At 44.8% G+C, this 57,671-nt stretch carries 48 protein-coding genes (1 of these 48 running past the window's edge); 23 read left to right on the top strand and 25 right to left on the bottom strand.

Annotated elements, in window-relative coordinates; all coding sequences use genetic code 11:
* The 3 genes from KO531_RS20565 to KO531_RS20555 all read left to right on the top strand — a co-directional run.
* Positions 1–950: the 3' portion of a 3-deoxy-7-phosphoheptulonate synthase gene (locus KO531_RS20565; protein WP_028759724.1), read on the top strand. The gene continues 115 nt to the left of window position 1, outside the view; the window shows 950 of its 1,065 coding nt (coding positions 116–1,065); its start codon lies off the left edge, out of view; the stop codon is at positions 948–950.
* Positions 951–1,130: 180 nt separating this feature from the next.
* A complete protein-coding gene (locus KO531_RS20560; RefSeq protein ID WP_173496827.1) occupies positions 1,131–1,595 on the top strand; it encodes an acyl-CoA thioesterase in 465 nt (154 codons plus the stop codon).
* A gap of 220 nt (positions 1,596–1,815) precedes the next feature.
* The gene (locus KO531_RS20555) at positions 1,816–2,478 is read left to right on the top strand and encodes a response regulator transcription factor (RefSeq protein WP_028759722.1); all 663 of its coding nucleotides are present in this window, start codon (positions 1,816–1,818) and stop codon (positions 2,476–2,478) included.
* Between the two features lie 63 nt (positions 2,479–2,541).
* Here the strand turns inward: KO531_RS20555 and cysB are convergent, their stop codons facing one another.
* Entirely contained in the window at positions 2,542–3,525 is a 984-nt protein-coding gene (gene cysB, locus KO531_RS20550) for an HTH-type transcriptional regulator CysB (protein ID WP_028759721.1), read from the bottom strand.
* A 228-nt stretch (positions 3,526–3,753) separates the two neighbouring features.
* On the opposite strand from cysB, the gene zomB reads away from it, so the two are divergent.
* Positions 3,754–4,533, top strand: coding sequence for a flagellar motor control protein ZomB (gene zomB, locus KO531_RS20545; protein ID WP_028759720.1), 780 nt, complete (start codon positions 3,754–3,756; stop codon positions 4,531–4,533).
* Positions 4,534–4,776: 243 nt separating this feature from the next.
* Here zomB and topA read toward each other — a convergent pair whose 3' ends face one another.
* A complete protein-coding gene (gene topA, locus KO531_RS20540) occupies positions 4,777–7,419 on the bottom strand; it encodes a type I DNA topoisomerase (RefSeq protein WP_219252125.1) in 2,643 nt (880 codons plus the stop codon).
* 330 nt (positions 7,420–7,749) lie between these two features.
* Here topA and astB point away from each other — a divergent pair, with 330 nt between their 5' ends.
* Positions 7,750–9,084 (top strand): N-succinylarginine dihydrolase, encoded by a 1,335-nt coding sequence (gene astB, locus KO531_RS20535; protein ID WP_219252124.1) that lies wholly within the window; start codon positions 7,750–7,752, stop codon positions 9,082–9,084.
* Between the two features lie 80 nt (positions 9,085–9,164).
* Here astB and KO531_RS20530 read toward each other — a convergent pair whose 3' ends face one another.
* On the bottom strand, positions 9,165–11,675 hold the full coding sequence (locus tag KO531_RS20530) for a hypothetical protein (RefSeq protein WP_219252123.1): 2,511 nt from the start codon (positions 11,673–11,675) through the stop codon (positions 9,165–9,167).
* Between the two features lie 222 nt (positions 11,676–11,897).
* Here KO531_RS20530 and KO531_RS20525 point away from each other — a divergent pair, with 222 nt between their 5' ends.
* From KO531_RS20525 to KO531_RS20510, 4 genes are all read left to right on the top strand, one after another.
* On the top strand, positions 11,898–13,220 hold the full coding sequence (locus tag KO531_RS20525; protein WP_219252122.1) for a dicarboxylate/amino acid:cation symporter: 1,323 nt from the start codon (positions 11,898–11,900) through the stop codon (positions 13,218–13,220).
* A gap of 171 nt (positions 13,221–13,391) precedes the next feature.
* The gene (locus KO531_RS20520; RefSeq protein ID WP_028759715.1) at positions 13,392–13,751 is read left to right on the top strand and encodes a hypothetical protein; all 360 of its coding nucleotides are present in this window, start codon (positions 13,392–13,394) and stop codon (positions 13,749–13,751) included.
* Between the two features lie 182 nt (positions 13,752–13,933).
* The gene (locus KO531_RS20515; protein ID WP_219252121.1) at positions 13,934–14,608 is read left to right on the top strand and encodes a response regulator; all 675 of its coding nucleotides are present in this window, start codon (positions 13,934–13,936) and stop codon (positions 14,606–14,608) included.
* The gene (locus KO531_RS20510) at positions 14,599–15,948 is read left to right on the top strand and encodes a sensor histidine kinase (protein ID WP_028759713.1); all 1,350 of its coding nucleotides are present in this window, start codon (positions 14,599–14,601) and stop codon (positions 15,946–15,948) included. Before KO531_RS20515 ends, KO531_RS20510 begins: the two co-directional genes overlap by 10 nt.
* A gap of 15 nt (positions 15,949–15,963) precedes the next feature.
* On the opposite strand, the gene KO531_RS20505 is transcribed toward KO531_RS20510, so the two are convergent.
* Complete coding sequence (locus tag KO531_RS20505) at positions 15,964–16,659, bottom strand: 2OG-Fe(II) oxygenase (RefSeq protein ID WP_168825391.1); 696 nt, start codon at positions 16,657–16,659, stop codon at positions 15,964–15,966.
* A gap of 118 nt (positions 16,660–16,777) precedes the next feature.
* Between KO531_RS20505 and KO531_RS20500 the strand changes: the two genes are divergently transcribed.
* On the top strand, positions 16,778–18,040 hold the full coding sequence (locus tag KO531_RS20500; protein ID WP_028759711.1) for an HD-GYP domain-containing protein: 1,263 nt from the start codon (positions 16,778–16,780) through the stop codon (positions 18,038–18,040).
* A gap of 190 nt (positions 18,041–18,230) precedes the next feature.
* Here KO531_RS20500 and corA read toward each other — a convergent pair whose 3' ends face one another.
* From corA to cobB, 4 genes are all read right to left on the bottom strand, one after another.
* Entirely contained in the window at positions 18,231–19,178 is a 948-nt protein-coding gene (corA, locus tag KO531_RS20495) for a magnesium/cobalt transporter CorA (RefSeq protein WP_105252689.1), read from the bottom strand.
* Positions 19,179–19,305: 127 nt separating this feature from the next.
* The gene (locus KO531_RS20490) at positions 19,306–19,677 is read right to left on the bottom strand and encodes a hypothetical protein (RefSeq protein WP_219252120.1); all 372 of its coding nucleotides are present in this window, start codon (positions 19,675–19,677) and stop codon (positions 19,306–19,308) included.
* 324 nt (positions 19,678–20,001) lie between these two features.
* Positions 20,002–20,451 carry an ATP-binding protein gene (locus KO531_RS20485; protein ID WP_219252119.1) on the bottom strand — a complete coding sequence of 150 codons (450 nt, stop codon included), beginning with the start codon at positions 20,449–20,451 and terminating at the stop codon, positions 20,002–20,004.
* Complete coding sequence (gene cobB / locus KO531_RS20480; protein ID WP_219252118.1) at positions 20,448–21,179, bottom strand: Sir2 family NAD+-dependent deacetylase; 732 nt, start codon at positions 21,177–21,179, stop codon at positions 20,448–20,450. The genes KO531_RS20485 and cobB overlap by 4 nt, the downstream gene beginning before the upstream one ends.
* Positions 21,180–21,436: 257 nt before the next feature.
* On the opposite strand from cobB, the gene fur reads away from it, so the two are divergent.
* Positions 21,437–21,868 carry a ferric iron uptake transcriptional regulator gene (fur, locus tag KO531_RS20475; RefSeq protein ID WP_028759706.1) on the top strand — a complete coding sequence of 144 codons (432 nt, stop codon included), beginning with the start codon at positions 21,437–21,439 and terminating at the stop codon, positions 21,866–21,868.
* A gap of 83 nt (positions 21,869–21,951) precedes the next feature.
* Here fur and KO531_RS20470 read toward each other — a convergent pair whose 3' ends face one another.
* From KO531_RS20470 to sdhC, 10 genes are all read right to left on the bottom strand, one after another.
* Positions 21,952–22,449 carry a GNAT family N-acetyltransferase gene (locus KO531_RS20470; protein WP_113940522.1) on the bottom strand — a complete coding sequence of 166 codons (498 nt, stop codon included), beginning with the start codon at positions 22,447–22,449 and terminating at the stop codon, positions 21,952–21,954.
* A 95-nt stretch (positions 22,450–22,544) separates the two neighbouring features.
* A complete protein-coding gene (gene rnk / locus KO531_RS20465) occupies positions 22,545–22,952 on the bottom strand; it encodes a nucleoside diphosphate kinase regulator (protein ID WP_028759704.1) in 408 nt (135 codons plus the stop codon).
* Between the two features lie 400 nt (positions 22,953–23,352).
* Complete coding sequence (gene sucD, locus KO531_RS20460; RefSeq protein WP_219252117.1) at positions 23,353–24,225, bottom strand: succinate--CoA ligase subunit alpha; 873 nt, start codon at positions 24,223–24,225, stop codon at positions 23,353–23,355.
* Positions 24,225–25,391: an ADP-forming succinate--CoA ligase subunit beta gene (gene sucC / locus KO531_RS20455; protein ID WP_006081976.1), complete on the bottom strand. Its 1,167-nt coding sequence runs from the start codon at positions 25,389–25,391 to the stop codon at positions 24,225–24,227. The genes sucD and sucC overlap by 1 nt, the downstream gene beginning before the upstream one ends.
* Before the next feature lie 105 nt (positions 25,392–25,496).
* Positions 25,497–26,687, bottom strand: a complete 1,191-nt coding sequence (odhB, locus tag KO531_RS20450; protein ID WP_105252694.1) for a 2-oxoglutarate dehydrogenase complex dihydrolipoyllysine-residue succinyltransferase — start codon at positions 26,685–26,687, stop codon at positions 25,497–25,499.
* A gap of 31 nt (positions 26,688–26,718) precedes the next feature.
* Positions 26,719–29,550, bottom strand: coding sequence for a 2-oxoglutarate dehydrogenase E1 component (gene sucA, locus KO531_RS20445; protein WP_198572331.1), 2,832 nt, complete (start codon positions 29,548–29,550; stop codon positions 26,719–26,721).
* A 214-nt stretch (positions 29,551–29,764) separates the two neighbouring features.
* Entirely contained in the window at positions 29,765–30,472 is a 708-nt protein-coding gene (locus tag KO531_RS20440; protein WP_028759701.1) for a succinate dehydrogenase iron-sulfur subunit, read from the bottom strand.
* An 11-nt stretch (positions 30,473–30,483) separates the two neighbouring features.
* Entirely contained in the window at positions 30,484–32,250 is a 1,767-nt protein-coding gene (sdhA, locus tag KO531_RS20435) for a succinate dehydrogenase flavoprotein subunit (RefSeq protein ID WP_011847025.1), read from the bottom strand.
* A complete protein-coding gene (gene sdhD, locus KO531_RS20430; protein ID WP_106650761.1) occupies positions 32,251–32,598 on the bottom strand; it encodes a succinate dehydrogenase, hydrophobic membrane anchor protein in 348 nt (115 codons plus the stop codon).
* Positions 32,592–32,987, bottom strand: coding sequence for a succinate dehydrogenase, cytochrome b556 subunit (gene sdhC / locus KO531_RS20425; protein ID WP_012089416.1), 396 nt, complete (start codon positions 32,985–32,987; stop codon positions 32,592–32,594). The genes sdhD and sdhC overlap by 7 nt, the downstream gene beginning before the upstream one ends.
* Positions 32,988–33,401: 414 nt before the next feature.
* Between sdhC and KO531_RS20420 the strand changes: the two genes are divergently transcribed.
* From KO531_RS20420 to KO531_RS20405, 4 genes are all read left to right on the top strand, one after another.
* A complete protein-coding gene (locus KO531_RS20420) occupies positions 33,402–34,688 on the top strand; it encodes a citrate synthase (RefSeq protein ID WP_105252697.1) in 1,287 nt (428 codons plus the stop codon).
* Positions 34,689–34,986: 298 nt separating this feature from the next.
* Positions 34,987–36,051, top strand: a complete 1,065-nt coding sequence (locus KO531_RS20415) for an efflux RND transporter periplasmic adaptor subunit (protein ID WP_219252116.1) — start codon at positions 34,987–34,989, stop codon at positions 36,049–36,051.
* A gap of 12 nt (positions 36,052–36,063) precedes the next feature.
* Entirely contained in the window at positions 36,064–39,315 is a 3,252-nt protein-coding gene (locus tag KO531_RS20410) for an efflux RND transporter permease subunit (protein WP_219252115.1), read from the top strand.
* The gene (locus KO531_RS20405) at positions 39,312–42,359 is read left to right on the top strand and encodes an efflux RND transporter permease subunit (protein ID WP_219252114.1); all 3,048 of its coding nucleotides are present in this window, start codon (positions 39,312–39,314) and stop codon (positions 42,357–42,359) included. Before KO531_RS20410 ends, KO531_RS20405 begins: the two co-directional genes overlap by 4 nt.
* Before the next feature lie 124 nt (positions 42,360–42,483).
* Here the strand turns inward: KO531_RS20405 and yqfB are convergent, their stop codons facing one another.
* Positions 42,484–42,801, bottom strand: a complete 318-nt coding sequence (gene yqfB / locus KO531_RS20400) for a N(4)-acetylcytidine aminohydrolase (RefSeq protein ID WP_173496818.1) — start codon at positions 42,799–42,801, stop codon at positions 42,484–42,486.
* 338 nt (positions 42,802–43,139) lie between these two features.
* On the opposite strand from yqfB, the gene KO531_RS20395 reads away from it, so the two are divergent.
* Entirely contained in the window at positions 43,140–43,337 is a 198-nt protein-coding gene (locus KO531_RS20395; protein WP_028759693.1) for a DUF2986 domain-containing protein, read from the top strand.
* A 226-nt stretch (positions 43,338–43,563) separates the two neighbouring features.
* On the opposite strand, the gene KO531_RS20390 is transcribed toward KO531_RS20395, so the two are convergent.
* Together KO531_RS20390 and KO531_RS20385 are read right to left on the bottom strand one after the other, a co-directional pair.
* Positions 43,564–45,105, bottom strand: coding sequence for an MATE family efflux transporter (locus KO531_RS20390; protein WP_219252113.1), 1,542 nt, complete (start codon positions 45,103–45,105; stop codon positions 43,564–43,566).
* Between the two features lie 45 nt (positions 45,106–45,150).
* On the bottom strand, positions 45,151–46,008 hold the full coding sequence (locus tag KO531_RS20385) for an ion transporter (RefSeq protein WP_168825370.1): 858 nt from the start codon (positions 46,006–46,008) through the stop codon (positions 45,151–45,153).
* Between the two features lie 172 nt (positions 46,009–46,180).
* Between KO531_RS20385 and KO531_RS20380 the strand changes: the two genes are divergently transcribed.
* The 3 genes from KO531_RS20380 to KO531_RS20370 all read left to right on the top strand — a co-directional run bounded on the left by KO531_RS20380 (position 46,181) and on the right by KO531_RS20370 (position 48,122).
* Entirely contained in the window at positions 46,181–46,693 is a 513-nt protein-coding gene (locus KO531_RS20380; protein WP_028759690.1) for a L,D-transpeptidase family protein, read from the top strand.
* Positions 46,694–46,867: 174 nt separating this feature from the next.
* Positions 46,868–47,569 carry a VOC family protein gene (locus tag KO531_RS20375; protein WP_219252112.1) on the top strand — a complete coding sequence of 234 codons (702 nt, stop codon included), beginning with the start codon at positions 46,868–46,870 and terminating at the stop codon, positions 47,567–47,569.
* A gap of 292 nt (positions 47,570–47,861) precedes the next feature.
* A complete protein-coding gene (locus KO531_RS20370) occupies positions 47,862–48,122 on the top strand; it encodes a DUF5062 family protein (RefSeq protein ID WP_006081993.1) in 261 nt (86 codons plus the stop codon).
* 154 nt (positions 48,123–48,276) lie between these two features.
* On the opposite strand, the gene KO531_RS20365 is transcribed toward KO531_RS20370, so the two are convergent.
* Entirely contained in the window at positions 48,277–49,134 is an 858-nt protein-coding gene (locus KO531_RS20365) for a M23 family metallopeptidase (protein ID WP_113940609.1), read from the bottom strand.
* 379 nt (positions 49,135–49,513) lie between these two features.
* Entirely contained in the window at positions 49,514–50,386 is an 873-nt protein-coding gene (locus KO531_RS20360) for a 6-carboxytetrahydropterin synthase (RefSeq protein ID WP_219252111.1), read from the bottom strand.
* A gap of 482 nt (positions 50,387–50,868) precedes the next feature.
* Between KO531_RS20360 and KO531_RS20355 the strand changes: the two genes are divergently transcribed.
* Entirely contained in the window at positions 50,869–51,867 is a 999-nt protein-coding gene (locus KO531_RS20355; protein WP_219252110.1) for a cytochrome-c peroxidase, read from the top strand.
* A 156-nt stretch (positions 51,868–52,023) separates the two neighbouring features.
* Here KO531_RS20355 and yejK read toward each other — a convergent pair whose 3' ends face one another.
* A complete protein-coding gene (gene yejK / locus KO531_RS20350) occupies positions 52,024–53,052 on the bottom strand; it encodes a nucleoid-associated protein YejK (protein ID WP_006081997.1) in 1,029 nt (342 codons plus the stop codon).
* A 77-nt stretch (positions 53,053–53,129) separates the two neighbouring features.
* Between yejK and KO531_RS20345 the strand changes: the two genes are divergently transcribed.
* Both KO531_RS20345 and KO531_RS20340 read left to right on the top strand, forming a co-directional pair.
* Positions 53,130–53,348: a YejL family protein gene (locus tag KO531_RS20345; protein ID WP_011847036.1), complete on the top strand. Its 219-nt coding sequence runs from the start codon at positions 53,130–53,132 to the stop codon at positions 53,346–53,348.
* A 66-nt stretch (positions 53,349–53,414) separates the two neighbouring features.
* Positions 53,415–55,202 carry a DUF3413 domain-containing protein gene (locus KO531_RS20340; protein WP_219252109.1) on the top strand — a complete coding sequence of 596 codons (1,788 nt, stop codon included), beginning with the start codon at positions 53,415–53,417 and terminating at the stop codon, positions 55,200–55,202.
* Between the two features lie 256 nt (positions 55,203–55,458).
* Here KO531_RS20340 and KO531_RS20335 read toward each other — a convergent pair whose 3' ends face one another.
* Positions 55,459–56,565, bottom strand: coding sequence for an NADH:flavin oxidoreductase/NADH oxidase (locus tag KO531_RS20335; protein ID WP_219252108.1), 1,107 nt, complete (start codon positions 56,563–56,565; stop codon positions 55,459–55,461).
* Positions 56,566–56,682: 117 nt separating this feature from the next.
* Here KO531_RS20335 and KO531_RS20330 point away from each other — a divergent pair, with 117 nt between their 5' ends.
* Positions 56,683–57,549: a LysR family transcriptional regulator gene (locus KO531_RS20330; RefSeq protein WP_173496815.1), complete on the top strand. Its 867-nt coding sequence runs from the start codon at positions 56,683–56,685 to the stop codon at positions 57,547–57,549.
* Positions 57,550–57,671 lie beyond the last annotated feature (122 nt).

Here is a 57,671-nt window from a genome sequence, read left to right as displayed (position 1 = left end):
AACGTCGTGAAGTCGAAGCCATCATTATGGGTGAAGACCAACGTCTATTGGTGATCATAGGCCCATGTTCAATCCACGATACTAAAGCGGCATTAGATTATGCTCAACGCTTAGCCGCGTTACACCAAGAATTGAAAGATGACTTGTGTATCTTAATGCGCGTCTATTTTGAAAAACCCCGTACAATTGTCGGTTGGAAAGGATTAATTTCAGATCCCGATCTCGATGGCAGTTTCGAACCAAACAAAGGTTTACGCATTGCCCGCGAATTGCTGCAACAAATCACTGAATTAAAATTGCCTATCGCCACCGAATTTTTAGATATGGTGAACGGTCAGTACATAGCGGATCTCATTACTTGGGGCGCTATTGGTGCGCGTACTACGGAAAGCCAAGTCCACCGTGAAATGGCTTCGGCACTGTCTTGCCCCGTTGGTTTTAAAAATGGTACTGATGGGAACATCAATATTGCCGTTGATGCAGTTCGTGCCGCACAAGTGCCACATGTTTTCTATTCACCGGATAAAGATGGCGCTATGGCGGTCTATCGCACCCACGGCAACCCGTTTGGCCATATCATCCTACGTGGTGGCAAAAAACCTAATTATCACGCACAAGATATCGAAGAAGCGCGTCAACAGCTTGCATCTGTTGGGGTAACTCAACGTATGGTTATCGATTTCAGCCACGGAAACAGTGAGAAGAACCATCTCAAACAGCTGATGGTCGCCGATGAAATTATGACTCAAATGCGTGCTGGCAGCACTGCCATCGCAGGTATTATGGCTGAAAGCTTCTTACAAGAAGGTAATCAAAAAGTCGTTGAAGGCCAGCCACTCTGTTATGGCCAAAGTATCACCGACGCTTGCTTGCATTGGGATGACTCTGAAATCCTGCTACGTAAGCTCGCAGCGGCTTCCCGCGAAAGAAAAGCACTATTAACCAAATAAATCTGAAGTAAAATAAATCGTCCAATAAAAAACCGATCTCATTTCGGTTTTTTTATTGGAAGCATGACATTATCCTCAGTCATATGCCTACTGCACCTTAAAGCCTGTAGTTTTCTATCTTTAACCACCATAAATCTTTATAATTCGAGCTTATTTTGCTGCATTACCTTAGGTTGCTGTATGTCGCTTACCCCCATGTCCACAAACACCGAAAACACCTCACGAATCGAAGCCGCTGCCCCCCCCTTTCCTGACGCGATTCAAACTCGAATTGATTCCTCAGAAGCGCGCGTGATTAAAGCAGTATTCCCCTCAATCACCAACCATCACAATACGTTATTTGGTGGCGAAGCTTTAGCGTGGATGGATGAAACAGCCTTTATTGCAGCAACTCGTTTCTGCCGTAAAACCTTAGTCACAGTGAGTTCCGATAGAATTGATTTTAAAAAGCCTATCCCAGCAGGCACACTAGCAGAACTCATCGCTCGTGTGATCCATGTAGGTAATACGTCATTAAAAGTTGAAGTCAACATCTATGTAGAAGACATGTATCAAGACCGTCGAGAGCATGCTATACGTGGTGTGTTCACCTTTGTTGCGGTTGACGAACAACGAAATCCCACAAAAGTGTGGACATATGGGTAGTTTTTAGACGATTTTAAAGTATAGGTTAGCCCGTACTTTCGGGCTTTCAATTGAAACTATACGGTCCATCTTTTTCCTTGTAAAACACCGACCAAAGTCTAACAACCAGAAACATATCAAAATTTTGTCCTTATTCCTGAATAAAGCAATAGGATCCTTGATTACTTTTCTGTTACATTGAGTTCAATCTTCACGCGCACCGAACATAATCATAAAAGCCATGAAGCTAGAAAACTTAAATATTATTATCGCAGACGATCATCCATTGTTCAGAAATGCACTACGTCAAGCGCTGACCAGCGCTTTCGAACATGCACAGTGGTTTGAAGCAGACAGTGCTGACGCACTGCAATCTGTATTGGATGTTCGAAGCGTCGATTACGATCTTGTACTGTTAGATCTGCAGATGCCCGGGTCCCACGGCTATTCCACGCTTATCCACCTACGCTCACATTATCCTGAGTTACCCGTTGTGGTGATTTCAGCCCACGAGGATATCAATACCATTAGCCGTGCGATTCATTATGGCAGCAGTGGTTTTATCCCTAAATCAGCTTCAATGGAAACCCTAAAAGAGGCGCTAAGTGCGGTGTTATTCGGTGATATTTGGTTGCCTAAAGGCACTGAGATTATTGCTATCAATGACGATGCCATTGATAAAATGGCCAGCAAGTTATCCGATCTCACGCCGCAACAATATAAAGTGTTGCAGATGTTTGCCGAAGGGTTATTAAATAAACAAATAGCCTACGATCTTGGCGTGTCTGAGGCGACCATCAAGGCGCACGCGACTGCCATATTTAGAAAACTTGGCGTTCGCAACCGCACTCAAGCAGTTATTGCCCTTGCGCAACTCGAGATGGATAAAGTCGATTTATCTTAATCGCTAAACCCATAAAAATGCCGCTTTTATTAGCGGCATTTTTATGTTTGTAAATCATCCAAGTTAACGCATTGGCAGATTTTTATCGGCAAACATTTCATCTATGAGCTGTTGATCCCGTAATGCTACGGCTTTCTCCACCACATCACGGGTTAAATGCGGCGCAAAGTGCTGAATAAAATCATACATATAACTGCGCAAGAAACTGCCCTTCCTAAAACCAATTTTAGTCGTACTGTGGGCAAACAAATGACCGGCATCAATAGCAACTAAATCTTTATCAACATTTGGATCAATGGCCATAGACGCGATGACGCCCACGCCTAATCCTAAACGAACATAGGTTTTAAGCACATCGGCACTGGTCGCACTAAAGACAACACGCGGCTCTAAATTGGCCCGATTGAACGCTTTTTCAATTTCAGAAGCACGGTCAAAACCAAAGACATAGGTCACTAAGGGGAAACGGGCTAAATCTTCGATACTAATCAAGCTGCCTTGATTGCGGGTCGCAAGAGGATGGTCTTTTGGCACAACGATAGAGCGGTTCCAGTGGTAACAAGGCAACATGATCAGATCTGAATATAAATGCATTGCTTCGGTCGCAATAGCAAAATCTGCATCACCGCGAGCTGCCTGTTCGCTGATCTGCGACGGTGTCCCTTGGTGCATATGCAAGTTCACTTTAGGATAGCGATCAATAAACTGACGAATTATCGTCGGTAATGCATAGCGTGCCTGAGTATCTGTTGTGGAAATATTTAACTCACCTTGATCTGGCTTAGTATATTCTTCAGACACTTTTTTGATACTTTCAACTTTACCTAAAATATCATTGGCAATGCTGATCACTTGCAAACCCGCAGGTGTGACATGGGTTAAATGTTTACCGCTACGGCCAAATATTTGGATCCCCAACTCATCTTCAAGCATACGAACTTGTTTACTGATCCCGGGTTGAGAGGTATACAAGTTTTCAGCTGTCGCCGATACATTGAGGTTATGTTTTACGACCTCAGCAATATACCTGAGTTGTTGCAGTTTCATCTTATTTCCTTGTCTCAAACACGCAAAATGCCATTAACAACTGAGCCCTCAAAGCACTCTCAGCTATAATCAATCGTTATAGTATATAGTAAAAATTAAAGCAAATAGGAATATAGAGCACAAGTCTACAGATTCATACGACAGAAATGATAACCTAGGCTAAGATAACTATGCTAGTTTATTGATTTATTGTAGCATTAGCTCAATTGGATAAATAATGGAACATCTATGTCATTCACCTTGGTTCTGATCCTCATCGGTGCGCTTTTACTGCTTGTTATCGGAATTAACGTATTACAGCAACAAAAAGAACGTGTAGAGGCTGAGCGTCGCATTGAATTTGCCCGTCAAAGAGCAATTATCGATGAAACTGAAACTGTGTTATCAAACACAGGAATGATGCCTTGTAGCACGAATATAGTGTTGGTTTTGTATCGGCGTGTACAAGATGCCTTGCAATCTGCAACAGCGATCAGTAATGGCCAACAACAGTCAGACTACCAACGCCGCTTAGCCGATATTAATAATCAAATAACAAGCTTACAGTCTGGCCAACCTCAAACTCCTCCAATTGAGAATTTCAGACTACCCGATAATGACAAGCAAATTTTAGCGCTTGTTCAAACCTTAAAAAAATTAAAGGCGATACTCAGAGCCGAGCATAATAAAGGTAAAGTCGATCCGAGCATTTTTGCTCAAGAAGAAAGCCGCATCGACAGTTTACAGCTCAGAATTAATGTCGATTCTATGCTTTCTCGTGCCCGCGCTGCCAGCTTTATGAAGCAATATGGCTCATCAAAACAAATGGTAACCAAAGCCCTATCAACATTACACGCCATTAAGGCACAAACGCCTAATGATCCCTTCATTGGTCGTAAAGTCGATGAGGCTAAACAATTACTTGATGAAATTATGGGTGCACAGAAACAATCTGAGCCCAGTGCGCCTAGACCTAAAAATGAAGAAGATGATATCGATATGCTGTTTCAACCTAAAAAGAAATGGTGATCAGTCTCTATTTGCTTACCGTTAAGTTGAATTAGCGACACATTTGCCACCATTCTATCGCGTCATTGTGAGTCAGTTTGTATCTGTAAGTGTAAAGTACTCAGTAAGTGTAAAGTACTCAACATGTTTAAATTATTATCTATAGCAACAAATTGATATCGAAAAAATGCAAACAAAAAGCCAAGTCATAATTGACTTGGCTTTTTTGTTATTCTCTTGGCGTTAAGCTAACTCAATCCACCGCTATACGCCTTTCTTGGCCTTCTTGGTAGATTCACTCACCCACTTACCATTGACGTAATGCGCAGACCAACCCGTAGCTTTACCATCGACTTCAGTCGCAACGTATTGCTCTTTCGTCTTACGGCTAAACTTCACCGCAGCCTTATTGCCTTCATCATCAGTGACTGGCGCATCCGCTAAATACTGATACTTAGGCCATAGCAGCTCACGGTATTGAACCAGTTCCTCAACCAGAGGCGCACGGGTTTCACGTGATTTAGGGAAAGTACTGGCCGCTAAGAAGATACCCGCCGCACCATCACGTAATACGAAATGGGCATCCGATTTACTGCATTTCAGTTCGGGTAAATAAATAGGATCTTCTTTTGGCGGCGCCGCCTCACCATTTTTAAGTAATTTACGGGTATTCTTACACTCTTCATTGGTACAGCCAAAGTACTTACCAAAACGACCATTTTTCAGTTCCATATCGTGACCACAGCGATCACACTCAATCAGTGGACCTTCATAGCCTTTGATCTTGAATTGGCCTTCTTCGACTTCATAGCCTTCACAGATTGGATTGTTACCGCAGACGTGTAACTTACGCTTCTCATCGATCAGGTAACTGTCCATTGCCGTGCCGCAAATACTACAACGGTGCTTCGCACGCAGTGCATCTGTTTCGGCATCTTCACTGTTTTCGCTAATCGCCTCAACGCCAGGCGTGAGGTTCATCGTCGTCTTACAGCGTTCTTTAGGGGGCAATTCATAACCAGAGCAACCAAGGAAAACACCTGTCGTTCCAGTGCGGATCCCCATAGGACGACCACAAGTTGGGCACTTGATATCGGTCATCACCATTTGGTTAAGACGCATGCCACCTTCTTCGGGATCCAGCTCCGCTTTTTCTAATTGCTTAGTAAAGTCAGCATAGAAACCATCGAGCACTTTTTTCCAGTCTAACTCGCCCCGAGCCACATCATCTAATGTTTGCTCCATGCTGGCGGTAAAGTCATAGCTCATCAAATCAGCAAAACTGCTCACCAATCGTTCGCTGACAATTTCACCCATTTTTTCGGCATAGAAACGACGATTTTCGACTTTTACATAACCACGATCTTGAATCGTTGAAATGATGGTTGCGTAGGTTGAAGGGCGGCCAATACCGCGTTTTTCTAATTCTTTTACTAAAGAAGCTTCGCTGTATCGTGCTGGCGGCTTAGTAAAATGTTGTTTAGGCTGCAATTCTTTTAATGCTAATACATCGCCCTGAGCCACGAATGGTAACGTATTGTCTTCTTCGTTTTTCTTCTTAAGCGCTGTTTGTACGCGAGTCCAACCATCAAAACGTAAGGTACGTCCCGTGGCTTTGAGCTCATAATCACCCGCTTTTACGGTCAACTTAGTGGCATCATATTGTGCAGGTGTCATTTGACATGAGACAAACTGGCGCCAAATAAGCTCATATAAGCGCTGAGCGTCACGTTCCATGTCAGATAAGGTCGCTGCTTGCACTTGAACGTTTGATGGGCGAATCGCTTCGTGAGCTTCTTGTGCGCCTTCTTTTGATCCGTATCGAATCGGTTCGGCGGGTAGATACTTATCACCAAATTCTTTGGCAATCATATCGCGCAAGTTTTCAACGGCTTCTTGACTCAAATTGGTCGAGTCAGTACGCATATAAGTGATATGACCGGCTTCGTAAAGTCGCTGAGCCATCATCATGGTCTTCTTCACACCAAAACCTAAGCGTGTACTCGCGGCCTGTTGCAATGTCGACGTAATAAAGGGAGCAGATGGTTTACTTTGAGTCGCTTTATCTTCGCGGGCCAGCACAGTAAAACTTGCCGCAGATAACGCTTGAACCGCAGCCATCGCTTGCTGTTCATTGATAGGATTAAAAGCAGCATCTAGATGCTTAACCACTTCCATCCGCAAAGCTTCTTGAGCGGGCGTATTGAGTTCTGCGTGTACATCCCAAAATTCTTCAGGCACAAAGGCTTTGATTTCGCTTTCGCGTTCGACCACTAAACGCACGGCAACCGACTGCACTCGCCCAGCGGATAAACCGCGAGCAACTTTTTTCCACAGCAGCGGCGACACCATAAAACCGACAACTCTGTCTAAGAAGCGGCGGGCTTGTTGGGCATTAACCATGTTAGTGTCGAGTGTCGACGGTTTACTAAAAGCATCTTGAATCGCAGACTTAGTAATTTCGTTGAAAACGACACGTTGATACCGTGAAGGATCACCACCAATCACCTCTTGCAAATGCCAGGCGATAGCTTCTCCCTCACGGTCTAAGTCGGTTGCGAGATAGATTTGGTCAGCAGAATCGGCAAGTGCCTGTAACTCTTTAACGACTTTTTCTTTACCCGGCAAAATTTGGTACTTAGCCGCCCAGCCCTTTTCAGGGTTTACGCCCATACGAGACACTAGCGCTTGCTGATCTTTCACCTTTTTATATTGAGCTTTTTCTTCTGGCGACATCTTCTTAACTTCGGCAGCGGATTTAACCTTTTCATTGCCTTCTGAAGTCGATGATGTCGGCAGATCACGGATGTGACCTACGCTCGATTTAACGATGAATTCTTTGCCAAGATATTTATTAATAGTCTTAGCTTTGGCCGGTGATTCGACAATAACTAGCGATTTACCCATAGTTTAATTTGCGCCAAAAAATCTCAAGAAGGTGGAAATTGGCACCATATATAGAGGGTTGTACTGATAGTTTCAAGTTAATCCCTCTTTTATATGTACCAGCGAGTCACTTTTTAATCAAAGTTGAAAAAATGTAAAAATATAATATGCGTAATTAAAAACTAATATTTCATTATTTGCCAGCAAGCAAGAAATAGTTATGCATTTATCGTGAAAAAGTCGCTTTGAGCACAAAACCGTCCGCTTGTGCACTCGAAAAGCTTCAGTATACTGGGTTCCCTCAGGGACCATATGAACAAATAATAACTTTCCCTATCACAAGGATAAGCAATGAAGCACTTTGAAGCGAATTTTGATGGACTCGTTGGACCAACACACAATTACGCAGGGTTGTCTTTTGGCAATGTCGCCTCACTTAGCAATGCCGCCTTAGTTTCCAACCCCAAAGCTGCTGCAAAACAAGGACTCCAAAAAGCCAAAGCACTAGCCGATATGGGCATGGTTCAAGGAATATTAGCTCCTCAAGAGCGCCCAGACCTCTATACATTGCGCCGAATTGGATTTTCTGGCTCTGATGCTAATGTATTAAAACAAGCGGCAAAAGAAGCGCCCATATTACTTAATGCCTGTTGCAGTGCTTCCAGTATGTGGACAGCCAATGCCGCTACCGTCTCACCAAGTGCAGATACACGTGACGGCAAACTGCATTTTACCCCAGCAAATTTAGTCGATAAACTGCATCGCAGCATCGAGCCTTTGACAACGGGGCGCATATTAACAGCAACTTTCAGTGATCCCCACTATTTTCATCACCATAGTCACTTACCTGAGCATAATAGCTTCGGTGATGAAGGTGCCGCAAACCACACTCGTCTCTGCAATGAATACGGCCATGCTGGTGTTGAGCTGTTTGTTTATGGACAAGAAACCACCAATCCCAACGCACCTAAACCGCAAAAATATCCAGCAAGACAAACCTTAGAAGCGTCGATGGCAGTCGCACGCTTACATCAACTGGAAGACGATAATTGTGTCTTCATCCAACAGAATCCTGATGTGATTGATCAAGGTGTATTCCATAACGATGTTATCGCAGTAGGTAATCAAAATGTCCTGTTCTACCACGAACAAGCCTTCTTAAATACCCAGAATAAGATCGATGAAATTAAACGTAAACTCGACACTGAGCTGTATTTCATTGAAGTGCCAACCGCGAAAGTAGCAATTAACGACGCAGTCAAAAGCTATTTATTCAATACTCAAATTATTACATTGCCATCCGGTGAAATGGCAATTATTGCCCCAACGGATTGCCAAGAAAATCCCGCGGTATTTGCCTATTTAAACGAATTACTCACGTTAAACACGCCGATTAAGCAAGTGCTTTATTTCGACGTAAAACAAAGCATGCAAAACGGTGGCGGCCCTGCCTGTCTTCGTTTACGTGTCGCCATGAATGAAGTGGAAGTCGCAGCGGTAAATCAACACACTCTGATGAATGATGCTTTATTTACTCGTTTAAACCTTTGGGTAGACAAACATTATCGAGACAGATTAACCACCCAAGATCTTGCAGACCCTCAGCTAATCATCGAATCTCGAACAGCTCTGGATGAACTGACACAGATTATGAAACTAGGTAGCGTGTATCAGTTCCAGCGTTAATGAATAAATATAATTCCAAAGACTAGACACTAAAAAGCGCACAATTAAGTGCGCTTTTATTTATATAATAAAAAACGTATTTATAAAATATTTACTGCTATTGAAAGCACCTCTGTTACAACATTATTAGGTGTAGTCACAGTTACAAGTAATGTGCCTGAGTTAGGCTTATCTTCACCTTTTAATGATACGGTAAACTCACGACCACCGTTATGATTTGAACTCGGCCAAATATATTGGTTTGCACTAGTAACAGAACCTGCACTAACTACAAAAGTAACGACTGAGCCTGCTGGCAATTGCTGATTATGCAAATCAGAAAGAGTAAATGAAGCAGAAGCAGTTCCCTTTCCATAGATCTGAATTGAACCACCAAAATGCTCTCTAGCAACAAGCACTGTTATAGGCTTACCATCTTCATCGACACCATCAACTAGTTCTTGATCAATGATTTTTATATCTTTGTCATTCGTTGCATAAGCAGCACTGCCTGACATAACCATAACAAGACTTCGGCGTACATAAAGCGACTTCTCATTACTCACACCATCGGCACAACCTACATGCACAGGATCGGAACATAAAACTCCATTATATTTATTGTCTTTAACATCGAATACCCCATTCGAGTTAAAATCAATTAATTCTTCTAGCTCACCACCTAATTGCCCACTGGCCTGCTGCGGGTTAAAAATACCATCCTCATTATAATCGTTAAATGCATCATTTAAATCAAATGATTGGCCCGTAACATCCTTACCAGTAAGAAATGTTGTCATTTCGCTAGCATCAAAACGACCATTACCATTCAGATCTGGGAATGACTCTTCACCAATTGCAGTAGCAGTAATAGTTGCCCGCCCGCCATATTTCTGGCCATAAAAATTACCATAAACACCTAAAGCAGGATCTAGAATCATACCAGCTTCAGGATTACGAATTTGAATACCAGCACCATCAATTAGAACTTCACCTAATGGGCGAGGTAACTGACTTGTCCATTTCACAGTACAAGCCCCTTTTATCGTTTGACAGGCATCCTCAATAGACCCCCCCTCTGTAGTAAATGAAACTGTCGTTCCATCAGGCACAGGGTTATTAAACGCATCAGCTAAACGCGCAGTGACTAATACTTCTGAGCCATCTCGGTTCCAGCCTTCTGCATTTAAACTTTGTGCAGAAAGTGAAAAACTATCTTGGTCAGGAATACCCGTTGAAATAATCAATTGACTCGACTGACTTGATATTGCAGGAATAGAATTATCATCGACTGTTGCAGTTACTCTTAATGATGTGGCAACGGTACCAGTTGTCACAACCGTTTGTACAAGCCCCTCATTATTAGTTGTTGCCTCAAGAGGTGCAAGCTTTACGCCTCCAACGCCAGTATTCAAATTAAACTTCACATTCTGATTACTAACAAAGTTACCATTTTTATCTAGAACTCTAAACTTAACCACTGACGATTCAGTACCACCAGTGCCAAGAATGCTAATATTTTCAGGAACCGCCGATACAAATACAATACTACCTATATCAGATCTTAAAACATTAATAGTTCCTGTGGCTGACAAGCTAATTCCACCAGCATTCGCAGTAACATTTATTTGATCTTCACCTACGCACCCTTGTGCTAAGTAGGTAGAAGTCGCAACGCCATTACTAGATGATACAGGCGAACTTATTTGTGCTTGGGCAGGAATTTTAGTTGCACACGTTGAAGAAAAGTTAACGTCCACAGGCTGAGTAAATGCATTACCTAGATCATCTTGAATTAAAACAGAAATTGTTGCAGTACCACCAGCAGAAACTGTAGTACTGCTAACTGCTGCCTTGCCCTTAACAAATGGATTGCCGCTTCCCATAACAACATTAGTTGCACCAACAACAACAATAGTATTACCTACTTCACCAGTAACTAGTGAAGCCATAACTTCTCCTGCACCTAAAGCACTTCCTGCATAAATATCAACAGTGGCCTTACCTTGAGCGTTCGTTACAGCTGTTTTAATTGGTAAATCACCTATTGGACTGGAAAAGGTCACAATCGCTGGCTTCTTAATACCTGTCACTGTTGCAACTAATTTCCCAGGTGAAAGAGTACTAATTGACTGTATTGGAGAACCATTTGCATCAGTTAAAACTAATGAAACTTGAGCACCGCCACCAGCTACACCACCATCACCCTTCATATTAAATCCAATCTTACCGGACTCACCACTGTCAATTTTTGCGCTTACTGTACCAGCTCCAGCAATCGTCGCAGTCACTAATGTAATACTCGCTACACCATTAACGTCAGTTAAGGCTGTTCCGATAGAGGGATTGAAAGATCCAATATTGCTATCACTGAGTGAAAAAGTAACTAAGATACCAGCAAGAGGCCCAAGTTTAGAATCTACAACTTTAGCAGTGACCTCCGCAGGGGCTATAGCCGAAATATCAATATTTGAAATTCCCATGGTGACAGTGACGACACTTGGCGTCGGCGGAGTACCGGAACCATCATCAGAGATACTGCCTCCACCACCACATGCTAATAATAAAAGCGAACACAATCCTGCGAGAAAAACCTTATACGCTGACTTCATTGTCAGGCTCCCTGTTACTCTGATGATAATACCTAAGCGAGACGCTTATTACTTATAGGCTAACATTACACAATTTTCACACAACTTTCCCATAACTATCTTATTTTATTTCGCAAATCTGATAAATACTTTAACATTAATTGTCATTTCATCTTCACGATTTTCTTGCTAGTCTTGTGAGCGCCAAAAAATAGAATGTATAAAAAACACACAGGACTCTCTATGGCAATTTCTATAAAAAATAAACTAGGCCTTACAAGTAAAATTCTGATCGGTATGGGAACAGGTATTGCTTTAGGCCTCATTCTCCGCAATGCCTTTCCAGAAAGTGATATAGTAAAAGATTATATTACTGAAGGTTTCTTGCATGTTATCGGTACTATCTTCATCTCCAGCTTAAAAATGTTAGTCGTTCCTTTAGTCTTTATTTCATTAGTTTGCGGAACTTGCTCACTGAGTGAACCTTCAAAATTAGGCCGCTTAGGGGGGAAAACCCTCGCCTTCTATTTATTCACAACCGCCATTGCCTTAGTGATTGCGATTGTCAGCGCAGTCCTTATACATCCTGGAAACGCCTCACTGGCGTCAGAAAAAATGGAGTACGTCGCAAAAGAAGCCCCAAGTCTTGCTGATGTGCTGATAAACATAGTGCCCACTAATCCGATGCAGGCATTGAGCGAAGGTAATATGCTGCAAATTATTATTTTTGCGGTGATTTTTGGCTTTGCTATTGCTCATATTGGTGAGCGCGGCAAACGTATTGCGGCGTTGTTTGAAGATTTAAATGAAGTCATCATGCGTGTCGTGACACTGATCATGCAACTCGCGCCCTATGGTGTATTTGCGCTGATGGCAAAACTTGCATTAACACTCGGTTTAGAGACCTTTGGTAGTGTGGTGAAATATTTCTTCGTGGTCTTAGGTGTATTACTGGTCCATGCGTTTATCGTTTATCCAATCCTTTTAAAACTTTTCTCAGGCCTCAACCCCTTAATATTCATTCGTAAAATGCGTGATGTGCAGTTGTTTGCTTTTTCAACCGCCAGTTCAAATGCCACTTTACCCATTACCATAGAAGCGTCTGAACATAGATTAGGTGTCGATAATAAAATCGCCGCTTTTACGCTACCGTTAGGCGCTACCATTAACATGGATGGCACAGCAATCATGCAAGGTGTTGCCACTGTGTTTATTGCGCAGGTTTTTGGCATTGAGCTCTCACTAACCGATTATGCTGTTGTCGTTGTGACTGCCACGTTAGCATCAATTGGTACAGCGGGTGTTCCAGGTGTCGGACTTATCATGCTGGCCATGGTGTTAAATCAAGTTGGCTTGCCAGTGGAAGGGATTGCCCTGATTATCGGTGTCGATCGCTTACTCGACATGGTGCGTACTGCTGTAAACGTCACAGGTGATTGCGTAGCAACTGTAATTATTGCTAAATCAGAGGGCGAATTTAACGAGCAAGTGTTTAACAACACTCAAGCGGGTAAAGTTGCTAGAAGTTTTGATGAGCAAGTTCATCATTTAGATAAATCGAACTAAACCTCACAAAGACCAAAATGACGCCCAGCTTCAGTGTTGGGCGTTTTTGTTTGAACGCAATACAGTTAACATGTCTATTGTTAGCAAAATGTGAACGCACCAATAGTACGGAAGTTTGTTTTTAGATACATTATGTTTACTATTTTAATACGTTTAATGGGAGGGGTATAAATGTGGTGGAGAAGTCTTTGGATCCTGATTGCATGCTGGTTATTGAGTGCCCACTTCGTACGTTACGAACAAATTAACTTTGCTATTCCTTTTGCACTTGCGCCTTTGGTCTTATTTTTTAACTCAGTTTACTTACTTCGTTTATTACAAATTTTATTATTTATAAGTGTCTTTGCCGTCTGGGGCGTCACAACCATTGAAGCGGTACATCTGCGATTAGCGCAAGAAATGCCTTGGTTGAGATTATCTTTTATCATGATGGCGGTGATGTTATTTACCTTAGGCGCGATTATGTGTGGCAACGGCATTTTGCGGATCAGAAAACAAAAATCGCCTTGGGGAAATTCCCCAATACGCTAACACTTTAACGGCAAAACCTTCTTATTCAACAATAAATTAGTACTTATTTTGACCACAAGTTCAACTCGGTCAGCAAAGGTTAAGTTCAACTAAGATATGCTGTTCCTCTATTTGGTTATCAGTGTGATTTTGCGTAGACTAGTTTGCTAAAGCTTAGCTCATACACTTTAAGGCATTATATTATGAGAATTTTGGTTGTTGAAGACGATCCTATTTTATCCCACCACTTAAAAGTGCAATTAAGCGATCTCGGCAATCAAGTTCAAGTGGCACTGACTGCCAAAGAAGGTTTTTATCAAGCCACTAATTATCCCATCGATGTAGCCATTGTCGATTTAGGGCTACCCGATCAAGATGGTATTAGCTTAATTCAACAACTCCGTGAAGCGGGTCTTAAAGCACCGATATTAATTCTCACGGCACGAGTTAATTGGCAGGATAAAGTTGAAGGCCTTAACGCCGGAGCCGATGACTATTTAGTGAAACCCTTTCAAAAAGAAGAGCTTGTCGCAAGGCTTGATGCCTTAGTGCGACGTAGCGCAGGTTTTGTTAAACCCGTGATTTGCAGTGGAGAATTGAAACTCGATCTCGCCGCCAAACAAGTCACTCTGGGTGACGAAGTCATGGAGGTCACTGCCTTTGAATATTTAATCCTCGAATATTTGATGCGCCATTGTCATGAGGTTGTCGCCAAGCAACGTTTACTCGATGTGATTTATGGTGATAAGGAAGGCGATCCCAATACGATTGAAGTTATGGTCAGCCGCTTGCGTAAAAAACTGACCCGCGATGGTATCGATACCCCCATAGTGACCATCCGCGGCCAAGGATATAAATTTAACCTGCCATGCAATTAAGATTAAAATTCAAGAAACGTCTGCTGACACGGATGTTTCTCACCTCACTATCAATTATTACCTTAGTGGGTTTTGGTCTCGCATGGATGGTTAATATTCTGCATGCGCAAAATAGTTATAACGAAGAAACGGCCCAACTCATTGCCGAAATTCCCCAAGTCGCCGCCGAATTACGGGAGCACGATCTTATCCCCGATACCAGTGCTTGGTTGGAAGAAAATAATAAACAAGAGCGTTATGTGATAGCGAGTTGCGATGACAAATTTAAGCAGGTTTGGACCTCATCCCTCGCAGTAGATCGTGGCTTATTTGATACCTGTGAGCGTTTTAACGAAATCCGTAACGACTCCCCGCCCTACTACCTCACCATGGCTGACGATAGAGGATATTTCGTCTATTTGCTCGCGGTAGAAATTGCCAGTGTGCATTACAACCTCCTCGTCATGAAAGATGCCGCCAAACTGGAGCAAGAATACAGTAAGTTCAGTAAACGTACTTATATTCGTTTAGCCATGGTATTGGCCTTAGCCTTAATTCTATTGGTCAGCGCCGCCTATTGGGGCATGCGTCCCTTGGTACGGATGCAAAATGAACTGCAATCAATTAACCAAGGGAAGAGTAAATCACTTTCTGAGGGCTATCCTGTTGAACTTGAAGGCGTAACGCAAGCACTCAACCAGATGTTGCAACAATCGAGTGCCCAACAACAGCGCTATCAAAATGCTATGAATGACTTGGCACACAGTCTTAAAACCCGCTTAGCCGCCGTGCATGCCATTACAGATGACGCCAGTTTGAGTAAACAATCGGCAAGCGAAAAGATCATGGAACAAGTCAGCCAAATGGATCAGCTGGTCAAATACCAATTAAAACGGGCCATGTTAGGCCGACAAGGCCTGAAGCAAGAACAAACTGTTATTGCGCCCTTAGTCGATCAATTAGCACAAATGTTGTTTAAAATTTATCGAGAAAAACAAGTGCAGTTCTCGGCCAACATATCCCCCTCTTTGATGTTCCCCGGCAACAAGGGTGACTTAATGGAGCTGTGTGGCAACCTTATGGAAAATGCTTTCCGCCTGTGTATCAGCCAAGTGCATGTATCGGCTAAAATTAACTCACAAGGTGAGTTTGAACTCATTGTTGAAGATGATGGCCCTGGTGTTGAAGAAAGCTTAAGACAGAAGATTATCCAACGTGGCGTGCGTGCCGATACTCAGTCCCCAGGGCAAGGGATCGGATTAGCTGTCTGTGATGAAATCGTTCACAGCTACGGTGGCAGCTTAAAAATTGAAGAAAGTCGCTTAGAAGGGGCGCTCTTTAGGATCCGTATCCCAGTGTAAGAAACTGGGATATTATCATGCTATCACCGCATATAACTGTTCGGCTCGATTAAACATGATCCAAGAAGTGGCAATATATTTGTCACCACTCACAGGTTTATTTCCCCGATGTGAATGAGTAAATCCCGCAGGCGCTATCACCATAGTGCCTTTTTTGGGGGAGATTTTACGCTGTTGATAATAAAATTCGGTTTCGCCGCCCTCTTCCACATCATTTAAATAAAACATATAGAGCACGACGCGATGCAGAGCTTCATTGTGGCCATTCTGCGGGAATTGCTCCGAATGCCAATGGGGATAACCGCCTTTATTTTGCTGATACTTTTGAATATTAATACTGCCACTGCGATACAAATACTTCACTAAGCCATCGGCCCTAGGCGCACCCAGCGTCGCAAAATTAGTCGGAGTTAGCGTTACAGGTTGGCCCTGCTCATCACTCACTGACACTGACACCGCCCCCATTAATGCCATTGAATACTTTGTGAAATAATCTACCGCGCCCTTTAAGGTATAACCTAAGAGTTCGTTTCTGATGGGTTGCAGGTCGACGAAACTATCTAAGGTCAAATCGCGGCTGATCTTCTTCTCCAAATCGACGCCATTGCCCGTATGTCCATCAACAACGCCAGCATGTTGCTCAAATGCCAGAATGAGACGGTCACACAAGTCATTCGGCAACGCATTAGGGTATACTTCAATAAAGTCCATACTTCCTCAATGGAGTGGCTACTTTCTAGGCTTACTATGCTGACATGTTAGTTAAGTAATTGTAAAGCAGCATCATTGAGATAAAATAACCCACATTACGCTTCACGATAACAAGAATATGAAAAAAAGCTGTAAAGTTTCAGTCCATCAACTTCAAGTCGGCAACTTTGTGCGTTTGCCCGTGGCTTGGAAAGATCATCCCTTTTTATTCAGTAGCTTTCATATTAAACAAGCTGCGCAAATCGAGTTGATTAAAAATCTGGGCATCGAACATGTCATCGTCGATTTAGAACGCAGCGACGTCGCCCCGATACATGCTGATGCGGTCAACCCTATCAAATTGCCGCCAAGTGCTGAAATCAATGTGCTTAAAAACGACATGGATCAATACAAGGCTGAGCAAATCGAAGTACAAAAAAAATTACGCCGTGACATTAATAAAACTGAGCAAAATTTTACCCGCTCAGTAGCCATGATGCGCAGCCTCATCTCTAAGCTACGTAATCGCCCCTTAAATGCGGTCGATGACGCCAAAGATTTGGTGCACACAATAGTCGAACAGCTGCTCAACTCAGATAACTTAGTGCTGCATTTGATGAGTGATGCTAAGCAGGATGAAAGCATTTACTACCACTCCTTGAATGTTGCGATCCTCTCTATGCTGATCGCCAAAGAAATGGAATGGGATAGAAGTGAAATCGAAACGGTCGGTCTCAGTGCCCTGTTCCACGACGTGGGTAAATTAAAAATCCCACCACAAATTCTAAAAAAATCGACACCTTGGTCAGCACCTGAGCTTAATTTTATCAAACAGCATCCATTACTTGGGATTGAACTGCTCAAATTAGCCGATAATTTTCCCCAAGCAGCCTTACCTGCAATCACCAATCACCACGAGTTTCTCGATGGCAGTGGTTATCCCAAAGGCCTAAAGGAAGAGGCTCTCGATAAGGTATCGCAACTGATTGCGGTAGTGAACGAATATGACTCCTTGTGTTACCCAAGCCAACAGGGCAAAGCCAGAATGCCCTACGCCGCACTGGGGCATTTGTATAAGCAATACAAAACTAAGCTAAATCAAGAGTATATTGGCAAGATGATTAAGATGCTGGGCATTTACCCCCCCGGCAGTGTGGTGGAATTATCCAGCGGTCAATATGCCATGGTGATGTCGGTTAACTTAACTAAACTGCTATGCCCTAAGATATTGGTTTACGATGCGTTAGTTCCTAAAGACCAAGCGCCTATCGTTGATCTGGAAATTGAAGGGATCAGCATAGTGCGCTGCTTACCCCCTGCGGCGCTTCCTGAAAAAGTCCACGAGTATCTAAATCCGCGCGAGCGAGTGAGTTACTACTTTGGCGGCGATAGTCGTAAGTAGTTGATTAAGAAACTGGCTTCACGATTATGTCTAACGAGCTTCACTCATTTAAGCAAAGTCATCGAGTCTCACTCATTGAATAAAAGTCATTGAATGAACGTAGTTAAATGGCAGTGATAAAAATAAGGGTCGAATATTGCATTCGACCCTTATTTTAAATTCGAGAAAACCAACACAGCTAGCGCCAGACTTATAACCAATGCTTACGTTTAAAGAAGAAGTAAGTACCTGCGGCACTGGCTAACATCATCACAATCGCCATAGGGTAACCGTATTGCCACTCAAGCTCAGGCATGCTGGCAAAGTTCATCCCATAACTACTGGCAATCAAGGTCGGTGGTAGAAACACCACAGCGGCAACCGAGAAGATTTTGATGATTTTGTTCTGCTGCAGACCACTGAAACCCATGGCCGCATCGAGCAGAAAGTTTAACTTATCGAAAATAAACTGACTGTGGGGCATCAGCGACTCGATATCCGACAACATTTCCCGCAAGTCCTTTAAATGTTCATCGGATAACTGGCCACGATAATAACGCTGCATATAACGCAGTGAGCGCTGAGTATCGAGCAAACTTAATCGGATTTTACCATTAGAGTCTTCTTGCAGAGTGATGAGTTTAAATACATCGTCAAGTTCGTCGTTATCAAATACTTGCTCACCGACATTTTCAAGTACAGTGTAAACGTCTTCAATTAAGTCAGATAGATAATCCACTTTCAGATTAAATAACTCGAGAAACAATTCCTGCGGTGTCGATACTTCTAACCGCCCTAAACGCAAATAGTTACGCAGCAAACGGATAAGACCTACGTCTTCTTCACGAATTGTCAGTAAAAAATTGCTACGAAGGTTGAAGGAAACGTTAACGCCGCGCACATCTTGGCCGACACGCTGTGGGAATAACGAATTAATATGCAAGCCGTCACTGTTTTGATAAAAACGTGCTGAGGCCTCAATTTCATTGATATCTTCTTCGTCAGGCACTTCTTCAACAGAAAAATGACTTAACCACTCTCGCTCCTCATCATCGGGTTTATACAGATCTAACCAAATGGTCGATGCGGGAATACTGTCCAGTATGCCGAGCTCTGTCACAGTAAGGTGACGATTATCATAGACATAAGCAGTAATCATTTGTCCTCCTGAAAAAAAACTTAAGTTAACGATTCCACTTAAGTGCAGGCTAAAAAATTGTCGCTAGTTTACCGCATAAGTTGGCAATGAAAAGGCGTGCAAGGTAATTTAGTAAAATAAATATGCCTTAATCGGTTTCGATAATTGCCAACCGTTCTTGGGTCGAAAAGCGAATATGTATGCCATCGATAGTGACCATTTTCGAGTCTGAGATATCCCCTTTTCGCACACGATACTCGCCGTTATTGTCGGCATTCGGTGACACAATTCTCACAGTGACAATTCTATGCTGATCGCGCCAATACCAAACACTGTAACTCAGCAGGCTAAATCCAATCACCACAAACACACCCGTCAACAGGTGTCGGCGCCACAGCGGTTCACTAAAACGCTTTGAACTGAGATTAACTGCCAGAGGTTCAATCTGACGCTTGCGTTTCACCAGTAAAAACCAAGCGCCAGCAATGACTAAGACTGTTAGTAAAATTTTAATGAGCATGGTTCTTTCCTCTGATAAACGTCCGCTTGTGCTCAATGGTCTCGATCAAGCCAGCAGCAATCTTGCATTGACCCTTCAATGCCACACAAGTTAGCGCATTATACGCAGACTTATGTGGATAAACTGTCTTTGGGATCAAGCTTAAAGTGCACAGTCAAATAGACAAGGCGAATGTACGAGCCATACACATGCACATAGACATAGACAAAGCAGAACGTTGAAACAGAGTACAACAGACTTATGACAGGGCGAAAACACTGCGGGACCTATACCTAAAATTGATTGCTACAGATCACAACACTCAACATAAGTAAGTACCTGACATTAAAAATCTTCAAATCCCTTCGCCATACGCTGAATTTGTGCCAAAGGAACGCCGTGGCGATTGCGTGTCGCGCATTCCTGCTGATGAGCCAGACTGCTTGGTTCACCCACAAGCACAATTCTAACTTGATAACCTAAGGCTTTTGCCGCCGCTTCATAGGCCATGTATTCCCAGTGGCACAGATTGGTATTGTCACAAATCACCACGGGCTCGCTTGAAGAAAGTGCCTGAATAAACCCCGTCAAATTACATTGATGAAACTCAGGTAATTTCTTGGCATCAAAACGGTATTCATCTTCATGGTAGAAAAAACTATCGGTCGAAAATACGCCACGTTGCCGCACGCAAATGGCTTTTTCTAAAGGAAGGGAAAGAATGTAAGCTTCAACCCAATGTGACTTACCACTGCCCGGTAAGCCACGCATTATAATCGCAACTTTTTCGCTCATGTGTTCGACTCACTGCCAATCACTCGACCCGCTAAAATGGTATCAACCAACTGAGGCACTAACTCCCCCGCTTTTCCTGTGAGGTGATATTGAAACTGACTGTGTCTATCGGGTGCCATCATATTCACTTCGACTGTTTGAGCCCCATGATGGTTAGCAGTATCCACAAAGCCCGCGGCAGGATACACAGTGCCAGAGGTGCCAATGGCAATAAACAAGTCACAGTTATCGAGCGCATCGTGAATTCGATCCATCCCTAAGGGCATTTCACCAAACCACACCACATGGGGGCGTAATCGCTGAGCCGGAATACAACAAGTACAGCAATTATCGGCACCAAAGGGCTCACGTAAAATAAAGGTCTGACGTGAGCGCGGACAACGGCCTTTGGATAATTCACCGTGCATATGCAATAGACGGCGCGAGCCCGCACGCTCATGCAGATCATCAATATTTTGTGTGATGATAAGTAATTGACCTTTAAAGTCCGCTTCCAACTTTGACAAGGCCACATGCGCTGCATTGGGTTCAACCGTGCCACTGTGCAGTTGCAACCAACGACAATTGTAAAATCGCTCTACCAATTCAGCATCACGTTCATATCCTTCTGGCGTAGCAACGTCTTCAATATGATGTTCTTCCCATAGACCATCTTGATCGCGAAAGGTGCGTAAACCCGACTCAGCTGAGATCCCCGCGCCGGTTAACACCACAATTTGCTGGTACATGCCGATTCCTTATTATTTTATTTATTTGAATTATTCTCACTGACTTTGGCAGCCGTGAATATTATTCCTTGGTATAACCATACAAAAACTATGCTTGAATTGCCGCAAAATATTGTGATTTAACGCCTATTGACACAATTTATCTGCATATCGCCCTAGAAAGCCAGAACAAAGGTTTAAGTTTTCAACCTGAGCACCTATAATGGCAAACACTATCCACGGATGAACCTATTGGTTCTGCAATCAAGAGATTAGCAATGACAGATGGAAATCAAGCGCTAAAAAAAGCGGGTTTGAAAATTACCCTGCCACGAGTCAAGATCCTAGAACTGATGCAAGGACCTGAAAACCAACATATCAGTGCAGAAGATTTGTACAAGAAGCTGCTCGATATCGGTGAAGAAATTGGTCTAGCCACCGTCTACCGTGTGTTAAACCAATTTGATGATGCAGGTATTGTCAGTCGCCATCATTTTGAGAGCGGTAAAGCCGTTTTCGAACTATCGACTCAGCATCATCATGATCACTTAGTTTGCCTCTCGTGTGGCAAAGTGATTGAGTTTTCAGATGAAGTCATCGAACGTCGTCAAGATGAAATTGCCATGAAACACAACATTAAGCTGACTAATCACAGCTTATATTTGTACGGCACTTGCACCAACGATACCTGTGAGCATAACGACGCCTAAGTCGGCCATTGTGTTTATAAAGCATTAAGCAAAAAACCAGCCTAAGGCTGGTTTTTTATTGGATGATGTTTACGGGTAAACCGCTATAACACCTTGGCGTAGATATTCACTTGATGGCCCATAAACTCATTTTGCTCACGCCAATGCATGCCCACACGCTTAGCCACACCTTCAGAACCGAGATTCCCTGCTAAGATAAGTGCAATCGTCTGATCAATACCAAAACGTTTAAATTCGGCTAATGCAGCAAATGCGGCCTCAGTACCAATTCCTGTTCCCCAATACTCAGGGAAATAACGATAACCCAGTTCGACTTCGCTGAATTCTGGAATAAATTTCGGACCACAAAAACCAATCACCCGCTTATCGGCTTTATGCTCTACCGCCCAACGACCAAAACCATGTTGCTGATAATCGACTTGGATCACCTTGTGAAACAACTCAACCGCCTGCTCGCGAGCTGTAAATGCCGCGGTGGGAATGTACTTCAGCATCGCGGGATTACTGTTCATCAAATAAAGCGCTTCACAATCTTGCTCAGTAAATGGTCGAATAATTAACCGTTCAGTTTGGGTTATCATCTTTGCTCCTTCAAAAATGGCACTTAAAAATCAACCAATGGTTCGCTTAAAGTGCACTGGCGTAACGTCAACGACACTACGCCAATACCTCAAACTTAACGGTGGAAATCACCACTGCGTTCAGGTTGATACAGGATTTCCTCAATACGCACTTTTACCATAGAACCACCCGGACCTGGCCATTCAATTTCATCACCTTGAGAGAGCCCTAATAATGCGCTGCCCACCGGCGCCAAAATAGAAATCGTGCCCGCGCCGTTCACGTCTTTTGGATACACTAAACGTAAACAGAAAGTCTCATTACTGGATGAAACGCTAAACTTCACTTCTGAATTCATGGTCACCACATTCGCGGGCACCTGTGATGCAGGCACAATATCGGCTCTGTCTAATTCAGCCTCCAATGCCGCTTTGCCCGGAAACGCATTTGCCGGCAGTGACTCCAATAATCGCTCTAGTCTTTCTAAGTCAATTTCCGAAATAATGATTTTAGGTGTTTTCACAGTTTTTCCCTCGTAAAAAAATGTGATGTTTAAGCCGTTACTGTGGCTAACATCGACTCTGTTGCTTACCCTCCCCCAATGCGATAAGCCCCATAAAACAAATACGCTCGCAACGATAAACTGCAACCGTGTTAAATAAATTTGAGTTCAAGATTTTTTGCAGAACAGCACTGAAGCCATAAGCACTTAGCTCATGGTTAATGGCTCTACTCACATTATCCTCGCCAATGACACAGACGAGCGCGTAGTAGAGAAGCATCAATCTAACCCGTAGAAGAAAAAATATCTAGTCTTCATGGTGTTAGCTCAATCCCATTCCTGTCATTTACAGCGATTCGCTGCCGAAATTACAGCCAATAAAAAAGGCGCCTTAGGCGCCTTTTATATTCGAAAGGTTAGCTTACCAACCTGTACGAATACGCAGCGCTTTGCCGATATCAGCAAGCGAGCGGACAGTTGTTACGCCCGCTGCTTCTAATGCAGCAAATTTGTCTTCTGCAGTACCTTTACCGCCAGCGATAATCGCGCCAGCATGGCCCATACGCTTACCAGCAGGTGCAGTGACACCCGCAATATAAGACACAACAGGTTTAGTCACGTGTGCTTTAATGAAAGCCGCCGCATCTTCCTCAGCGTTACCACCGATTTCACCGATCATAACGATCGCTTCAGTCTGTGGATCGTTTTGGAACATTTCCAGTACATCAATGAAGCTAGTACCTGGAATTGGGTCACCACCAATACCTACACAAGTAGATTGGCCGAAACCTTCATCCGTCGTTTGCTTAACCGCTTCATAAGTCAGAGTACCTGAACGAGAAACGATACCCACTTTGCCTTTTAAGTGGATGTGAGCAGGCATGATGCCGATCTTACATTCACCTGGGGTGATAACACCTGGGCAGTTAGGGCCGATCATGCGAACGCCAGTTTCTTCAAGCTTCACTTTAACTTGCAGCATGTCCAGTGTAGGAATGCCTTCAGTGATACAAACGATAAGCTCGATGCCACCGTCGATAGCTTCAAGAATGGCATCCTTACAGAACGGAGCCGGTACATAGATCACAGAAGCAGTTGCGCCAGTCGCAGCCACAGCGTCTTTCACAGTGTTGAACACTGGCAGACCTAAGTGAGTTTGACCACCTTTACCAGGAGACACACCACCCACCATTTGCGTACCGTAATCGATAGCTTGTTGTGAGTGGAATGTACCTTGACCGCCAGTGAAACCTTGGCAAATTACCTTGGTATCTTTATTGATTAAGACAGACATTATTTGCCCTCCGCAGCTTTAACTACTTGCTCAGCCGCGTCAGTTAGACTGGTAGCTGCAATGATATCTAGACCTGATTTAGCTAATACTTCACGGCCAAGTTCAGCGTTAGTACCTTCTAAACGAACCACAACAGGTACTTTAACGCCCACTTCTTTAACAGCGCCGATAATACCTTCTGCGATCATGTCACAACGTACGATACCGCCGAAAATGTTAACCAGAACCGCTTTCACATTGCTGTCAGACAGAATGATTTTGAATGCTTCTGCTACACGTTCTTTCGTCGCGCCGCCGCCTACGTCTAAGAAGTTCGCTGGCTTGCCACCGTGCAAGTTAACGATATCCATAGTACCCATCGCCAGACCTGCACCGTTCACCATACAGCCAACGTTACCGTCTAATGCAACGTAGTTCAGCTCGAACTTAGCAGCGTGAGCTTCGCGGGCATCATCCTGTGATGGATCGTGCATGCCTTTGATTTTTGGTTGACGATAAAGTGCGTTACCGTCGATACCGATTTTACCGTCTAGGCAGTGTAGGTTGCCTTCAGTGGTAATAACCAGTGGGTTGATTTCAAGCAATGCGAAATCATGATCAACGAACATAGTCGCCAGACCCATGAAAATCTTAGTGAACTGCTTCATTTGAGTTGGGTTTAAACCTAACTTGAAGCCAAGATCACGTGCTTGATAACCTTGTGGGCCAGTCAAAGGATCGATGATTGCAGTGTGGATGAGTTCTGGCGTTTCTTCTGCCACTTTCTCAATTTCAACACCACCTTCAGTCGACGCCATGAACACAACACGACGAGTCGCGCGGTCAACAACGGCACCTAAGTACAGTTCGTTAGCAATGTCGGTACAGCTTTCTACTAAAATTTTAGCAACTGGCTGGCCTTTCTCATCAGTTTGATAAGTCACCAGATTTTTGCCTAACCAGTGTTCGGCAAAGGCTCTGATTTCTTCTTTATCGCCAGTGACTTTAACGCCACCTGCTTTACCGCGGCCGCCTGCGTGTACTTGACACTTAACAACCCATAAATTTCCGCCAATATGGCCTGCCGCTTCTACAGCTTCTTGGGCTGTATCACATGCAAAACCTTCTGACACTGGTAAACCATATTCGGCAAATAAGGATTTTGCCTGATACTCATGCAAATTCATGATGATCTATCCGTATACTTCTAATCAAATCCAACTGGCCCGTTTGGGCCAGTCACGAGGGTATGTCTGGCTATTTCTTTAAGCGCAATCTCTTATCGAGTTGTGTTACAGATCAAGCAGCAGACGAGTTGGGTCTTCTAGGAAGTCTTTAATCGCAACCAAGAAACCAACAGACTCACGGCCATCAACAATACGATGGTCATATGAGAGTGCTAGGTACATCATGGGCAGGATTTCAACCTGACCATTGACTGCCATTGGGCGATCTTTAATGGCATGCATGCCTAAAATCGCACTTTGTGGCAGGTTAAGGATCGGTGTAGACATCAGTGAACCGAAAACACCACCGTTAGTCACAGTGAAGTTACCGCCAGTCATGTCAGCCACAGTCAGCTTACCGTCACGGCCTTTAAGGGCTAAGTCACGAACTGCTTTTTCGATTTCAGCTAAGTTCATGGTATCTGTGTCACGTAACACTGGTGTTACCAGACCACGTGGTGTTGATACTGCAATGCTGATGTCGAAGTAGTTGTGATAGACGATATCGTCGCCATCAATAGACGCGTTGACTTCTGGGAAACGTTTCAGCGCTTCAGTCACGGCTTTGATGTAGAAAGACATAAAGCCTAAACGGATACCGTGGCGCTTTTCAAAGATATCTTGGTATTGCTTACGGATATCCATGATGGGCTTCATGTTCACTTCGTTAAACGTCGTGAGCATAGCGGTAGAGTTTTTCGCTTCTAACAAGCGGTTTGCGATTGTCTTACGCAGACGTGTCATTGGCACGCGCTTCTCGCTACGGCCAGCCGCTAACGGAGCTACAGCAGGTGCTGCTGGCGCCGCAGCTTTAGGGGCAGACTTAACGAAGGCTTCTACGTCTTCTTTCGTAATACGACCACCCACACCAGTGCCTTTTACTTTGCTGGCATCAACATTGTGCTCAGCCAGTAAACGGCGAACAGATGGGCTTAACGCATCACTGCTTTCATCGCTAGTTTCAGCTACAGGCGTTGCCGCTTCAGCTTGCGCTTTAGTGACTTCTTTGCCCGATACAGCACCGGCGATAAATTTAGCGATCACTTGTTCACCCAGAACAGTGGCGCCTTCTTCAAATAAGAACTCGCCAATGTGGCCATCTTCTGGCGCAACCACTTCAAGAACCACTTTATCGGTTTCAATATCAACCAGGTTTTGATCACGAGAAACTTGCTCGCCCACTTTCACATGCCAAGTGGCAATCGTGGCATCGGCAACAGATTCTGGTAGTACGGGTACCTTGATTTCGATACTCATGAAAAACTATCCTTTTATAAAATGTCTATTACTACAGTGCGATTGTAAGTTTCAGGGCACTGTTCACTAAAGATTCTTGCTGATGTGTGTGCAACTCAGGGTAACCACACGCTGGTGCAGCTGACGCTTCACGACCAGCATAAGTTAACTGTGCACCTGCAGGAACCGCGGCCCAGAAATGGTGTTGACTAGAGTACCAAGCACCTTGGTTCTGTGGCTCTTCCTGACACCAAACAAAATCTTTCACATGTTGGTAATCAGCCAAAGCAACGATCATTTCATCATGTGGGAACGGATATAACTGTTCGACACGGATTAACGCTACGTTAGTGATATTTTCTTTACGACGTTTTTCCAGCAGTTCGAAGTAAACCTTACCACTGCAGAAGACAACTCGGTCAACCTTGCTTGCTTCCAACGTATCGATTTCACCGATCACATTTTGGAAACTGCCATTGGCTAATTCTTCCAAGCTTGAAACCGCTAATGGATGACGTAGTAATGACTTAGGCGACATAACGATAAGTGGACGACGCATAGGACGCACCACTTGGCGGCGCAACATATGGTAGACCTGTGCAGGTGTTGAAGGCACACACACTTGCATATTGTGGTTAGCACACATCTGCAAGAAACGCTCTAAACGGGCGCTTGAATGCTCAGGGCCTTGACCTTCATAGCCATGGGGTAACAGCATAGTCAGACCACATAAACGGCCCCACTTCTGCTCACCCGATGACAAGAACTGATCGATTACCACTTGGGCACAGTTAGCAAAGTCACCAAACTGGGCTTCCCAAATAGTCAATCCGCCGGGTTCTGCTGTGGCATAACCATACTCAAACGCCAGTACTGAGGCTTCAGATAATACTGAGTCAGTAATATCAATTGGGCCTTGTTCATCAGCAATATTGCGCAGTGGCATGTAAGTCGTGCCATCGTTTTGATTGTGCAATACAGCATGACGATGGAAGAAAGTACCGCGGCCAGAATCCTGACCTGTAATACGTACACGCTTGTTGTCTTCCAGAATTGAGGCATAAGCCAGCGTTTCTGCAAAACCCCAATCGAGTGGCTTCTCGCCTTTTGCCATAGCTAAACGGTCACTATAAATCTTAGCAACCCGTGATTGCAATGGATGACTTTCAGGTACATAGCTCAGTTTGTCAGCCAGACTTTGTAAACGCTCAGCCGACATAGAGGCTTGATACGCTTCGTCCCACTCACGACCGATATACGGAGTCCAGTCAACAGAATGCAGCGTCATTGGGCGCCATTCTTTAACCACACAATCACCTTGATCTAATGCATCACGGTAATTATTGATAAGACCAGTCACATCATCAGCTGCCATCACGTTTTCAGCGATTAGCTTGTCTGCATAAATCTTACGTGGCGTTGGGTGTTTCTTGATCTTGGCATACATCAGCGGCTGAGTTGCACTTGGCTCATCGGCTTCGTTATGGCCATGACGGCGATAACAGACCAATTCAACCACCACATCACGTTTGAACTCGTTACGATAATCAACGGCTAACTGCGACACAAAAGCAACGGCTTCGGGATCATCAGAGTTAACGTGGAAAATCGGTGCCTGAACCATCTTAGCGATGTCAGTACAGTATTCAGTCGAACGAGTGTCCGCATGGTTAGACGTCGTGAAACCCACTTGGTTGTTCACTACGATGCGAATACTGCCGCCGACTTTAAAGCCACGGGTTTGAGACATGTTGAATGTCTCTTGTACTATCCCTTGACCTGCAATTGCAGAGTCACCGTGGATAGTAATAGGCATGACTTGTAAGCCATCCTTACAACCGCGACGGTCTTGACGGGCACGTACAGAGCCAATCACCACAGGGTTAACGATTTCAAGGTGCGATGGGTTAAAGGCCAGTGCTAAATGCACATTGCCGCCCGGCGTTTCAAAATCAGAGGAGAAACCTTGGTGGTACTTAACGTCACCAGAACCGTGGGTATCAGCATGCTTACCCGCGAACTCGTCAAACAGTTCAGCTGGACGCTTACCTAATACGTTCACCAACACGTTCAGACGACCACGGTGAGCCATACCGACGACGATTTCTTTAGTACCGGCTTCACCTGCACGATAAATAATTTCGCGCATCATAGGCACTAACGCATCACCGCCTTCTAACGAGAAACGTTTCGCACCAGGGAATTTAGCACCTAAGTATTTTTCAATACCTTCTGCGGCGTTAAGGCCTTCAAGAATGCGTGTCTTAACACTTTTATCGTAGTTAGCTTTACCTAAGGAAGGTTCGAGACGTTGTTGGATCCAGCGTTTCTCATCGGTATCGGTAATGTGCATATATTCAGCACCGATAGAACCACAGTAGGTGGCTTTCAGCGCTTTTACCAAATCCGCGAGCTTCATGGTTTCGCCACCATGAGCAAAAGAACCTGTATTAAACTCACGTTCCATGTCTTCTTTAGTCAAGCCGTGGAAGGCAGGATCTAAATCAGCTACGGGTTCACGTTTCCACAGTTCGAGGGGATCAAGATTAGCACCTTGGTGACCACGGAAACGATGGGCGTTAATTAATTGCAGGACTTTAACTTGTTTAGCATCCATTTCAGGATCCGTCACACGAGCTGAGCTCTTATGGCGACCTTCTAACGCTAAACTGCGAAAATAATCACGTACTTTTGAGTGAGCAGCTTCAGGCGCATCAACAGAGGCACCGTTCACAGGAGGGAGATTATCAAATACCGCACGCCAATCATCAGCGACTGACTGTGGGTCTTCTTGATAGGCTTCATACATCTCTTCTACGTAGGTCGAATTTGCACCACTTAAGTGAGATGATTCGAGCCAGGCTTTCATGATGCCTTGGTGCATTTCTATTCCTTTCAAACTTTATACACGTGCTTAGCCATAGTATTAAATATGCAGTCTGTAGAGATTACCTTCGACGCATAATTTCTGCCGCCCCTAGATGTCCAGATATACGGCGCGTTGTCTTCCATTACATACGCAAAAGAGTCACCTTCTGCTACCAGAAAGTGACTCTTCAAGAGCTATATTATTATTGGTTTCAGCTCGGGTTCTCGCATTACACTGCTCGCTTCAACAGCATGGACTTAATATGACCAATTGCTTTAGTCGGATTAAGACCTTTTGGACAAACGTCAACGCAGTTCATGATGCCATGGCAACGGAACACGCTATAGGCGTCGTCCAGCTCAGATAAACGTTCTTCTGTAGCTGTATCGCGACTGTCGATCAAGAAACGATATGCGTGAAGCAGACCGCTTGGACCGATAAACTTATCAGGATTCCACCAGAATGATGGGCAAGCCGTAGAACAACAGGCACACATGATACATTCGTACAAACCATCTAAATGAGCACGCTCTTCAGGGGATTGTAAGTGTTCACGAGCAGGTTGTTTCTCATCATTGATGAGGTAAGGCTTGATCTTCTCATACTGCTTATAGAACTGAGTTAAATCAACAACTAAGTCACGAACAACTGGCATACCTGGTAATGGACGTATTTCTAATTTCTTGCCTTTAAAGGTTGAAATTGGGGTAATACACGCCAGACCATTCTTACCATTCATGTTCACGCCGTCTGAACCACACACGCCTTCACGGCATGAACGACGGAATGACAAAGTCGGATCTTGCTCTTTCAACTTGATCAGTGCATCGAGCACCATCATGTCAGAGCCTTCAGCCACTTCTAAGCTGTAATCCTGCATATACGGTTTAGTATCTACGTCAGGATTGTAGCGATAAACTGCAAATGTCAATTTCATCTTTGCAACTCCTAGTAGGTACGTTTCTTCGGCGGGAATGCTTCACGTAACTTAGGTGCCATGTTCACTGCACGACGATCCATCGTTTCAGTGATTGGGTCAAATAAGCTGTGGCATAACCAGTTCTCATCATCACGCTCTAAATAATCTTCACGTGAGTGAGCACCGCGGCTTTCAGTACGGAAGTTAGCCGCATAAGCCGTGGCGATTGCCGTTGCCATCAAGTTATCTAACTCTAAACATTCAATACGTTGAGTATTGAATTCACGAGAGTTATCAGACAATTTAGCATTTGCAAGACGTTCACGAATCACTTTCAACTGCTCTAACCCTTCAGCCATAGCATCGCCACGACGGAATACAGAGAAGTTTAATTGCATACACAATTGCAGATCCTTACGGATTTGCGCTGGATCTTCGCCATCTTTGTTGCTTTCCCAACGATTCAGACGCGCCAGAGAGGCTTGAATATCCGCATCGCTAGCATCTTTTGGATCGTCAGTCTCATCCAAAGCTTTACCTAAATGCTGACCCGCTGCGCGGCCAAAGACCACTAAGTCAAGCAGTGAGTTACCACCTAAACGGTTTGCACCATGTACAGATACACAGGCAATCTCACCCACAGCGAACAGACCAATAACATCTTGTTCAGTGCCGTCTTCATTCTTACGAATAACTTGACCACTGACCTTAGTTGGTAGACCGCCCATCATATAGTGACAGGTTGGTAGTACTGGAATTGGACCATCGGCTGGATCGATATGGGCAAAAGTACGAGACAATTCACACACGCCTGGTAAACGTGCTTCTAATGTTTCTTTACCTAAGTGATCAAGCTTGAGCAAACAGTGTGGGCCTAATGGACCGTCTAAACCACGACCTTCGCGGATTTCAGTCATCATAGAACGTGCTACCACGTCGCGTGATGCCAAATCTTTCGCGTTAGGGGCATAACGCTCCATGAAACGCTCGCCGTCTTTGTTCAGCAGATAACCACCTTCACCACGACAGCCTTCAGTCACAAGTACACCCGCGCCGGCGATGCCAGTTGGGTGGAATTGCCACATTTCCATGTCTTGCATTTGCACGCCAGCACGCATTGCCATACCTACGCCGTCACCGGTGTTGATATGCGCGTTAGTCGTCGAAGCGTAAATACGCCCTGCACCACCTGTCGCTAGAATCGTTGCCTTAGCTTTGAAATAAACGATATCGCCCGTTTCAATTTCAATCGCAGTACAACCCACAACGGCGCCATCATCGTTTTTAACGAGATCTAATGCATACCATTCTGAGAAGACTTGCGTCTTATGCTTAACGTTTTGTTGGTATAAACAGTGAAGCAAAGCATGACCAGTACGGTCGGCAGCTGCCGCAGTACGCGCAGCCTGCTCGCCACCAAAGTTCTTAGATTGACCACCAAATGGACGTTGGTAAATCGTGCCATTTTCGAAACGAGAGAAAGGCAAACCCATTTGCTCAAGTTCAATCACGGCTTCAGGACCGGTTTTACACATGAATTCAATCGCTTCTTGGTCACCGATAAAATCGGAACCTTTCACGGTATCGTACATGTGCTGTTCCCAATGATCTTCATGGGCGTTACCTAACGCAACAGTGATACCACCCTGCGCAGATACGGTATGAGAACGAGTTGGAAATACTTTTGATAAAAGCGCACAGCTTTTACCTTCTTTGGAAATCTGCAGCGCTGCACGCATACCAGCGCCACCGGCACCGATCACTACAGCATCAAATTCGCGTACTGGAATACTCACTTAGACACCCCACACAATAACAATGCCGGCCGCTAAATAACAAAATACGGTAACGACAAAGGTGAACTGTAAAACACCACGTAACGACGTGCACTTGACGTAATCTGTCAGCACTTGCCATACACCAATCCAAGCGTGTACGAGTAATGCAACCAGCGTCAGAAGTGTAAACACTTTCATTGGCAGAGCGCTAAAAAGGCTATGCCAGACGTCGTAGGTGAGAGGGGAACTACATGCAATAAAGCCAACCAAGAAAATGGTGTAACAGGCGAGGATCACTGCACTAGCGCGTAGTAGAATAAAGTCATGAACACCACTGCGTCCAAAACTTGCTGCATTGGTTACCATACCCAGATCCCCGCTATGATTGAAAAGGCTACCGTTAAGGCAAATACAGCTTTCGCTGATGCGGCACCCGATGACAATTCTTCCCAACGACCGGTATCCATTACTAAGTGGCGCAGGCCACCAAACAAGTGATACGCCAGTGCAGTCATAATGCCCCACAGGATAAACTTCATCACGAAGTTATCGAATAGAGACTGTACGCCAGCGAAACTTTCAGCTGATGCTAAAGATGAATTTAGCAACCAAATGAGAATGCCAACTGCGAACAGCATGATGACACCGGAAACACGGTGAAGAATTGACACAATCGCTGTTGCAGGAAAGCGAATGGTCTGCAGATCTAAATGGACAGGTCTTTGCTTTTTCACGTTCTGCTCACTCAGCTCCATTGAGCATTTTTTTTGTTATGTGAACCGCTTTTGTACAAACTTTAAACAGGAGGTTGATCACTGCAAAAGTAAACACAAAAGCAAAGTTTAAACAAACAGTTAACTATCTGAGCACGCACTCATTTAACATGTAAACAAAGGGTGCTTTATAATCGTTGTTTGCGGCCCTTATTGGGCGAGGCAAGTATACTCGCGGCAAATGTCAAATACAAACATCACAGAATGCAAATTATGTTTTTTTGACTATTTTTTACTGTAAGTGCCAGTTACAAATAGAAAAGTAAAGGCTTTTATACCATGGTCTAACAAATTTAAACGCTTATTTAAATTGAAATGTGATCTAGAATGGCTGTAAAGTAATGGCGGTTTGACATGCCGCACTCACAGATAAGAACTAAGTAAGGAGAACGGGGTATGGCTGATTTAAAAGCCAAATTAGAATTACCAGGGAACGACTCGATAGAATTGCCAGTAAAGCAGGGAACCGCTGGTTTTGACGTAATCGATATCAGTAAACTTGGCAGCAAAGGTTACTTTACTTTTGATCCAGGTTTTCTTGCGACTGCCTCCTGTGAATCTGCAATTACCTATATTGATGGTGATCTGGGTATATTGTTACACCGTGGCTATCCAATCGATCAACTTGCCGTTGACTCCGATTACCTAGACCTGTGTTATTTGCTGCTTTACGGTGAACTGCCGACCAAAGCGCAATATACTGAGTTTGTACATACAGTTAAAACCCACACTATGGTTCACGAGCAGCTAGCCTTCTTCTTTAGAGGTTTCCGTCGTGATGCTCATCCTATGGCCATGTTATGTGGTGTGACGGGTGCATTATCTGCATTTTACCAAGACTCTCTGGATGTTAACGATCCACGTCACCGCGAAATCGCCGCTTATCGCTTAGTCTCAAAAATGCCTACGATAGCAGCCATGTGCTACAAGTATTCTTCAGGCCAGCCATTCGTGTACCCACGTAATGACTTAAGCTATGCAGGCAACTTCTTAAGCATGATGTTTGCTGTACCGTGCGAAGAATACGTCGTGAACCCTATTGTTGAACGTGCAATGGACAGGATCTTCATTTTACATGCAGATCATGAACAAAACGCATCGACTTCAACAGTACGTTTAGCCGGTTCTTCAGGTGCAAACCCATTTGCGTGTATCGCAGCGGGTATCGCATCTCTTTGGGGCCCTGCACACGGCGGCGCTAACGAAGCCTGTTTGCAAATGTTAGAAGAAATCGGTTCAGTTGACCGTATTCCTGAATTCATTGAACGCGCTAAAGATAAAAATGATCCTTTCCGTCTGATGGGCTTTGGACACCGTGTTTACAAAAACTTTGACCCACGAGCCAAAGTGATGCGTGAAACCTGTCATGAAGTGCTGAAAGAACTGAAAGTACAAGACCCACTCTTGGATGTGGCAATGGAGCTTGAGCGCATTGCACTTGAAGACGAATACTTCATTTCTAAAAAGCTGTATCCAAACGTCGACTTCTACTCTGGCATCATCATGAAAGCCATTGGTATTCCAACCAGTATGTTTACTGTGCTGTTCGCACTGGCACGTACTGTAGGCTGGATTGCTCACTGGAAAGAAATGTTAGATCAACCAGGCCACAAAATCAGCCGTCCACGTCAGTTATATACTGGTGAAACTGCGCGTGATTTCGTCGCACAAGACAAACGCTAAGTCCCACGACTTACGCATTAAAAAGCGCCTAAGGGCGCTTTTTTCATTTCAAATAATCCTCTTTTAGACTTCCTTCTCCTGACAAAATACATTGTTGCAATTGCGCACTTGTGTAATCTTAATTAACCGCGTTTAGTTATTCTCATCACTTTTTAAACCTTTTGGCTACATTTAGTAAGAATCACAAATCACACTTAGCCAAAAATACGACTAATAGACTGAAATTAAAAAACTTTATACATTGGCACGGTTTATGCTAAAAACTGGCATCACAATAAAGACAACAGGTAACATTCTTATGGAAAAGTCAAAAATTGCTCAATTCACCCTGCCACTGCTAATGATTTCGATGCTAGCAGCCTGTGGTGAGGAAGAAGTGGTCAAAAAAGAAGAAAAATATGCCATTCCCGTCGAAACCACTACAGTGATGCAAGGAAACGTTTCTTCTTTTTACAGTACAACTGCCACCTTAGAAGCGCCACAGGAAGCCAATGTAGTGAGTCGTATATCAGGGCTCATTGAATCTCTCGCTGTTGAAGAAGGTGACCGCGTTCAAAAGGGACAAGTGCTGGCTGTCATCGATGCCAAGAGGCAGCAATATGATTTAGACCGCTCAGAAGCCGAAGTCAAAATCATCGAGCAAGAATTAAATCGTCTGAAGAAAATGAGCAACAGAGAATTTATCAGCGCGGATTCAATGGCCAAACTTGAATATAACTTGCAAGCCGCTATCGCTAAGAAAGATCTCGCCGAACTGCAAGTAAAAGAAAGCCGCGTCCTTTCCCCTATCAGCGGTGTAATTGCTAAACGCTATGTTAAAGCTGGCAATATGGCGAAGGAATTTGGCGATTTGTTTTATATAGTCAACCAAGATGAACTCCACGGTATAGTTCATTTGCCAGAGCAACAGCTTGCGAGCTTAAAACTCGGCCAAGAAGCACAAGTGTTTAGTAATCAACATAGCAAGAATGCTATCCACGCCAAAGTGTTGCGCATAAGCCCGATTGTGGACCCACAAAGTGGCACCTTTAAGGTGACACTTGCTGTGCCGAATCAAGAGGCGCGCCTTAAGGCTGGCATGTTTACCCGGGTTGAGCTCAAATACGATACCCACGAGAACGTGATTACTGTTCCCTACAGTGCCTTGATTAACCAAGATAACAGGCAAGCGCTTTATGTTATTGATGGTACCAATGCGAACCGTCGTGAAGTCGAAATTGGCTACCGTGAAGGTGATTCGGTAGAAGTGATTACAGGTATTAACCCCGGTGAGCAAGTCGTTACCCGTGGCCAGCAAAACTTGAAAGACCAATCCTTAGTCGAAGTGATCACCCCACTCGATCTTGCTTCCGCTAAGAACTGATAGGAGCCTTTCATGTCAATTATCAGCACTTCCGTTAAACGGCCTGTCACGGTATGGATGTTCATGCTGGCGGTGATTTTATTCGGTATGGTGGGATTTTCCCGCCTAGCGGTGAAGTTACTGCCAGACTTAAGCTATCCCACGTTAACCATTCGCACTATGTATGACGGCGCGGCGCCAGTTGAAGTCGAACAGCTCGTCTCTAAACCAATTGAAGAAGCCGTTGGCGTGGTCAAAGGCTTACGTAAAATCAGTTCTATTTCGCGCTCAGGCATGTCAGATGTGGTGCTTGAGTTTGAATGGGGCACAACAATGGATATGGCGAGTTTAGATGTACGTGAAAAACTCGACACTATCGCTCTGCCGCTCGATGTAAAAAAGCCCTTATTACTTCGTTTTAACCCCAATCTCGACCCCATTATGCGTCTTGCGCTGTCGGTGCCCAATGCATCTGAAGCCGATCTCAAACAAATGCGCACCTATGCAGAGGAAGAGCTTAAGCGTCGTTTAGAGGCGCTATCTGGGGTCGCCGCCGTGCGTTTATCTGGTGGCCTAGAGCAAGAAGTGCATATTCAGCTCAATCAAGAAAAACTGTCGCAGCTCAATCTCAATGCCGATGATATTAAACGTCGTATTAATGAGGAAAACATCAACCTCTCTGCGGGTAAAGTGATCCAAGGTGATCGCGAATACTTAGTACGAACGCTAAACCAATTCAACTCATTAGATGAACTCGGCCAAGTGATCGTCTATCGCGACGAGCAAGCTTTAGTCCGTTTATTCGAAGTTGCTACCATCACAGATGCCTACAAAGAGCGTAGTGATATCACCCGCATCGGCAGTCAAGAATCGATTGAACTGGCCATTTATAAAGAAGGTGATGCAAATACTGTCGCTGTCGCCAAAAAACTGCGCGATGAACTCGTCAAAATCAATCAAGACCCTAAGCAAAATAAGCTCGAAGTTATTTACGATCAGTCTGAGTTTATCGAAAGTGCGGTCAGCGAAGTCACCTCTTCTGCGCTGATGGGCAGCTTGTTATCTATGCTAGTGATTTACCTGTTCTTGCGTAATATCATCCCGACACTGATTATTTCTATCTCGATTCCCTTCTCAGTCATCGCCACCTTTAACATGATGTATTTTGCCGATATCAGCTTAAATATCATGTCATTAGGTGGTATCGCCCTTGCCATCGGCCTCTTGGTCGATAACGCCATTGTGGTATTAGAGAACATAGACCGCTGCCGTAGCGAAGGCATGAGTAAATTAGAAGCTGCAGTGACAGGGACTAAAGAAGTGGCAGGCGCGATTTTTGCCTCAACACTCACCACTCTTGCGGTGTTTGTGCCACTAGTATTTGTGGATGGGATTGCCGGCGCCCTCTTCTCAGATCAAGCGCTAACGGTCACTTTTGCGCTGTTAGCATCGCTATTAGTCGCGTTAACGTCCATTCCAATGCTGGCATCACGTGAAGGCTTTAAAACCTTACCCGCGCTGATAAAAACGACACCTAAGGATAAACCCACCACTAAAATGGGCAAGCTTAAACACTATAGCGCGACTGTGTTTTCCTTTCCTATTCTATTAATTGTTAGTTACTTACCCAGTGCACTACTGACCTTAGTGTTGATTTTAGGCCGCTTTTTTTCATGGCTTATTGGTCTAGTGATGCGCCCGTTAAGCTCAGCATTTAACTTTGTCTACCACAGTATTGAGAAGGTTTATTACAAGCTTCTGGCCTCGGCGCTGCGCCAACAAAAAGCAACACTGTTACTCACGATTGCAATAACAGGCGCTTGTATTAGCTTGTTACCGCGACTTGGTATGGAGCTTATTCCGCCAATGAATCAGGGTGAGTTTTATGTGGAGATCTTGCTACCGCCGGGTACGGCAGTGAGCGAAACAGACAAGATATTACAGCAACTTGCACTGTCCATTAAAGACAGAGCCGAAGTTAAACATGCTTATAGCCAAGCCGGTAGTGGCGGTTTGATGACTTCGGATACTGCCCGCGGGGGTGAAAACTGGGGCCGCTTGCAAGTGGTGCTTAACGACCACAGTGCCTATAACGCAGTCACTCAAGTATTACGTGATACTGCGCGCCGCATTCCTGAACTTGAAGCGAAAATTGAGCAACCTGAGTTATTCAGCTTTAAAACGCCACTGGAGATTGAACTCACAGGTTACGATTTAAACTTGCTCAAACGCAGCGCAGATAGTCTCGTCAAAGCATTATCCGCCTCGGAGCGTTTTGCCGACGTGAACACCAGTCTACGTGATGGTCAACCTGAGCTAAGTATCCGTTTCGATCATGCAAGGTTAGCGGCTCTAGGAATGGATGCGCCAACGGTTGCAAACCGTATTGCCCAACGTGTTGGTGGTACTGTTGCCAGTCAATACACAGTGCGTGACCGTAAGATTGATATTCTGGTGCGCAGTGAACTCGCGGAGCGGGATCAAATCAGCGATATCGATGCCTTAATCATCAATCCGAATAGCAGTCAGCCTATTGCATTAAGCGCAGTTGCAGAAGTTTCATTGCAATTAGGCCCATCTGCGATTAACCGCATCAGCCAACAACGTGTAGCTCTCGTATCAGCTAACCTCGCCTATGGTGATTTAAGCGATGCGGTTGCACAGGCGCAGCAGATACTATCGCAACAAGTGTTACCCGCATCGGTTCAGGCCCGTTTTGGTGGTCAAAATGAGGAAATGGAGCACTCATTCCAATCACTCAAAATTGCCCTGATCTTAGCGATTTTCTTGGTGTATTTAGTCATGGCGAGTCAGTTTGAATCACTACTGCACCCCTTGCTTATCCTTTTTGCCGTACCTATGGCATTAGGTGGCAGTGTACTTGGGCTTTATATCACCCAAACTCATTTGAGTGTGGTGGTATTTATTGGCCTTATCATGTTGGCGGGGATCGTCGTGAACAACGCGATTGTGCTTGTGGATCGGATCAATCAACTGCGTAGCGAAGGTGCTCAAAAACTTGATGCCATTCGCGATGCAGCTAAATCGCGCCTACGCCCGATTATGATGACAACCCTCACCACGACCTTAGGCTTATTGCCGATGGCACTAGGTCTAGGTGATGGCTCAGAGGTGCGCGCACCGATGGCGATTACGGTGATCTTTGGTCTGAGTTTATCAACACTACTGACCTTAATTGTGCTCCCAGTGCTCTATGCCCTGTTCGACCGTAAAGAATACGCCGTAACTAGCTCACATGTAAACGTAGAGGAGGCTCGCCCATGAACCTCACCCGTTTAGCCATTAAGCGCCCCGTAACCACCAGCATGTTCTTCTTTGCTATCTTGCTGTTTGGTCTCGCCTCGAGTCGCCTATTACCGCTGGAAATGTTCCCCGGTATCGATATCCCACAGATAGTGGTGGAAGTGCCTTACAAAGGCTCGACCCCTGCTGAAGTGGAACGCGATATTACCAAAGTGCTGGAGGAATCCCTCGCGACTATGGGTGGGATTGATGAGCTTGAATCAGAATCCTCCCAAGAAGGCGCCGAAATCGAAATCAACATGAAGTGGGGGGAAAACGTTGCCACTAAGAGCTTAGAAGCGCGGGAAAAAATCGATGCTGTACGACATTTACTGCCCAAGGATGTGGAGCGGGTCTTTATCCGCCAATTCTCCACCGCCGACATGCCTGTGCTCACCATACGCATCTCAAGTGATCGTGAGCTTTCAGGTGCATTCGATCTACTCGATAAACAGCTCAAGCGTCCACTTGAACGTGTTGAAGGTGTCTCTAAGGTCAGCCTGTACGGCGTTGAGCAAAAGCAAATTGAGGTACGCATCAATGCCGACCGCCTTGCCGCCAGTGGATTTTCAGCCACTGATTTGCAACAACGTCTCGGCAGAGAGAACTTTGTGCTGAGCGCAGGTACACTCAGGGCCAGTAATATCGTTTATCAAGTTTCACCTAAGGGTGAGTTTAGAAACCTTGAAGATATCAAAGCACTAGTACTGCTCCCCGGATTGACCTTAGGCGATATCGCCGATGTGCAATTTGCCCTACCTGAACGTATCGAAGGTCGACATTTAGATAAGCACTATGCCGTGGGTTTGGATGTTTTTAAGGAATCTGGCGCTAACTTAGTCGAAGTGTCAGACCGTGTAATGAAGGTGATTGAGCTTGCGAAACAGGACCAACAGTTCCAAGGTATTCGCCTATTTATCATGGAAGATCAAGCCTCTGGAGTAAAATCTTCACTAATGGATTTGCTGCTTTCAGGGTTAATCGGTGCACTGCTGTCCTTTGTCGTGCTGTACTTATTCCTGCGTAATTTGAAAATGACTTTAGTGGTTGTGTCATCCGTACCTATTTCAATTGGTATGACGCTCGCCGCTATGTATCTACTCGGTTACAGCTTGAATATTCTGTCTATGATGGGGCTCCTGCTCGCCGTCGGTATGTTGATTGATAATGCTGTGGTTGTCACTGAGAGCGTACTGCAGGAAAAACAAGGTAAACACCCTAAAGACAATGAAGAGTCAGTCATGACGGGGGTCGATAAAGTGTCTCTGGCGGTATTGGCAGGCACAATGACAACCGCCATTGTATTTTTACCTAATATTTTTGGCGTAAAAGTCGAGATCACCATTTTTCTAGAGCATGTTGCTATTGCGATTTGTATCTCACTCGCAGCGTCGCTATTGGTCGCAAAAACCTTAATCCCTTTGATGTTGACTAAGTTCCACTTCGACATCGCCCCCGAAAAGGATGCGGGTAAATTACAACGTTTCTACAATAATACCCTAGATTGGGTATTGCTCAGACCTTGGCGCTCAGGTGTGATTGCTGTAGCGATCCTCGCATCCACCGCCCTGCCGCTATCTATGGTTAAACAGGATCAAGAAGACAGCGAGAGCAATGAACGAATCTACATTAACTACCAAGTAGAAGGTCGACATAATCTCAATGTCACTGAGGCGATGATCAACCAAATGGAAGAATATCTTTATAACAATAAAGAGGAATTCCATATTGATTCTGTCTACAGCTATTATGCCTCTGACGATGGCTCATCAGTGATCCTCCTAAAGAAAGATTTGCCTATGTCAGTGGATGAGTTAAAAAAGAAAATCCGCAGTGGCTTTCCTAAGTATTCCATCGCCAAACCACAATTTGGCTGGGGCAATGACAACTCTGGCGTGCGAGTCACACTGACAGGACGTTCAACCTCTGAGCTGATTAACTTGAGCGAGCAAGTTATTCCTTTGTTGCAAAATATCAAAGGATTACAAGATGTTCGCTCCGAGCTTAACGGCGCTCAGCAAGAAGTGATTATCCGCATTGATAGACAAATGGCGGCGCGGTTAGATTTAAAACTCAATGAAATTGCCTCAAGTATCTCCATGGCACTGCGCGGTTCACCGCTGCGATCCTTCCGCCACGATCCTAATGGCGAGCTGCGCATCGAAATGGCCTACGAGAAAGAATGGCAAAAGTCACTTGAGAAACTCAAGCAGTTACCCATAGTACGCCTCGACCAAAGAGTGTACACCTTAGATAATCTGGCGAAGATTGAGATCCAACCCCGCTTCGATACTATCAAACACTTCAATCGCCAAACTTCGCTGTCGATTGGGGCTAACTTAGAAAACCTCACCACAGAAGAGGCGCAAACTAAGATTAAGCAAGTGATGGAAAATATCCGTTTCCCCGATGGTTACGACTATTCACTCCGTGGTGGCTTCGAGCGCCAAGATGAAGATCAGAACGTGATGGTGACTAATATGCTCTTGGCTGTCGCGATGATTTATATTGTTATGGCGGCGTTGTTTGAATCTCTACTGTTACCGACGGCGATTATTACCTCGATCCTATTTTCCATCACAGGTGTATTCTGGGCGCTGTTTATCACAGGCACCCCTATTTCTGTGATGGCAATGATAGGTATCTTGATTTTAATGGGGATTGTGGTAAACAACGGTATCGTTCTGGTAGATCAAATCAATCAGATGACACCGGATCTCGACAAATTGTCTGACACCATTCGGGAGGTGTGTATCACCCGTTTGCGGCCAGTGTTAATGACAGTAGGTACAACAGTACTGGGATTAGTCCCACTGGCGATGGGTGATACCCAAATCGGTGGCGGCGGCCCGCCATATTACCCCATGGCAATCGCCATTATCGGTGGCTTATCGTTCTCGACAGTGACTAGTTTGTACTTAGTCCCCCTGTGCTATCAAGCATTTTATCGGATGCGTCACCGCGCAGCGATTCGCTTAGGCCAAGCCGATCACTTTGCCAAAAAACTGTTACCTTGGACGGTTTAGTTGTCTTGGATAGCTGATGTTCTTGAACAGTTCAGCAATCTTCGACAACTTAATATGCCATTGAATTTGTAATAAAAAGGCTGCTGTGCGGCCTTTTTTCTTTTACGAATTACGCTCTATACTTTTACTGCGGTAAAACCCTAAACTGGATCATAAACAATTGCTCAAGACCGGGATAAATTTCTGCAATCACATCACGTAGCTGCGGCAACGTCATATTCTCTTGCTTAGCATGAATGTCTGAGAGCTCAGTTAAGGTCACTGGCACGACATCAATAATATAGATATCACAAAACCAGCGGTCGGTTTCGAAGGTTGAAACGGGAAGTGTTTGACCTGCAATCACATGGGATTCCGTTTCATCACGCAATGTAATGGTTTTAGTGCCACTTAATATATCGTGCTCAAAGCGCTCAAAAAAAGTGATTTTAGTTAATAACACACATCTTCCTCAACTCAGGATATGAGCAATAAAATAACAGTAGAGTCAATTATTCAAACTCATAATGCTAGGCAATATAATGGCTTTTGATCCACACTGACAGCCTACACCACAGAATTTGCAGCATTTGTCGTGTGAAATACTAACAGTACCGTTTGAGTCAAATTGTTATGCTAACGCCATATAGCAAAACTAGTTCCCAAAGAGTAGCCGTTGTTTTCGACAAAATTCAGCAAAACATGGTCAGTTCGCTCAGATTGAGTTAGAATCCCGCCTCAATTGAGCCCTTGGCCTCATATTCCTGCGCGTAGCGGGTGCGAAACGAAATTAGAGACGTCATGAACAAGAAACAAAAGATCATCAAGAAAATAGCTAAACGCGCTAAGGCCAGACTGAATAAAGTCGACCCAGTGACTATCGGCTCACCTGCAAAATCAGGTTACATCTCTAAGGCTGATCGCGCAAAAATGGCAGCATCAGAAGCCGCGACTGAACAAGTCGAAGGCCAACAAGACACGCCAAGTATTGAAGAATAAGAAGCTCAGCAGAATAGTCTTTTAACAGCGTATTTTGGCATTGTTAACTTAACTAAATGAAGTGCAAACGCCGTTTCAAACAAAATGCCACAAGCAATCTTGTGGCATTTTGTTTTTCAGCATTCCTATCATTAGCAGCTTTCTGACTTCTCCTCATTATTAAGAGCTCATCTTTATCTGCGTTCTTGCCCACAGCTTCTACACGGCGCAGCTAAGCCACATAACGTCAATTAGGCTTTTTACCCTCGTCTAAATAGGGTAATACGGGCTCATTCTCTTGCTCCTCCGTTAATTGCGCCATCTGCACGCACGAGGATGACAGCGGATTGGTCGCACTCGGTAAGTTCTGTGCAACACAATTAGCGATTTCCTCTTCCTCACTCAGTACGACATTACGGGGGATAGCATTCGCAGCATCAAGATTAGCCGCGGCGGAAAACTGTGCCTGCGCCGCCACTTTATCCACTAAACGATAGGCAACCCACACACCTAATATACCAAACAAAATAGACCCTAAAATTTGCCCAATCAATACACCGTAAACACCACCCCAAAGTGCACCAAAATACACAAAGGGCACAGTGCCTACAGTGGCTTTACCTACGTTAAATAGCGTGGAATATTTGGCCTTGCCAAGGTTATTAAAGGACGCATTCGCCACGAATAAAATCCCCGAAAAGATAAAGAATACTGCGATATAACTGCAGAAAAAGTGAATAAGATCAGCGCTGTCGCCCTTCATATCAAACACACTGACCAAATGTGACTTAAGCATAAACAGCAGCAAAGACATTACCAGCACATACACAGTACAAAACTGAATCGCTCGCGTTAAACTCTCACGTACTCGGTCAAACTGACCTGCGCCAAAGTTTTGCCCAACAATAGGTCCAATCGCGCCGGACAGTGCAAAGATCATCCCAAAAGCCACAGGGATTAAACGCCCCAATACTGCCCAGCCTGCCACATAAGCGTCACCGAAATCGGCGATCGCTCGGGTCACAAAGGCATTTCCGATGGGAGTTGCCACATTGGTTAACATCGCAGGGCCTGCAATGGCAAAGATAGGCTTAAGATCGGCGACAAAATGTGCCTTATCAAAATGGCCTAACAACTTATGCTTAACCACCACACCGCGAGCGGCAATCACAAATACCGCCACCCGTGCTAAGACGGATGCCAATGCAGCACCTTCAATCCCCATGGCGAACATGAAGATAAAAATCGGATCGAGTACTGCATTAACGCCGCCTCCCGCTAAGGTCGACATCATAGATAACTTTGCATCACCCACGGCGCGCAAAGCCCCGCCGAGCGCCATCGCAAGACAGATAAAAGGCAAGGAAGGCACGAGAATATACAAATAGCTCGCAGCAAGCTCTGCCGTATGACCACTCGCGCCGACTAAGGCAACTAGCTCAGGAATAAAGATGGTGACCACTGCCGCCACCAGCACACTGATCAGTGTCGTCACAACCGCGCTATTGAGTAATAAGCGCTTTGCCAACACCACCTCTTTTGCGCCAATCGAGCGAGACACTAAAGCCCCTAATGCAATCGATAAACCAATTCCAATCGATGTGGTAAAAAACGAAATACTCCCCGCATATCCCACAGCCGCCGCGAGTTCATGCTCTCCCAATAGGCTCAGGAAAAAGATATCCAGTAAATCCACGACAAATAAGGCAGAAATCCCTACCGCTGCGGTCGAACTCATCACTAAGATATGGCGTAATATGGGGCCTTCAACAAACTTGGCTTGCGTCATACGTGTCTTTTACCTACAAAAAATAAAAAGTGTTCGCCGAAGTCATCATGAAACGCCTTTATCAACGGGCACATCTAGGCTATCTAGCTCACATCCACAACGACTACAATACATGGCATCAATATCATGACCTGTCTTATGGCATTGATTACACGAGCGTAAATCTCGATGACGCCCTACTTCTTGGGATATCTCGGCGGTTAAAATCCCCGTTGGGATTGCGATAATCGAGTAACCAATTAGCATAGTAAAAGCCGCAATCGCCTGACCTAATCCGGTTTTCGGGGTAATGTCGCCGTAACCGACTGTAGTAATAGTCACAATTGTCCAGTACACAGATTTAGGGATTGAACTGAAACCATTATCAGGCCCTTCAACCACATACATTACTGAACTCAGTACCATAACGATCAAACTGACCGAGAAGAAAAACAAAAAAACCTTACGACTCGACTGCATCATCGCCCTAAGTAGAACATTTCCTTCACTCAAATAACGCAGTAATTTGAGTACGCGGAAAATCCTAAACAGCCTAAGTATCCGGATGACTAAGGTGAAGTTAGCGCCAGGGATCAGCAACGCCAGATAACTTGGCAATACCGATAACAAATCCACTAAACCATAAAAGCTGCGAGCATATAACACAGGATGATTCGCGCAGTACAAACGTAGGCCATATTCAATCGTAAAAATAATGGTAAATACCCATTCCAACACAGAAATAAGCTGGCCGTATTCGCGATGGAATATCTCTACTGTGTCGAGGAACACTAAGCCGACACTCAACACAATACACACCATGAGGGCGATATCAAAATAGCGGCCAGCGGGAGTATCAGTGCCAAAAATAATGGTACGTAATTGACGTTTTAACGGACTTTCGGATTCGATATTCTCAGACATAAAAGCTTTTACTTCCTTGCAACAAACTGACTAACACAGGGATTACAGTATAAATATGCCACGAGTCTGCCATGCAATTGCACCTAGCTCAAAATTATCTACTCACAGTAGGATAAAATTGCGGTATGATGCCGAAAAAAGCCAACAACCTGTGTTTATTTTCGAGGACTTCATGCGCGCCACCCTACTTTCCACATTGACATCTCTCACTGTGACTATCGCGGCTCTCGTTTCACCCGAATTACATGCCTCTGGCATGGGTAAAGTGGATCTGGTGGTGATCACTAAATCCGAATCCAGTATGGCTTTATTACGCGATGGCAAAGTGCTCAAACAATATCGCATCGCCATGGGTGACCTACCCGCTGGACACAAATTAAAGGAAGGCGATCAACGCACACCACAGGGGCGTTATACCCTAGATTATAAAAAGCCTGATAGTGCTTATTATAAATCGATCCATATTTCCTATCCTAATGAAGAGGATAAACTCAGAGCCAAAGCCTTAGGCATTAGACCCGGAGGCATGATCATGATCCACGGCCAAAACCCTAAGTCGTCACTGCCGCCAGAACAAGCCCAGCAATACAACTGGACTGACGGCTGTATCGCGATTACCAACGCCGAAATGGATGAAGTGTGGAAAGTGGTCGATGAAGGAACACCAATTGAGATTTGGCCTTAATCTTAGCCCGCTTCCTAATGGCAAAATGCCAAATAGATAATTGAACGATATCAAACACGCCCAGCTTAATGGGCGTTTTTATTTAACCTTTTAAAGCATGATGTTAGTTGTAATAGTCTCGGTCATTTACTTAAGGGATAAAACTAACGCCAATAGAAATGCCTTGGAGTATTTATGCCTAAATTCAACGAGCCTGTTGCGCCGCACAGTGCAAACCTCAGCTATGAGCAATTAATCCAAGGCTGGCCCGCCTTCGAAGCACAGATTTTAGCCTTGCTTGAAACCTTAGACTTAGCAGATAAAGCACTGGTTTGCGACCATGTCGCGCTGCGCGTCAATTCCATCGCCAGCGCCAATGCCCTGAAAGACGCCTTTAGCCGCGTAGGAAAAATCATTTCAGACAACATTATCAATGGCCGTACGATTCTGATCATCGAGCTAGACACGCCACTCACACTCGGTCAATTTAGCATTGCCTGCGTCGAACTTCCCTATCCTAGTGATAAAGTTTATCCACTGGAAGGCTGGGAGCACATAGAATTAGTTATTGATTCTAAAGCTAAAGATTGCGATACCTTGAGCCAAGACTTACTGGTCTTATGTCCAACACTCCGCCCTTTACTCAACCTAGGACTGAGTCCATTGCCGCAATCTGAGCAGACAGCTGAATCAGAGCAGACAGCTGAATCAGAGCAGTCAAGATTACCAGACTTGCCATCCCAAGCTGAGATTAAGGTCAAGATGAGCTCGCCCAAAGGCGATAAAGAACGTTTAGCCAATCCAACTATCGCCTTTAAACTCGGAAATGTGTGCATTAAAGTGCATCCCCATGGCATAAAAGCGGTCATCGCGAGCGAACAAGTATCTGAATGTTAAGTCAGACTTAAACTCAGGCAGATAAAACTGAGCTTAGATTTTCATCGGCACTTGCCTTAGCTAAAACCTACGACAGTAACTGAGTTAACATCTGAGTTGATGACAATTTAATCAGATTCAATATTCTCGTTATTTTTAGGTCAGTTTTTTGGTGGTTTTGTCAAAAATCGCCAAAATTAAATCTAAAAAACAGCATATTTAGCGTAACTTAGGACATATAACTCGCAGATGCCATCAGGCACAAATTATCGTGTCCAGTAAATGGATGCTATGTGCAAACAGAGGATCGCCAATGAAGCCACACAAGAACGAAGCACAAATATTGAAGTTCGCCATGGAAATCGGCGTGGGCTATGCCAAAAAACGCGGATATGCAGACTTTGACAAAGGCATCTCACCCAAAGACAAAGTGGAATGCATTTATCGTTTATTGGTCACCGACAACTTAATCCAGCCACTGGCCAAAGATAAAGAAGATGGGCCAAACATGAAACACAAACTGATTTTATGGATCACCCGCCAGTTGCCTGCTGATCATCCACTGTTGAAGTAATCTTTTTAGACGACTCGGTTAAAAATGATTATTGGCAAGCAGACATTTGAAGCTAGCCTAAAAAGAAGCCAACTCACTAAGTGTTCACGATAAGGATCACCATTAAATGGCGCATCATTGCGCCATTTAAGTGAGCCAGAGTTGAATATCGAACCTAGCCCTTTTTGGCCGCTTTATTGGCCTTCTCATTCGCTAGCACTGTTGCCATTGGCGGCACTATGGTCGTAGGGTCGAGGCGCATTTGATACCAGTTCACTCGCCAATCTAAGTGTGGACCATTTGCACGGCCTGTTGCGCCCACCTCTGCAACAGCTTGGCCTTGCTTAACCGCTTCACCCGCGTTGACGTACAGCTTACTCAAGTGCAAAAAACTCGAACTCACGCCATAACCATGGTCGATCACCATAGTCCCGCCCGAATAAAACATGTCAGGTACAGAAAGACTAATAACACCATCGGCGGGGGCGACCACTACAGTGCCGGTTTTCGCCGCCACATCCACCCCAAAGTGTGGATTACCGGGTACATCGTTATAAATACGCTGGCTACCGTAAACGCCTGAAATACGCCCCGTCAGCGGCCAAATAAACGCCTGTAAAAATGCAGTTTGCTCGCTAAATGTTGCCCGCGCCGCTTTTACCTGCGCCGTGTCTTTCGCCGCTCTTTCCTGCGCGACAGGATCGGGCTTCATAATCTTCGAGCTAATGCCCTTTACACTTTGAATATCGTACTCTCGCTTGGTTAAGGTTAAAGGCTTAACCTCAGTCAAGCCATCGGGATAAACCAAGGTTAGCTGCTGGCTCAATTCACCGTCGCGATCAAAACCAAAGGCAAAATGACCATCAGGCGTGACCTTGATGGCTTCACCATTTAAGCTAATCTGAGTGCCCGCAGGCGCTTGACCCCGCATTAATGCGCCTTGCTCTAACTTACCCTGTAAACTCACCTCAGCTTGTACCTGAGGCGCAATGAGCACTAGGCCCAAAGTGAATAATGCCGATAAGCAGCGCATTGGATTTGAACTTAGGGGGGCTCCATCGTGAGATAAAAATTGCGATACTTTATTTCTCAACATCTTATTATTTTCCAGCATCTTAGTTTCCAATATCCTAGTTTCTAACATCTTCAAAAAATCCTTATCGATGGGCAATAGGGATCAAGACCCACTAAATACATTCATCGCGACACAAAACGCAGCCGAATTCAATCAATGCCACGTTAACCTAACGCACCATAAAAATCGATTCTGCAAACCCACATCCCTGTCATAATCTCAGTTCAGCCTATGCTAAAAACAAACAAAAAAGCCCCGATAATCTACCGAGGCCTATTAAATCCGTGATTAAAAGGTGAATAGTTTAAGTCCATTCACTTATATCAGCTCGTAGTGCCTATCCCTTCACGACGATCGCGCCCTTGCCAACACCTTCAAACGCCACCACTTTAAACTGACTTCCTGGCACTTTAGCGACTAATGTCGTGGCAATATAATCAGCTAACAACTCAACCGTCGTGTCGTGGGGAATTAAATCACAGCATTCCTTTGGCATTGCCAATTGGAAATCCCCTTGGGGGGCTTGGTAATGAAAACCATAGTGGCTGTCATCGGTTATCCGCGTTTGCAGCGAAAGATTAAGAGTCTTAACTGAAACCAAGTCCTCTTCACTGCCTAAATAAATATCATGCCAACGTTTGGCCCAATACTCATCCCACTTAGGTGCTGGACTGCCATTTTCATAAACATGAATAGGACTACGATGTCCATGGGCGATACGCTGACAATTACCATCATGTTTACGTAAACCATGGCTGTAATGGTAGTAAGGCGTATCGAGGATTTCATGTCTCAAGGTGAGCGTGATCCCTTCGACATTCTTAGGTAAAGCTTCACGTAACGCTTTCTGTAAAAAGGCATTCACGCTGGGAATATCAATCTCTTCGGTCGGCACTAAGGCAAAGGCTTGGGAAGGACAGGCCAAATGAATTTCACCTAACTGACTATCAAAATCCATCCACACTCTATCGCCCTGCTGTTGCCATCGCACACTGCTGCAGGCCGTAGGCACTAATAAACGATGATCGGCCACCGCATCTATGGTCTGCTTGATCGTACGTTTGACTTTAGCAAAATCGAGCACCATGTTTTGCTCGTCTAATCCGCCCTCAAGCAGAACATCGACAATCCAACTCTCCCCCACCATGCCGCGCTTTGGGCACAAATAGGAAAAATCGATCACAGTTAAATCTTTGACAAACAATTGCATTAACGCTCCTCGGCAGAAAAACAGTCCACCTATGTAATTTTATAGCACCGCTTGGCGATGGCCGAGCGTGCTAACTTGAGGCACTCAACACGAGTCAACTCAACATGAACAGAGATTCTAATCAATTCCGTCTGTTGTCGCGACAAATGAATCCACTCGGTTCAATATTTTGTCTCAGATGTTTGTATCAGATGTGTATATCAGGTAGTCGAAAATCCAGTAATGTAACTCATTGCAACCATCAAATGTCGTTAGACAGAAAGCAACAATGCATCGACCTTGTCGATTAACAGATAAAGCCTTAACAGGAACACAGTTCAACCTAGCAGAATAATAGAATAAAAACAGAGAATTAGATCGCAAAAGCTTAATCCGCAACAGCGATAGACCCAATCGAAACAAAGCATTATCACTCAGCCTTATTAACCGCTAGCATCCCAATTAAACCATACAAATACCAAGGTTATATAGGGAGAAATAAGATGACCAAACTTACATCTATCGCCATTTTCATCGCAGGTATGTTAGCCAGTGCCCATGCTATCAGTGCAGAACCCATCGAAGTGATCACAGCAGCCAAAATCACTGAACCTGAAAAAGTTGAATTAGGTAAAATGCTGTTCTTCGAACCCAGACTGTCTAAATCTGGCTTTATCTCTTGTAACTCTTGCCATAATTTATCCACTGGTGGTGTCGATGCTCTACCCACATCCATTGGTCACCATTGGCAGGAAGGTCCAATTAACTCGCCCACAGTGCTAAATGCCGACTTTATGCTGGCTCAATTTTGGGATGGTCGTGCCAGTGATTTGAAAGAACAAGCCGCGGGCCCTATCGCCAACCCGAAAGAGATGGGCTTTACCCATGAACTCGCAACTGAAACTATCGCCTCTATGCCAGCCTACAGAGCGCACTTCGCCAAGGTCTATGGCGATGACAAAGTCACAATTGACCGTTTAACCGATGCAATTGCCACCTTTGAAAAAACCTTAGTCACCCCTAATAGCCCCTTCGATCAATTTCTTCTGGGCAAACAAGATGCCATCAGCGCGAATGCTAAAGCAGGTTACCAACTCTTCAAGGATAAAGGTTGCGTAAGTTGCCATAATGGCCCCGCTGTCGGTGGAACCATGTATATGAAAATGGGCCTCATCAAACCGTTCCACACCAATAATCCTGCAGAAGGTCGTAAGGGCGTCACAGGTAAAGAAGCTGATAAATTTGTGTTTAAAGTGCCGACACTACGCAATATTGAGCTCACCTATCCCTACTTCCATGATGGCAGCGTATGGACCTTAGAAGAAGCGGTGAATACCATGGCAGACATTCAATTAGGGCAAAAACTCTCTAACCAAGAAGTGAAAGAAATGGTCGCCTTCCTTGAAGCCTTAACAGGCGAACAGCCACAAATCACGCTGCCGATTTTGCCACCATCGAATAAAGATACGCCACGTCCTGTGCCATTTAGCTCCAATAATTAACATAGGCAACGAGTCACTGACTAAGAAGTTCTCACTTAGAAACTGAGTCAGCGCGACACTTAGTGATTTGGTGATTAGGTTAGCAAAAAGGCCGAGAGTCAACACGCTCGGCCTTGGGTTATTCGTTCGCTTAAAAAACGGTGTATTAATTAAGTGCTATTCGCCTTTAAGACGACGGTCAAGCTGATCTTTTAAGTTTGCAGGTACACCTTTGATTAAAATCGTGTCCGAGATGGGATCGTAAATCACCCGTTGACCTAAGTGGCCGCCATCAAAACTTAACGTCACGCCGCCGCCAGTACCTGAAAACTTCTTCAATTGGCGCAGGGTTGATTTGTCGGCCGGAAACTCTTCATCGAGATCATAACTGCCGCCACGGGCAAAATCGTAGAAAGAGTCCATACCTTGGTCGGCTAACTCATCGGCCAAGTCTTTGATCTCGATGTCAGCGCCTTCATCGAAGCGCTCACTGCAATATTCAAACACTTTATTACGGCACTGCTGACGCTCGTCTTTCGTCAGCTCACTGCTGGCAACAAAATCTTCAACCGCATTCATTAAGGTTTTGTTTTGCGCCTTAGTGTTAACGCCTTCGACGCAGCCCATAAAGTCGAGGAAAAAGTCGGCAACTTTGCGTCCCGCACGGCCGCGGATAAAGGAAATGTATTTACGCGAGTCTTTATCAGCTTGCCACTCGGTTAAATCGATACGCGCCGCCAGTTGGATATTGTTTAAATCCAAATGATTATTTTGCGACAGTTCCATATCGTCTAACACAGTCATCGACGACTTAGCACTTAATAAGGCGACAAACAGATAATCACTGGTGATGCTGGTGTAGCAAGACATCAGCAAAAAACCGCCTTGGCTGAAATCGTACTTCGACAACTCTTCTTGCAGCAATTTACTGGCTTGGCCCGAAAACTCCACAAATCCTAAGTCGCCGCCACGGTATTGGGTTAGTGCGTTAGCAAAAGCAGGATTGGCCTCACCGTCGTCGCCATGGATACCAAAATAGCCAAAACCTTTACCGGCCTTTCCCGTATAAGTTTGATGCAACTCGTCGAGCATCACCTCGACCGCCTGACCGTTCAGCAGAGGTTGAGGACGCAAACGGCAGCGTAATTGCCCCTGACTGTCCTGAGAAATCTCGTGAATAATTGCGTGTTCGATGTTAATACTCATAAGCCCTGATAGTGATACTGGGATAAATCCGCTATTATATGCCGCTAATCCATTCCAAAGTGAAACATTTTTTGATTATGGCAATCCAATCGAAATACTCAAACACCCAAGTTGAATCATTAATCGCCGAAATATTGGCTGTGTTAGAAAAGCATAAAGCACCGACTGACCTGAGCCTGATGGCATTGGGTAACTGCGTGACAAACCTGCTAGAACGTAAAGTGCCAAGCGAATCGCGCCAAGCCGTGGCCGAACAATTTGCAAAAGCACTCGCACAATCGGTTAAATCCCAGTAAGTTAACTGGGTAATAATCGTCAAAAGAATATAAGATACAAGGTCTTTTAGGAATAAGCGGATCACTATGGTCGAGCGAAAAAAGCAAATGAGCCGCGATCGGGTTTCCCGGCTCATCAACTGGGGACATTGGTTCGCCTTCTTCAATGGCCTATTAGCCATGATAGTCGGCAGCCGATATCTTGGCAGCGTGGGTTATCCAGAAACTTGGTATGGCTGGGTTTATCTAAGCGTCAGCACTATTGGTCAGTTTAGCTTTCTCGCCTTTATCGCCTATTTGATCTGCCTGTTCCCACTGACCTTGATATTGCCTTATTCGAAGATATTAAGAGGCGTCGCGGCGGTGATTGCGACCCTAAGTCTTTGTATCTTATTGTACGATACCATTGTTTACGCCGATTACGGCATGCACTTGAGCCCCTTCGCCTTCGATTTAGCTTGGGCGGATCTCAATGCCCTGCTCCGTGGTACTTCTTATATCGTCACACCGCTGGCCATCATCGCCATTGAACTGACCATGGCGAACTTTTTGTGGAAACGCATAGAGAAAATCCAAAAACTCAATTTAGGCAATAAAGTTATCACCTTAGTGTGTATCTGTTTTATCAGCAGCCACTTGATCCACATTTGGGCCGATGCCGCCGATATCACAGAAATTACCCGTTTCGACGATACTTATCCTTTATCTTATCCCGCGACTGCTCGCTCCTTTATGGAAAGTCACGGTATCGATGGTTCATACCAAGGCGATGACGTCAATCACAACACCAGTGTACTCAGCTATCCAGAGCAGCCACTCACCTGCCAGGCCGACACGAAAATCAACGTGTTGATGATTACCATCGACAGTTTGCGGGCGGATATGGTCGATGGCAAAAGCATGCCATTCCTACAACAATACACTGAAAATAATCAATCTTTTACCCAGCATTTCAGCGGCGGCAACCAATTTAGAACAGGCATGTTTTCGCTACTCTATGGCCTGCAAGGCAGTTATGGCGATGCACGAATTTTTAATAGCACCAGTCCTTTACTGACTAGAAGTTTTCAACAAGCAGGCTATGAATTGGGGCTTTTCCTCCCTGAAACCAATCTCAATTTACGTTCATCACAGGCGATGTTTAATGACTTTAATCCTGTCGTAGCCAAAGAAACCAATGGCAGCGCCGATGCCGATTTGCACACAGTGGCCAGTTTTAACGAGTGGCACAGCATTCAACATAAACCTTGGTTGGCGCTCGTTAACTTAAAAGCGCCAGAAAATTTTGATACTCCCGTGGGTTTTCTGGGTATCGAAACAGTGAAAGCCAATACCGACCTTATGCCAGCGCAAAAAGTACTGTTTAATCAATATCGCCAATCTCTGTATTTTGTCGATCAACAACTCAAGACGATGCTGGCCAATGTGTCCAACGACACCTTAGTGATTATCACTGGGGTCAATGGCAAAATGTTCACCAGCAATAGTGATGAAGCTAATCGCAACCTGTCACCACAGAGTGTCAAAGTGCCATTAGTGATCCACTGGCCGAATACGGGCGCTTCTAAGGTCAAATACCGCACCAGCCATTACGGCATAGCGCCGACTTTAATGACCCACGTGCTAGGTTGCACCAATAACACGACAGATTACAGCGCTGGCCGCAGCCTATTACAACCTGACAAAGAAACGTGGATCTATATAGGTGATAGCCGTATTTTTGCTATCTATCAAGAAGCAGAAGTGACAGTGATTGACCGCCACGGTAAATATCGTATTTACGATGAAAACTATGAACATAGGCTCAATAAAAAAATGAGCGCGCCTGAATTAATTGAAGTGATGCGTGAAGGTCGACGTTTCTATAATCACTGAGCTTCATCATCTTAGTTAAGAAAGCCCCATTCCTACAGGATTGGGGCTTTTTTATTCCCTGGCGACTGGATGAATACGAAATGCACGAAGCTTGGATTTAACTGTGTGGGTTGAAGAGCTGCGTGGCCAGTATCTTGAAGCTAGTCTCTTGTAGCTAGCCTCTTAATGATGGATCTTACCTGCCACTAAAGCCAAAAGCCGCTATCTCTAGATAACGGCTTTTTAAGGCTTAGGCTTAAATCAACTCACTCTACAATCAATCGGCTTTAACCGTAGAGTAGCGGGCTAACCAATGGGCGTAGGAAGCGGGTAATACCCAAGATGGGCGCTCAATTTTCAAGGTTTGCGCCGCTTGATACGGCCAATGTGGATTCGCTAAAAACGCTTTACCTATCATCACTAAATCCATTTTTTCATCTTCAATGGCCGCATTGGCTTGATGTGGATCATCCATACCCCAAGAAGTCGCAACGGGGAACCCCACTTCTTGACGAACCCGCGCTGCAATAGGCGCCAAAAATGCAGGACTCCATGGAATATTTGCCGTTGGGGTCGAGAAGCAAATGCTGACGTTCAGCATATCGAGCCCCGCTTGCTTAAATTGCTTCACCAAGGCTATCGATTCCGTCAGTGTTTCTTCATCTTTATGGTCGAATTCAATCACGCCAAATCGCGCCGTTAAGGGTAAATGCGATGGCCAAACGTCTCTTACCGCGGCAATGGTTTCTAACAAAAAGCGCCCCCGCCCTTCGGCACTGCCACCGTATTGGTCGGTGCGTTGATTAGCATAGGTTGAAAAGAAGCTTTGGGCTAAATAACCGTGGGCGAAATGCAGTTCTAACCATTCAAATCCTGCGGCCAAGGCCCGTTTTGCCGCCGCCACAAAGTCTGCTTTAACGCGCTCAATGTCTTCAATCGTCATAGCAGTTGACACTTTAGGTAAGTTTGCCCCAAAGGCGACGGCTGATGGTGCAATCGGTTGCCAACCTCGCGCGTCATCATCGGCAATATGGTCATCGCCTTCCCACGGAATATTCGCGCTCGCTTTACGGCCCGCATGACCAATTTGAATCCCCGCCACTGCGCCGGCATTTTTAATCGCGCTGGCCACCTTAGCTAGGCCTTGGGCTTGCTCGTCATTCCATAACCCAAGGCATTTGGGGGTAATACGTCCTTCGGGAGAAACCGCAGTGGCTTCAACCACAACAAGACCGGCACCGCCACGGGCAAGGCTAGTGTAATGCACCTGATGCCAGTCGTTGATGAGTCCATCTGTGGCTTGGTATTGGCACATGGGTGCAACGGCAATACGGTTTTTGAGGGTGATATCTTTAAGTTTGAAGGATGAAAATAGATCGGCCATGGTGTTTCCTGTGTCTATTAAGATCAAAAGGTATTTGAATACTGAATGACGACAGACTAGTCTTATCGTGCCATAATTAAAAGCACATACAGATTATAGATTTGATAAATTTTACTTATGATAAATCCACAATGGTTACACACCTTTAGCGTTCTGGTCGAGAAAGGCAATTTCACCCGCACCGCCGAAGCTATAGGTATCACCCAAGCGGCCGTGAGTCAGCATATCAGTCGCTTAGAAGAAACCTACGGCACACTGTTTTTACGCCGCACCCGCCAGCTTGAAATCACTCCCATTGGGGAAAACCTGCTGACCTACGTCAAAGAAGTTGAATGCGCGCAAAAGCGCTTACAGCAGAAACTGATCCATGATGACGCCAATGCGGGTGATATTAGCCTTATCACTCCAGGTAGCATTGGTTTAACGCTCTTTCCGCTATTAATCGAATTACAACAAGCCTTTCCGGCGTTAAGCATTCGCCACCGTTTTGCACCTGACAGTGAGATAGTGGCCTCAGTGTTGGCCAATGAACATGAAATCGGCATGGTAACCTTAAAACCTTCCGATCCTCGTATTCACAGCACACATTTTACCGAAGAGCCGCTTGAACTTGTGGTACCTGCAAGCCATAAACAACATGAATGGGCTGATTTACAACGGCTAGGGTTTATCTCCCATCCCGATGGTGAGGCCATGGCAACTCGGCTGCTTAGCCGTAAATATCCAACCCATCCCGGCATTCAAGAGATCCCCTGCAAGGGATTTACCAACCAAATCAGCCTGATTCTCGAGCCTGTCGCAAAAGGGCTAGGATTTACGGTTATACCGCAATACGCCCGCAAAGCCTTTGAACGACAAGAAGATATCTATGTTGTGGAATGTGGCAGCCAAGTTGTAGACACCATTTGGCTTATCCACCGCGCGGAATGGCCCTTGTCACGCAGAGCCCAAAAAGCGATCACATTTTTAAAGGGGAAAATATAAAACCCCATTAAAAAATCTGTCTCTTCTACACAAATCCCTCAGTTTGCCCCGGGGGATTTTTTTGAACCATTTTCAATTACCCTGATCTGATCCTGACCTTTTGTTTCAGATACCACATACCA

The organism is Shewanella sp. NKUCC06_TVS, from assembly GCF_019345515.1.
GTDB classification, from domain to species: Bacteria; Pseudomonadota; Gammaproteobacteria; order Enterobacterales; family Shewanellaceae; genus Shewanella; species Shewanella oncorhynchi.
The sequence above is the reverse complement of the archived record's forward strand: the minus strand, read 5'-3'. Positions and strand labels throughout refer to the sequence as shown.

Bases quoted from the DNA above. Each gene is read 5' to 3' on its own strand.
- KO531_RS20560 (WP_173496827.1), top strand. From the start codon at position 1,131: ATGTCGCTTACCCCCATGTCCACAAACACCGAAAACACCTCACGAATC.
- KO531_RS20555 (WP_028759722.1), top strand. From the start codon at position 1,816: ATGAAGCTAGAAAACTTAAATATTATTATCGCAGACGATCATCCATTG.
- cysB (WP_028759721.1), bottom strand. From the start codon at position 3,525: ATGAAACTGCAACAACTCAGGTATATTGCTGAGGTCGTAAAACATAAC.
- zomB (WP_028759720.1), top strand. From the start codon at position 3,754: ATGTCATTCACCTTGGTTCTGATCCTCATCGGTGCGCTTTTACTGCTT.
- topA (WP_219252125.1), bottom strand. From the start codon at position 7,419: ATGGGTAAATCGCTAGTTATTGTCGAATCACCGGCCAAAGCTAAGACT.
- astB (WP_219252124.1), top strand. From the start codon at position 7,750: ATGAAGCACTTTGAAGCGAATTTTGATGGACTCGTTGGACCAACACAC.
- KO531_RS20530 (WP_219252123.1), bottom strand. From the start codon at position 11,675: ATGAAGTCAGCGTATAAGGTTTTTCTCGCAGGATTGTGTTCGCTTTTA.
- KO531_RS20525 (WP_219252122.1), top strand. From the start codon at position 11,898: ATGGCAATTTCTATAAAAAATAAACTAGGCCTTACAAGTAAAATTCTG.
- KO531_RS20520 (WP_028759715.1), top strand. From the start codon at position 13,392: ATGTGGTGGAGAAGTCTTTGGATCCTGATTGCATGCTGGTTATTGAGT.
- KO531_RS20515 (WP_219252121.1), top strand. From the start codon at position 13,934: ATGAGAATTTTGGTTGTTGAAGACGATCCTATTTTATCCCACCACTTA.
- KO531_RS20510 (WP_028759713.1), top strand. From the start codon at position 14,599: ATGCAATTAAGATTAAAATTCAAGAAACGTCTGCTGACACGGATGTTT.
- KO531_RS20505 (WP_168825391.1), bottom strand. From the start codon at position 16,659: ATGGACTTTATTGAAGTATACCCTAATGCGTTGCCGAATGACTTGTGT.
- KO531_RS20500 (WP_028759711.1), top strand. From the start codon at position 16,778: ATGAAAAAAAGCTGTAAAGTTTCAGTCCATCAACTTCAAGTCGGCAAC.
- corA (WP_105252689.1), bottom strand. From the start codon at position 19,178: ATGATTACTGCTTATGTCTATGATAATCGTCACCTTACTGTGACAGAG.
- KO531_RS20490 (WP_219252120.1), bottom strand. From the start codon at position 19,677: ATGCTCATTAAAATTTTACTAACAGTCTTAGTCATTGCTGGCGCTTGG.
- KO531_RS20485 (WP_219252119.1), bottom strand. From the start codon at position 20,451: ATGAGCGAAAAAGTTGCGATTATAATGCGTGGCTTACCGGGCAGTGGT.
- cobB (WP_219252118.1), bottom strand. From the start codon at position 21,179: ATGTACCAGCAAATTGTGGTGTTAACCGGCGCGGGGATCTCAGCTGAG.
- fur (WP_028759706.1), top strand. From the start codon at position 21,437: ATGACAGATGGAAATCAAGCGCTAAAAAAAGCGGGTTTGAAAATTACC.
- KO531_RS20470 (WP_113940522.1), bottom strand. From the start codon at position 22,449: ATGATAACCCAAACTGAACGGTTAATTATTCGACCATTTACTGAGCAA.
- sucD (WP_219252117.1), bottom strand. From the start codon at position 24,225: ATGTCTGTCTTAATCAATAAAGATACCAAGGTAATTTGCCAAGGTTTC.
- sucC (WP_006081976.1), bottom strand. From the start codon at position 25,391: ATGAATTTGCATGAGTATCAGGCAAAATCCTTATTTGCCGAATATGGT.
- odhB (WP_105252694.1), bottom strand. From the start codon at position 26,687: ATGAGTATCGAAATCAAGGTACCCGTACTACCAGAATCTGTTGCCGAT.
- sucA (WP_198572331.1), bottom strand. From the start codon at position 29,550: ATGCACCAAGGCATCATGAAAGCCTGGCTCGAATCATCTCACTTAAGT.
- KO531_RS20440 (WP_028759701.1), bottom strand. From the start codon at position 30,472: ATGAAATTGACATTTGCAGTTTATCGCTACAATCCTGACGTAGATACT.
- sdhD (WP_106650761.1), bottom strand. From the start codon at position 32,598: ATGGTAACCAATGCAGCAAGTTTTGGACGCAGTGGTGTTCATGACTTT.
- sdhC (WP_012089416.1), bottom strand. From the start codon at position 32,987: ATGGAGCTGAGTGAGCAGAACGTGAAAAAGCAAAGACCTGTCCATTTA.
- KO531_RS20420 (WP_105252697.1), top strand. From the start codon at position 33,402: ATGGCTGATTTAAAAGCCAAATTAGAATTACCAGGGAACGACTCGATA.
- KO531_RS20415 (WP_219252116.1), top strand. From the start codon at position 34,987: ATGGAAAAGTCAAAAATTGCTCAATTCACCCTGCCACTGCTAATGATT.
- KO531_RS20410 (WP_219252115.1), top strand. From the start codon at position 36,064: ATGTCAATTATCAGCACTTCCGTTAAACGGCCTGTCACGGTATGGATG.
- KO531_RS20405 (WP_219252114.1), top strand. From the start codon at position 39,312: ATGAACCTCACCCGTTTAGCCATTAAGCGCCCCGTAACCACCAGCATG.
- KO531_RS20395 (WP_028759693.1), top strand. From the start codon at position 43,140: ATGAACAAGAAACAAAAGATCATCAAGAAAATAGCTAAACGCGCTAAG.
- KO531_RS20390 (WP_219252113.1), bottom strand. From the start codon at position 45,105: ATGACGCAAGCCAAGTTTGTTGAAGGCCCCATATTACGCCATATCTTA.
- KO531_RS20385 (WP_168825370.1), bottom strand. From the start codon at position 46,008: ATGTCTGAGAATATCGAATCCGAAAGTCCGTTAAAACGTCAATTACGT.
- KO531_RS20380 (WP_028759690.1), top strand. From the start codon at position 46,181: ATGCGCGCCACCCTACTTTCCACATTGACATCTCTCACTGTGACTATC.
- KO531_RS20375 (WP_219252112.1), top strand. From the start codon at position 46,868: ATGCCTAAATTCAACGAGCCTGTTGCGCCGCACAGTGCAAACCTCAGC.
- KO531_RS20370 (WP_006081993.1), top strand. From the start codon at position 47,862: ATGAAGCCACACAAGAACGAAGCACAAATATTGAAGTTCGCCATGGAA.
- KO531_RS20365 (WP_113940609.1), bottom strand. From the start codon at position 49,134: ATGCGCTGCTTATCGGCATTATTCACTTTGGGCCTAGTGCTCATTGCG.
- KO531_RS20360 (WP_219252111.1), bottom strand. From the start codon at position 50,386: ATGCAATTGTTTGTCAAAGATTTAACTGTGATCGATTTTTCCTATTTG.
- KO531_RS20355 (WP_219252110.1), top strand. From the start codon at position 50,869: ATGACCAAACTTACATCTATCGCCATTTTCATCGCAGGTATGTTAGCC.
- yejK (WP_006081997.1), bottom strand. From the start codon at position 53,052: ATGAGTATTAACATCGAACACGCAATTATTCACGAGATTTCTCAGGAC.
- KO531_RS20345 (WP_011847036.1), top strand. From the start codon at position 53,130: ATGGCAATCCAATCGAAATACTCAAACACCCAAGTTGAATCATTAATC.
- KO531_RS20340 (WP_219252109.1), top strand. From the start codon at position 53,415: ATGGTCGAGCGAAAAAAGCAAATGAGCCGCGATCGGGTTTCCCGGCTC.
- KO531_RS20335 (WP_219252108.1), bottom strand. From the start codon at position 56,565: ATGGCCGATCTATTTTCATCCTTCAAACTTAAAGATATCACCCTCAAA.
- KO531_RS20330 (WP_173496815.1), top strand. From the start codon at position 56,683: ATGATAAATCCACAATGGTTACACACCTTTAGCGTTCTGGTCGAGAAA.